At 35.5% G+C, this 45,728-nt stretch carries 31 protein-coding genes; 11 read left to right on the top strand and 20 right to left on the bottom strand.

Annotation, left to right across the window (positions count from 1 at the left end; genetic code table 11):
* Positions 1 to 125: 125 nt before the first annotated feature.
* The 13 genes from ACIQ2J_RS12495 to panC form a co-directional block, all read right to left on the bottom strand.
* Positions 126 to 332 (bottom strand): hypothetical protein, encoded by a 207-nt coding sequence (locus tag ACIQ2J_RS12495; protein ID WP_396170336.1) that lies wholly within the window; start codon positions 330 to 332, stop codon positions 126 to 128.
* Between the two features lie 502 nt (positions 333 to 834).
* Positions 835 to 6,114: a T9SS type A sorting domain-containing protein gene (locus ACIQ2J_RS12490; RefSeq protein WP_396170334.1), complete on the bottom strand. Its 5,280-nt coding sequence runs from the start codon at positions 6,112 to 6,114 to the stop codon at positions 835 to 837.
* 54 nt (positions 6,115 to 6,168) lie between these two features.
* On the bottom strand, positions 6,169 to 8,292 hold the full coding sequence (locus ACIQ2J_RS12485; RefSeq protein WP_396170330.1) for an FISUMP domain-containing protein: 2,124 nt from the start codon (positions 8,290 to 8,292) through the stop codon (positions 6,169 to 6,171).
* Between the two features lie 48 nt (positions 8,293 to 8,340).
* Positions 8,341 to 10,377 (bottom strand): FISUMP domain-containing protein, encoded by a 2,037-nt coding sequence (locus tag ACIQ2J_RS12480; protein WP_396170328.1) that lies wholly within the window; start codon positions 10,375 to 10,377, stop codon positions 8,341 to 8,343.
* 82 nt (positions 10,378 to 10,459) lie between these two features.
* Positions 10,460 to 12,145, bottom strand: coding sequence for a LamG-like jellyroll fold domain-containing protein (locus ACIQ2J_RS12475; RefSeq protein ID WP_396170326.1), 1,686 nt, complete (start codon positions 12,143 to 12,145; stop codon positions 10,460 to 10,462).
* 48 nt (positions 12,146 to 12,193) lie between these two features.
* Complete coding sequence (locus tag ACIQ2J_RS12470; protein ID WP_396170322.1) at positions 12,194 to 14,230, bottom strand: FISUMP domain-containing protein; 2,037 nt, start codon at positions 14,228 to 14,230, stop codon at positions 12,194 to 12,196.
* A 48-nt stretch (positions 14,231 to 14,278) separates the two neighbouring features.
* The gene (locus tag ACIQ2J_RS12465) at positions 14,279 to 17,206 is read right to left on the bottom strand and encodes a BspA family leucine-rich repeat surface protein (protein ID WP_396170320.1); all 2,928 of its coding nucleotides are present in this window, start codon (positions 17,204 to 17,206) and stop codon (positions 14,279 to 14,281) included.
* 829 nt (positions 17,207 to 18,035) lie between these two features.
* Positions 18,036 to 19,658 carry a DUF4139 domain-containing protein gene (locus ACIQ2J_RS12460; RefSeq protein ID WP_396170317.1) on the bottom strand — a complete coding sequence of 541 codons (1,623 nt, stop codon included), beginning with the start codon at positions 19,656 to 19,658 and terminating at the stop codon, positions 18,036 to 18,038.
* A gap of 52 nt (positions 19,659 to 19,710) precedes the next feature.
* On the bottom strand, positions 19,711 to 21,069 hold the full coding sequence (radA, locus tag ACIQ2J_RS12455; RefSeq protein ID WP_396170315.1) for a DNA repair protein RadA: 1,359 nt from the start codon (positions 21,067 to 21,069) through the stop codon (positions 19,711 to 19,713).
* The gene (locus ACIQ2J_RS12450) at positions 21,069 to 22,214 is read right to left on the bottom strand and encodes an alpha/beta hydrolase-fold protein (protein ID WP_396170313.1); all 1,146 of its coding nucleotides are present in this window, start codon (positions 22,212 to 22,214) and stop codon (positions 21,069 to 21,071) included. Before ACIQ2J_RS12450 ends, radA begins: the two co-directional genes overlap by 1 nt.
* Before the next feature lie 56 nt (positions 22,215 to 22,270).
* Positions 22,271 to 23,230 (bottom strand): lysylphosphatidylglycerol synthase transmembrane domain-containing protein, encoded by a 960-nt coding sequence (locus tag ACIQ2J_RS12445; protein WP_396170311.1) that lies wholly within the window; start codon positions 23,228 to 23,230, stop codon positions 22,271 to 22,273.
* A gap of 3 nt (positions 23,231 to 23,233) precedes the next feature.
* Positions 23,234 to 23,584 (bottom strand): aspartate 1-decarboxylase, encoded by a 351-nt coding sequence (gene panD, locus ACIQ2J_RS12440; RefSeq protein WP_396170308.1) that lies wholly within the window; start codon positions 23,582 to 23,584, stop codon positions 23,234 to 23,236.
* A 14-nt stretch (positions 23,585 to 23,598) separates the two neighbouring features.
* Entirely contained in the window at positions 23,599 to 24,447 is an 849-nt protein-coding gene (gene panC, locus ACIQ2J_RS12435) for a pantoate--beta-alanine ligase (protein WP_396170306.1), read from the bottom strand.
* Between the two features lie 107 nt (positions 24,448 to 24,554).
* Here panC and ACIQ2J_RS12430 point away from each other — a divergent pair, with 107 nt between their 5' ends.
* The 7 genes from ACIQ2J_RS12430 to ACIQ2J_RS12400 all read left to right on the top strand — a co-directional run bounded on the left by ACIQ2J_RS12430 (position 24,555) and on the right by ACIQ2J_RS12400 (position 35,742).
* Entirely contained in the window at positions 24,555 to 25,358 is an 804-nt protein-coding gene (locus ACIQ2J_RS12430; protein ID WP_396170304.1) for a glycogen/starch synthase, read from the top strand.
* Positions 25,359 to 25,375: 17 nt separating this feature from the next.
* Complete coding sequence (locus tag ACIQ2J_RS12425; protein WP_396170302.1) at positions 25,376 to 27,151, top strand: DUF4270 domain-containing protein; 1,776 nt, start codon at positions 25,376 to 25,378, stop codon at positions 27,149 to 27,151.
* 15 nt (positions 27,152 to 27,166) lie between these two features.
* Positions 27,167 to 29,014, top strand: coding sequence for a glutamine--fructose-6-phosphate transaminase (isomerizing) (glmS, locus tag ACIQ2J_RS12420; RefSeq protein WP_396170300.1), 1,848 nt, complete (start codon positions 27,167 to 27,169; stop codon positions 29,012 to 29,014).
* A 267-nt stretch (positions 29,015 to 29,281) separates the two neighbouring features.
* Positions 29,282 to 32,182, top strand: a complete 2,901-nt coding sequence (locus ACIQ2J_RS12415; protein ID WP_396170298.1) for a TonB-dependent receptor domain-containing protein — start codon at positions 29,282 to 29,284, stop codon at positions 32,180 to 32,182.
* A 30-nt stretch (positions 32,183 to 32,212) separates the two neighbouring features.
* A complete protein-coding gene (locus ACIQ2J_RS12410) occupies positions 32,213 to 33,637 on the top strand; it encodes a G-D-S-L family lipolytic protein (RefSeq protein WP_396170296.1) in 1,425 nt (474 codons plus the stop codon).
* Between the two features lie 226 nt (positions 33,638 to 33,863).
* Positions 33,864 to 35,375, top strand: coding sequence for a F0F1 ATP synthase subunit beta (atpD, locus tag ACIQ2J_RS12405; RefSeq protein ID WP_396170293.1), 1,512 nt, complete (start codon positions 33,864 to 33,866; stop codon positions 35,373 to 35,375).
* Between the two features lie 85 nt (positions 35,376 to 35,460).
* Entirely contained in the window at positions 35,461 to 35,742 is a 282-nt protein-coding gene (locus ACIQ2J_RS12400; RefSeq protein WP_396170291.1) for a F0F1 ATP synthase subunit epsilon, read from the top strand.
* A gap of 155 nt (positions 35,743 to 35,897) precedes the next feature.
* On the opposite strand, the gene ACIQ2J_RS12395 is transcribed toward ACIQ2J_RS12400, so the two are convergent.
* Genes ACIQ2J_RS12395 through ACIQ2J_RS12385 form a run of 3 tightly spaced genes read right to left on the bottom strand, consistent with a single transcriptional unit; the run spans position 35,898 to position 37,109 of the window.
* Positions 35,898 to 36,062, bottom strand: coding sequence for a hypothetical protein (locus ACIQ2J_RS12395; protein ID WP_396170289.1), 165 nt, complete (start codon positions 36,060 to 36,062; stop codon positions 35,898 to 35,900).
* Between the two features lie 6 nt (positions 36,063 to 36,068).
* Complete coding sequence (locus ACIQ2J_RS12390) at positions 36,069 to 36,281, bottom strand: helix-turn-helix domain-containing protein (RefSeq protein WP_396170286.1); 213 nt, start codon at positions 36,279 to 36,281, stop codon at positions 36,069 to 36,071.
* Positions 36,282 to 36,284: 3 nt separating this feature from the next.
* Entirely contained in the window at positions 36,285 to 37,109 is an 825-nt protein-coding gene (locus ACIQ2J_RS12385) for a DUF2975 domain-containing protein (protein ID WP_396170283.1), read from the bottom strand.
* 122 nt (positions 37,110 to 37,231) lie between these two features.
* On the opposite strand from ACIQ2J_RS12385, the gene ACIQ2J_RS12380 reads away from it, so the two are divergent.
* From ACIQ2J_RS12380 to ACIQ2J_RS12365, 4 genes are all read left to right on the top strand, one after another.
* Complete coding sequence (locus ACIQ2J_RS12380; protein WP_396170281.1) at positions 37,232 to 38,407, top strand: aminotransferase class I/II-fold pyridoxal phosphate-dependent enzyme; 1,176 nt, start codon at positions 37,232 to 37,234, stop codon at positions 38,405 to 38,407.
* A 69-nt stretch (positions 38,408 to 38,476) separates the two neighbouring features.
* Complete coding sequence (gene bioD / locus ACIQ2J_RS12375) at positions 38,477 to 39,094, top strand: dethiobiotin synthase (RefSeq protein WP_396170278.1); 618 nt, start codon at positions 38,477 to 38,479, stop codon at positions 39,092 to 39,094.
* Between the two features lie 42 nt (positions 39,095 to 39,136).
* Positions 39,137 to 40,408, top strand: coding sequence for an adenosylmethionine--8-amino-7-oxononanoate transaminase (bioA, locus tag ACIQ2J_RS12370; protein WP_396170276.1), 1,272 nt, complete (start codon positions 39,137 to 39,139; stop codon positions 40,406 to 40,408).
* A gap of 66 nt (positions 40,409 to 40,474) precedes the next feature.
* Complete coding sequence (locus ACIQ2J_RS12365; RefSeq protein ID WP_396170274.1) at positions 40,475 to 41,629, top strand: beta-ketoacyl synthase N-terminal-like domain-containing protein; 1,155 nt, start codon at positions 40,475 to 40,477, stop codon at positions 41,627 to 41,629.
* Here the strand turns inward: ACIQ2J_RS12365 and ACIQ2J_RS12360 are convergent.
* From ACIQ2J_RS12360 to ACIQ2J_RS12345, 4 genes are all read right to left on the bottom strand, one after another.
* Complete coding sequence (locus ACIQ2J_RS12360; protein ID WP_396170272.1) at positions 41,622 to 42,101, bottom strand: regulatory protein RecX; 480 nt, start codon at positions 42,099 to 42,101, stop codon at positions 41,622 to 41,624. The two genes, ACIQ2J_RS12365 and ACIQ2J_RS12360, sit on opposite strands and share 8 nt — an antisense overlap.
* A 14-nt stretch (positions 42,102 to 42,115) precedes the next feature.
* The gene (gene bioB, locus ACIQ2J_RS12355; protein ID WP_396170269.1) at positions 42,116 to 43,201 is read right to left on the bottom strand and encodes a biotin synthase BioB; all 1,086 of its coding nucleotides are present in this window, start codon (positions 43,199 to 43,201) and stop codon (positions 42,116 to 42,118) included.
* A gap of 171 nt (positions 43,202 to 43,372) precedes the next feature.
* Positions 43,373 to 44,086, bottom strand: a complete 714-nt coding sequence (gene mtgA, locus ACIQ2J_RS12350) for a monofunctional biosynthetic peptidoglycan transglycosylase (RefSeq protein WP_396170266.1) — start codon at positions 44,084 to 44,086, stop codon at positions 43,373 to 43,375.
* Complete coding sequence (locus ACIQ2J_RS12345) at positions 44,087 to 45,199, bottom strand: NAD(P)/FAD-dependent oxidoreductase (RefSeq protein ID WP_396170264.1); 1,113 nt, start codon at positions 45,197 to 45,199, stop codon at positions 44,087 to 44,089. It lies immediately after the preceding gene.
* Positions 45,200 to 45,728: the final 529 nt, after the last annotated feature.

Raw genomic sequence — 45,728 nt, 5'->3', positions numbered from 1 at the left:
TGTGGGAAACCGTGCCGGTTCGACTCCGGCTTCGGGTACATTAAAAGTCCGTAATTGTATTGTTAATCAATATATTACGGGCTTTTTCTATTATAATTTCCCGACTATTACCAAACAATTATTATTCATCTTCCCTCTAACATTATAGAGCTTCCGCACATCATTATTGAGTTTCGGTAGGTCATTATAGAGTTTCGGTAAGTCATTATTGAGTTTCGGTAGGTCATTATAGAGTTTCGGTAGGTCATTATAGAGTTTCCGTAAGTCATTGTTGAGTTTCGATAGGTCATTATAGAGTTTCGGTAAGTCATTATTGAGTTTCGGTAGGTCATTATTGAGTTTCGGTTGACCCCTCCTAAAATTACTTGACACTTTTTGTTGTTAATTACTAATTTTTTATGTCAACTAATTTTTTATTTCTTATGTAATATTACATCGTTTTTTATTAATTGCAAAAATTATTTTTTTACAATTTTTAATCCTGTTTTATCTTGTCAAGTTGAGGCTTTATTTCTAATCATTTTTACAGTTATTTTGTTATTACTAAAATTACTTTACCATTGTTTTTTATTACTGACCCCTCCTAAAATTATGGGATATCAATATAAAGCTTCCGTGTGATTAATGGAACGCAGATTGGGGCGGATTCTTTTACCACAAAAGGCACAAAGGATTGTGTCCTAAAGTTTAAACAATCTAATGACTACTCTCTTAAATCGCCTACTTCAACTACAAAGTTGTTTTAAAAAAGCATAATGCAGGACTATGAATACCAATAAAAAAGCCTCCTCAATTTTTTGAGGAGGCTTTGAATTATTTAGAATTCATGATAGATTATCTCTTAATCACCCGTAACGTTTTCACATTATCGCCTTGGCTTACAATCACATTGTACACTCCTGTTGGGTAGTTTGTACCTAATTGTAAATCGTTTATTGCACTTGGAGTTACTTCGGTTTTATCGATTAACTTTCCTATCATGTCGTAAATGCGAACTTGTACTATTTCGGTGCTCGATGTAGTTATATTTAAGTTGCAAGAAGTCGTGAATGGATTCGGGGAGGCAATTACCGCAAACGGCAGGTTTACCTCTGTTGATTCAACCTCTTTTGCAATTGCACAATCTTTGTAGTGCAGTGTAAATGCTACTCCGTTTACAGACACTCCACACACATTAGTGAACTTCGCTCTGTAGTAATTTACTCCAATTGCTGGGTTGGTTACCGTGTAGGTTGTTGCTGTTTCTCCTGCTATATCCATAAATCCTGTGGTAGTAGAAGTAGTAGAATGTTGCCATTGGATTGCTCCATTAGAACCCGCTGCTATTGTTAACATTTTATTGGTAGAGGCACATAGTGCTAATACTGCTGTAGCCCCACTTGGCGTGGTTGTATTGGCAGTAATTGTTTTTGCCAATGGTGCGCTGTATACCGATACTAAAACTGGGTCGGCGATTACTGTAGAACAAGATCCTATGGTAACTACCGCTCTGTAAGCAGTTGCTACGGTTATGTTTCCAGTTGCCAACGTGTTGGCTGTAGCTCCATTAATATTTACATAAACTCCAGTTAAGCTAGTCGATTTTTGCCATTGGATGCTTCCTAATGCTCCGGTTAATGTTAGTGTGGTTCCAGTTCCAGAACATACCATTGGGCTTAACCTAGTTATGGTTCCAGATACTGCAGCAGTTGTTATATTTAATGCAACAGCATTGGTATAAACTACCGAACAAACGCCACTAGTGACTTTTGCTCTAAAATAGGTGTCAGCAGTAACATTGGTTACTAGATAAGTTGCTGTGGTTGCTGTAGAAGAACCAGAAACGTAATTAGTACCCGCTGTGGCTAAACCTGTAGGAACATTTGTAAAGTTAACTCCGTCGGCAGAAGATTGCCATTGGATACTTCCTGTAGCGCCTACAACTAGTACTTTTGCATTAGAACCAGAACAGATTGCTCTTGCTCCACTAGCAATTCCTGCAACCGATTGTGGGTTTACCTTGATGGTTTTAACGGCACTTCGTGCAGTGCTACAATTTCCGCTAGTAACCACACTTCGTACATAAAAAGCAGATAACGGAGCATATGCAACGCTAGTCATAGTAAATGTAAGTTGGTTCGCTCCAGCAATTGCTTGGAATCCAGTTGTAGCGGAAACGGTAGATACTTCCCATTGGATAGCAGTTCCTACAAAAGCAGCAGAGGTAAATGTAATATCGCCAGCAGTACAAACCGAAGTTGTCGTTGCGCCATTGGCAGTCGCACTAATGCTTCCTGCTACAGCCGCTTTACTTACCGATATTTTTACTGGGATTGCTGTGGCAACACATGCGCCGTTGGTTACTAACACTCGGTACCAAGTTGCAACAGTTAGATTGTTTACCGTCAATTGGTCGGTAGTGCTAGTTTCATTAATCCAAACAGGAGTGGCACCTGTAGCGTTTATATAATTTAATGATTTTTGCCATTTAATAGTTCCTGTTGCTCCCTCTACAGAAAGTAGGGTGCTGTTGCTAAATGCAGTTGGATTTCCGTTTAGATCAAGACCTGTGGTTGCATAAGCACATACCGTAACGTCTCCTCCTACTATACTTCCTGCATTTGCTGGTGCACTCACAGTGATTTTTATTGGTGTTGCCATTGCTGTACAACTATTGTTTGTTAGCACTGCTTGGAACCAAGTAGTTTGCGATAAAACTCCGGTGTTGAATGCCATGCTTGGATTTGCTGCTGCAGAAGTTGCTGCAATTATAGAACCTACATTTTCATAGTTCACGCCGTCCGTAGAAGAACGCCATTGTAGGTTTCCGATGCTTCCTGCTGCTAGAGCTAAGTTCACGCTATTTCCTTGACAGGTGGTTAAAGCTGGAGACAAAGTTCCTACAACGCTTAGCTTAGTAGCTTTTGCTGCAGCAGAAATGCTAACCGATGTAACGGCTGAATAGTCTTTACAAGCGCCATTGGTTGCAATTGCTTTGTACCAAACCATTGGCACGGATGCCGAATAGGTTAATGTTCCTGTGTTTAAAGTTGCTGTGGTAGCACCTGCCACTGCACTCCATGTTGGCGTTGCAGCGGTGTAATTGGTAGATTTATACCAGGCAATACTTCCTGTGGTGCTGGATAAATTTAATGTAGTTCCCGATCCGGTGCACACAGTGCTCGCAAGTTGGGAAAGTGTTCCAACAGAAGCGGGTTGGCTTACTGTAATTTTGATTGCCGTTGCCTTTGCTGCGCTACAAACACCATTGGATGCTACGGCTCTAAACCATGTGGTTTGGGTTAAGACTCCTGTATTAAATACAATTAATGGATTGCTTGCCGATAGTGCTGTTTGTTCAAATATATCGCCAACATTAGCATACGTAATTCCATCGGCAGAAGCTTGCCATTGGATGTTCCCAATGCTTCCTGCTGCTAATGCTACATTTACGCTAGTACCTTGACAGGTAGTTAATAGTGGTGATAAAGTGCCTACAACACTTATTGCAGTTGCTTTGGAGAGTGTAATTAAATCGGTAATGGTAACCACCTCGGAGGTTTTAACACCACATATACTAGTGATTTCTACTTTGTATTTTGTTCCAGAAGCTGGAAGTACGGTATTGGTTTTGGTAATAGTCAAGTTAGCCGTAGTTACTCCAGAATAATTGGCGTTGTTAGAAATTAACGTCCAAGTGGTTCCTGTAGCAGCTTGCATATACCATTTATAGGTAGCAGCATCGGCAGGTGTTGCAACAGAAAATGTTGCTGTGGCTCCTGTTGCTTTACAAATGCTTGTACTAGTTGGTTGGGCGGTAATAGCATTGCTGTTGATGGTTAAAACTAAATTTTCAATAGTACACTCTGTTTCAAAAGTATAATTTCCAGATGTGGTATAAGTAGTACCATCTACCGTCCAGAAATAACTATCACAAGCGGCAATGGTAGTAGTATTATTTACTCTTGGAGTAAGTGTTAAGTGCAGAATGTCCGTATGGCAATTTACCTCAAGGGTGTAATCTCCCGATTGGGTGTATTGCGTATCATTTGCAATCCAAGTATAAGAATCGCCACAAGCTGCAACGCTAACTTCTGTTTGCGTAGCTGGAGTAAGAGTTAAATGCAAGATATCCGTATGGCAATTTACCGTATTAATGTACTGACCCGATTGGGTGTATTGCGCTCCGTTTACCTCCCATACATAAGAATCCCCGCAAGCTGCAACAGTATCTTCCGATTGTGTAGCTGGAGTAAGCGTTAAATGTAGGGTTTCGGTAATACAATTTACACTATTGGTATAATCACCAGACTGGGTGTATTGCGTTTGGTTGGACTCCCAAGTGAAGGAATCTCCACAAGCAGCAATACTAACTTCTTCTTGAGTAGCTGGGGTAAGGGTTAAATGCAAAATGTCCGTATGGCAATTTACCGTATTGGTATAGTCGCCCGATTGGGTATATTGGATTGCATTAGTATCCCAAACATACGTATCCCCGCAAGCGGCAATGGTAACTTCGGATTGTGTTTCTGGAGTAAGGGTTAAATGTAAAATATCGGTATGGCAATCTACACTATAAGCATAATCGCCAGACTTAGGATATTCAGAATTATCAATATTCCAAAAATAAGTATCTCCACATGCAGTAACACTAACTTCTGTTTGGGTAGTTGGGGTGATTGTTAAATGTAGAATATTTGTAGTACAATCTAAACTATTGGTGTAGTCGCCCGATTGGGTGTATTGTGTATCGTTAACATCCCAAACATAGGTAGCTCCACAGTAGGCAACGGTAACTTCAGATTGTGTGGCTGGGGTAAGGGTTAAATGTAGGGTTTCTGTTGTACAATCTTCACTATTAGTATAATCTCCTGATTGGGTATATTCCGTTCCATTGGCTTCCCAAACATAAGAGGCGCCACAAGCTGCAAGAGTTACTTCTGTTTGAACTACTGGCGTAAGTGTTAAATGCAGAATATCAGTAGTACAATTTACACTATTGGTATAATCGCCAGATTGGGTATATTCCGTTCCATTGGCATCCCAAGTATACGATACACCACAAGCTGCAACAGTTACTTCTGTTTCGGTTGGTGGTGTTAGTGTTAAATGCAAAATATTAGTAGTACAGTCTACGCTATTAGTATAATCACCAGATTGGGTATATTCAGTTCCGTTGGCATCCCAAGTATAATAAGCACCACAAGTGGCGATAGTAACTTGTGTTTGTGTTGCGGGAGTAAGTGTTAAATGTAAAATAGAAATTGTATTATCTAAAACATAAGTGTAATCTCCGGATTCTGTATATACAGTGCCATTTACAGCCCATGTATAAGAATCTCCACACACCAAAACACTAACTTCGGAAGTTATTGCTGGTGCAATAGTTAAATTCAGAATTTCAGTATGGCACTCGTTTACATACGTATAAGTACCTGAAGTGGTGTAAATAGCTCCCGTTACTGGCCATGTATAATTATCCATTGTTAGGATAGTAGTGGTAGTACTAGCTGCTGGATTTACTGTAATTGTTTGGGTAGCAGTAGTAGCACATTGTCCAGCATCTGGTGTAAAGGTATACTCGGTGGTTACCAAATTATTTACCTCAGGTGACCAGTTTCCTGTAAATCCGTTAGTTGAAATGTTTGGTAAAGCATCTATAACGACTCCTGAGCAAATTGACTCAATTGCATTAAATGTTGGGGTAGTTTGAGGTGCTACTGTGATAACTTTAGTTACCTGACAATTGTCAACATTAGTATATGTTATTGTTGATGTACCCGATGATATTCCTGCCACTAAGCCTGTATCAGATACTGTTGCAACATCAGTATTTGAAGAACTCCAAGGGTTTGAACTTGCAGGGGTATATGTTGCAGATAGTTGACTAGTTCCGTTGATGCATACGAAATTAGAACCCGTGATGACAGAGTTACTATTCACGGTAATGACCAAACTATCATAATAATTAACACCATTATTTGTAATAGTGACTAAATAAGTAGTAGTAACACTAGGATTAACATTAATAGATGGTGTTGTTTCCCCATTACTCCATAGGTAAGTGGTTTGAGCGTTAATTTCATAAGAAAAAAATGAAAAAACAACAATAATAAAAGCAGCTAAATTTTTCATAATAAGTATTTTAGTTTTTGTTTTAGTCTAATTAGGGAAATTTCTAAATTCAATTTAATTTTTCAAACATCTAACTGACACTCCCATTTTTTTGGTCTCAGGAGCATTACCACGCCATGGAGATATTCTTGATAAATCACCAGACATATTAGACAATTGAACATAATGTGATTCTCCGTCTCCAAAAGTGTTATTAATATGATATAGAGCTTTTGTTCCACAAGTTAAAAAATTACCGTCTAAATCTCTACCGCCAGAAGGACGGGCATTGAAATTTAATAAGTTAATTGCACCTTCATTTGGTTCATTCCATTCGTTTGTACCTGTAATTTTCAACATACCTCCTGAATTTGAAGTTTGATTAGGAAACGAATTTATTACCCATGTTTTTAATCCACTTTCACCAAACCACTCATCAAAAGTTGGTACATGCCAACCAATCGGACACATTTTATTTGTACTAACTGTATAAAAATTATATAGTTTACCAATATTTGCACAATCGCTTAAGTTTGCTGAATTATAACACCAAGCAGAATCATTTGCATTATTCCATTCGATTGAAGATTGTAATTGTGGAATTAATGTACCATCATTTAAAGTACTTACACGAAGGTCTTCAGCCATCCATAATTGACTTCCTATTTTAACCGTTTGATATATATTACCTTCGATATCTACAACCTTGTTTTCATCAATTATAACTGTAAGTGTTGCTTGATCTTCTGGACAAATACTTGAGTTATTTGTTATAACTGAATGGGATAAATGTTTCAAAATAGTTATTGTCATTATACTATTTGAAGCACATTGCCCAATATTTGGACTAAAAACATATGTTGTTGTTAGTTGATTATTTATTGGTGGTGTCCATGCTCCAATAATTCCATTTGATGAAGTTGTAGGTAAATTTTGAATACTGGCTCCCAAAAAATAAGGATCTATTTGCGTAAACGATGGAATAACTTGCGGTGTAATAGAAACATTTACTGTAGTTCTGGTGCTTTCGCAGCTGTTTATAGTTTGAGAAGCAAAGTAAGTTCCAGCTGTTAACGGGGTTGTAGTTGCTAAAGCGGCTCCGTCATTTGCGGAAGCATACCATTTAATATCCGTTCCAGTTGCTACTAAATTGGCAACGGTTGCATTGTTGCAAAAAGTTTGCGGTTGTGCGATTGGGGCTGGAGTTGCCGATAAATTAATGGTGGCTGTAACCGCAGTACTTACACAACCCTCAATACTAGTTTCTACAGCTTGAAGCGTGTAAGAGCCATCGGGAACAGTGGTCCAATCTATGGTTATTTCATTTGTACCATTTCCAGTAATAACAGCATTTGGTGCTGCAGGTAAAATATTCCAAGCATAAGTAGAACCATCGTGCGTGGCATCGCCAACATTTACATTATAAGGTTGAATGGTTTTAGTGCAAAGATTTTGAGTGCTTGTTGATGAAGTATACAATTGGGTTATTTCGGCTTGAGTTAGGGCACGGTTGTAGATGGCGATGTCGTCTATTTTTCCTTGAAAATAAGCAATGTCACCAGCCCAATTCCTTCCTATTTGTATGTCACCATCCCAACAACTCGAAGTCTGAGGAAATAAAGTTGTCATCGTTTTTACTAGTACTTCATCTATATATAAATTCATTGAATTTCCACTAATGGTTCCCACAACATGGTGGAAATTAGAATCCATAATGTTTTGACTTTTTTCATTTTTTTCCCAGCCTTCTCCTGGAATACAACTTATATTATTATATTTTGCTGCAAGTTCCACACCATATTGCGTTAGATCGCTAAACAAAATTCCAAAATGTTCGTTTTCAGCATCAGTATATCTCAATCTTATTAGTGCGCACTGTCGTGCAACATTTGAGCTATTTATCCAAAAACTTATACTTAAATCATTAGAATTAAATACAGTGCTATTTGGAATAGTGATATAATTATTAGAAAAAAGATACGCGCTATCCGCATTTCCATTTCTATCGGTAGTTAAGGTAGCGCCATTTACGGTGCCGTTATTGCCATTACCGCTTAGGTCGTTGGCATTACCATTAAAACCCCAATAGCCCACAAGGCCATTGGTTGGCACGTACGATGGTAAAGTTTGTGCCTGCATATTGGTTACTGCAAATGTTACAATTGCTATAACTAGGGTAAGTAATTTTCTTGTTTTCATAATTATTTTCTTTTAATAGGAAAAGTTATATTGGGTATTTGGGTATATTTAATCTTTTATTAGGCGGACTGATCCTCCGAATGCCTTATTGGCGCTACCGCTGCCAGCATTGTCGTTACCACTACCGCCGTAATTCAGGCTACGACCCCAAGCGTCCGTAGTGCTTGTCTCCGACGAACTCCACCAGATACCGAACTCATTAATAAAATTGAATGGTCCTTGGTTGAAGCGGTAACCTCCTGGAAGACCTGAAAAACCACTACTATTCGTAGCATCTGAATTTGGACTTGCCCAAAATTCTGTGCCAGTTACTTTCATTTTTCCTGATGCCACACTTTCACCTCCTAAAAAGGCAGATAAAGTATTCCATTCATTATCACTTGGCACATGCCAACCTACAGGCGCAAATTGTTTTCTTAAAGTTGTATCGTTAAAGGATGATACATCATAAATTCCTGCTACCGCATACCAATTATACAATTTTCCATAAACTTCTCCATTTGCTGGGTTGTTGTCATAATAACACCATGCGCCTGTAGTTAAATTTTCCCATTGCGTTGGGTCAGTTACTTGAGGTATCGGGGTGCCATCACGGTAGGTAGATACATCCAAATTTTTACTCGTCCAAATTTGGGTTCCTATAGTAACATTTGGCAAAGCAGCAACTGTAGCTGTTGGCGCTACAAATGAAATTGCCGAGGTTACTTTAGGTGTAGTAATAGTTATAGTTTGTGTGGTAGTAGCAGCACATTGCCCTGCATCTGGAGTAAAAGTGTAGGTGGTTGTAACATTATTATTAATTGCTGGCGACCAGGTTCCTGTTATTCCATTGTTGGAAGTAACTGGTAAAGCAGTTAGATTAGAACCGGAACAAGTAGAGGCAATTGGCGTAAACGTTGGGGTAACTTGTGGCGAAATGGTTAGTGCTACAGCCGTTCTTTCGCTTTCACAAGTGCCAATGGTTTGCGATACGTAATAAGTTCCCGTAGTTAAAGCTGTGGTGGCATCTAAAGTGGTGCCGCCAGTTGCAGTTGCATACCATTGCAAGTTGGTGCCGGTTGCTACTAAATTAGCAACGGTTGCATTGTTACAAAAATTTTGCGGTTGTGCTATTGGTGCTGGAGTTGCCGATAAATTTATGGTTGCTGCAACGGCAGTACTTACACAGCCCTCAATACTAGTTTCAATCGCTTGTAATCTATAAGAACCATCGGGAACGTTAGTCCAATCAATGGTTATTGCATTAGTGCCATTTCCTGTAATAACAGCATTTGGTGCTGCAGGAGTTATGCTCCAAGCATAAGTAGAGCCCTCGTGAGTGGCATCGCCAACATTAACATTATAAGGCTGTACGGTTTTGGTACAAAGATTTTGAGTGCTTGTTGATGAAGTATATAATTGGGTGATTTCTTGTTGGGTTAAAGCACGGTTATAGATGGCAAGGTCATCAATATTTCCTTGAAAACCACCATGAAGTGGCGCGCCAAACCAATACATTCCAATTGATCCACCAGTGCCTAATGACGGTATTGGGTGCATTAAATTTTGCATACTATATATTAATATTCCATTTTGATAAAACTTGGCTGTTTCCCCATCATTTGTATATGTTATCATTGCCCATTCATTATTCGGAATTGAGTTATATGTAGCGCCTACTGAATTAGTACCGTCGGCTTGTCCTAAAGTTGGACCAGAGGAATTATTATCCCACATACATTGAACACTCCCAATACATAAAACACGAGGATTATCACATCCATTTCCATCTCTTTTTACCCAAAAATCAAAACTAATTCCTGTACTAACTAGATTACCATTTATTGTTGTTTCTAATCTTGTACTACAAGTTCCATCTTGGTTAAAATATGCACTTGAATTTTCTTGATTAAATCTGTCTGTAGAAAGTTGAACATTGAAATTAGAAACAGTTTCATGAGCGCCTGATTGTTCATTAAAACTATTATTAAAGGGCCACCAACCTATCAACCCATTGCTAGGTACATACGAAGGAACTGTTTGTGAAAAACTAAATGCAAATGTAAAAATTGCAACTACTGTTATTAATTTTTTTCTTGTTTTCATAATTGTTTTCTTTTAATAGGAAAAGTTATATTGGGTATTTGGGTATATTTAATCTTTGTGTAGGCGAACTGTTAAACCATTATCAATATTGCATTGGAGCTGACCATGCTGGTGTTGATAAAATGGTTAATATTTCTTCATATGAATAAGGGCCTTCCTTTGTTGTTAAGTTAATTACACATTGAGGCATTTCGCCATCCCATTTAACAAATGTTTTTGTGCCATCAACAGATATTCTGACTGTTTGTGCCGATGTTTCTAATACGGTTGAAAAATCAATGCTATTTAATTCGGACACGTTGAAAATCATAAATTTTCGGTTACTGTAGTTTTGGTTGCCAGTTGGAACACTTGGTGAAGGAACTACCGTAATAGGTGGCGCAACAAATGATATTTCAGAAGTTATTAACGGCGTTGTAATAATAATTGTTTGCGTGGTAGCAGCAGCACATTGACCTTCATTAGGTGTAAAGGTGTAGGTGGTTGTAACATTATTGTTAATTGCTGGTGACCAAGTTCCTATAATTCCATTGTTGGAAGTAGTTGGTAAAGCGGTTATATTAAAACCGGAACAAGTAGAGGCAATTGGCGTAAACGTTGGGGTAACTTGTGGTGTAATTGTTATTTCTACTGCCGTTTTTATACTTTCGCAAGTGCCAATGGTTTGCGACACGTAATAAGTTCCTGTGGTTAAAATTGCTGTACTATCTAAAGCGGTTGCGCCAGTTGCAGCAGCATACCAATTCAAGCTGGTGCCTGTCGCAACTAAATTCGCTACAGTTGCATTGGCACAAAAAGTTTGGGATTGTGCAGCCGGAGCTGGGGTTGCCAATAAATTAATGGTTGCTGCAACGGCAGTACTTTCACAGCCTAGCATATTTGTTTCTATTGCTTGTAATCTATAGGAACCATTAGTAACGTTGGTCCAATCTATAGTTATTGAATTGGTACCATTTCCTGTAATAACAGCATTTGTTGCTGCAGGAAATATACTCCATATGTAAGTAGAAGCCTCGTGCGCGATATCGCCAACATTTACATTATACGGTTGAATGGTTTTAGTACAAAGATTTTGAGTGCTTAATGAAGAATTATATAACTGGGTAATCTCCGATTGGGTTAATACTCTATTCCAAATGCCAATATCATCCAAAAATCCATTTAAAGTTCCTACAGCATCATTACCGCCATTACCGCCAAAAATTAAAGATTGAGTATTATTGGAAATGGGAATTATATCGGACTTAATTAAAACTCCATTTTTATACATATTCGATTGACCATTATCATTTGTTATTGTGATTAAATCCCAACTTTGATTTGATAAATCAGTAATACTTCCAAAACTTTGTGGTTTAGTGTAAAATAGAACATTTTGAGCTATAAAAGTACCAATTCCTATATTATTAGATGTTTCTTTACTAATACACCAAAACCATCCACCTGTTAATTCGTTGTTTTTCAAATAAAACGACAAGCTAAATTGTGTTGTAAAATTCAATGTTGGATTATCCGCTATTTCAATAAAATCATTACCATCAAAACTATAGGCGCTATTTGAATTCCCAAATCTATCGGTAGTTAGGGTAGCACCATTTACTGTACCATTATTGCCATTACCACTTTGGTCGTTGGCAGTACCATTAAAACCCCAATAGCCAACAAGGCCATTAGTAGGTACATACGATGGTAGAGTTTGAGCCTGGATGTTGGTTATTGCAACGGCTAAAATTGCTATAACTAGGGTAAGTAATTTTCTTGTTTTCATAATTGTATTCTTTTAATAGGAAAAGTTATATTGGGTAATGGGGTATATTTAATCTTTAATAAAGCGAACTGAGAAACCGTGCAATTTTTCATAGTTGTAACCATCGGCATTTCCATTATAATATCTCAGGACACGACTCCAAGCATTTGCAATTCCGTCCTCGGAAGTACTCCACCAGTAACCGTTGCTACCAAAGAAGTCAAACGACCCATTGCTATAGCGACAACCTCCCGGAAGTGCTGTAAAATTACTACTGTTTGTAGCATCTGCATTAGGACTTAACCAATGTGTAACATCTGTTTCTTTCATTTTGCCACCTGCAACTGAATCACCACCTAAAAAGGTATTTAATGTACTCCATTCCGTGTCACTTGGAACATGCCAACCCGTTGGCGCAAATTGTTTTCTTAAAGTTGTGTCGTTTAATGATGCTGCATCATAAATGCCAGCCACGGCATACCAATTGTATAGTTTGCCATAAACTTCGCCATTGGCTGGGTCGTTGTCATAATAACACCAAGCCCCAGTAGTTAGGTTAGCCCATTGATTTGGATCGGTTACTTGTGGTATTGGAGTACCGTCTCGATAAGTAGCAATATCTAAATTTTTACTTGTCCATATTTGGGTTCCAATATTAACAAAAGGTGGAATTGGCAAAAATGATATTTCAGAAGTTATTAACGGCGTTGTAATAATAATTGTTTGCGTGGTAGCAGCAGCACATTGACCTTCATTAGGTGTAAAGGTGTAGGTGGTTGTAACATTATTGTTAATTGCTGGTGACCAAGTTCCTATAATTCCATTGTTGGAAGTAGTTGGTAAAGCGGTTATATTAAAACCGGAACAAGTAGAGGCAATTGGCGTAAACGTTGGGGTAACTTGTGGTGTAATTGTTATTTCTACTGCCGTTTTTATACTTTCGCAAGTGCCAATGGTTTGCGACACGTAATAAGTTCCTGTGGTTAAAATTGCTGTACTATCTAAAGCGGTTGCGCCAGTTGCAGCAGCATACCAATTCAAGCTGGTGCCTGTCGCAACTAAATTCGCTACAGTTGCATTGGCACAAAAAGTTTGGGATTGTGCAGCCGGAGCTGGGGTTGCCAATAAATTAATGGTTGCTGCAACGGCAGTACTTTCACAGCCTAGCACATTTGTTTCTATTGCTTGTAATCTATAGGAACCATTAGTAACGTTGGTCCAATCTATAGTTATTGAATTGGTACCATTTCCTGTAATAACAGCAGTTGGTGCTGCAGGAAATATACTCCATATGTAAGTAGAAGCCTCGTGCGCGATATCGCCAACATTTACATTATACGGTTGAATGGTTTTAGTACAAAGATTTTGAGTGACTTTAGCTGCATTATATAATGGAGTGATTTCAGTTTGGGTTAATGCACGGTTGTAGATGGCGATGTCGTCTATTTGTCCATTAAAATTATAACCCGACCCCCATACTCCTAATAATAAATCGGTTCCATTATTTATTGGAGCATATGCTGTTACATAACCATTAACCACATTTATTTGACTAACTAATACACTGTCAACATATATAGCAAACTGATTTGGATCTATTATTCCAGGAGTGCCATTATAAACACCTACTACATGATGCCATTGATTATCATTATAGTTAGTGTTTGTCAACTTCCCAGTTTGAATATTTCCACCATCTGCAATATAAAATACCTTACCGCCATGAATTAATAAAGTTAAACCAACTTGATCTAAAGTAATTCTACCAGCTAATATTGCACTATATTCAGATGTAGTTTTAAACCATGCAGATATTGAATAAGTAATAATTTCGTTTTGTTGCAACGGCAAACTAATTTTAGCGTTTTGGGAAGCATCAAAACTGTATGCGCTATTTGCATTCCCAAATCTATCGGTGGTTAAGGTAGCACCATTTACTGTACCATTATTGCCATTACCACTTTGGTCGTTGGCAGTACCATTAAAACCCCAAAAGCCCACAAGGCCATTAGTAGGTACATACGATGGTAAAGTTTGAGCTTGGATATTGGTTATTGCAACGGCTAAAATTGCTATAACTAGGGTAAGTAATTTTCTTGTTTTCATAATTGTATTCTTTTAATAGGAAAAGTTATATTGGGTAATGGGGTATATTTAATCTTTAATAAGGCGAACTGAGAAACCGTACGTCTTAACGTTGAGGTTTCTGCCGGCACTGCCGTACCAGTAACCCAGGCTGCGGGCCCAGGCGACCGTCGTATCGTACTCTGACGAACTCCACCAACTGCCGTAGCCGCCAATGGTGCCGAATGCCCCATCGTAGACGCGATAACCTCCTGGAAGACCTGTAAAACCACTGCTATTGTTAGCATCCTGATTAGGACTATTCCAAAGCTCTGTGCTCGTTTCTTTCATCATGCCGCCTGCAACACTTTCGCTACCTAAAAACGTAGTTAAACTAGTCCATTCGGCATCTGTTGGAACGTGGTAACCCGTTGGCGCAAATTGTTTTCTTAGAGTTGTGTCGTTTAATGATGCTGCATCATAAATGCCAGCCACGGCATACCAATTGTATAGTTTGCCATAAACTTCACCATTGGCTGGGTCGTTATTATAATAACACCAAGCCCCAGTAGTTAGGTTAGCCCATTGATTTGGATCGGTTACTTGTGGTATTGGGGTACCGTCTCGATAAGTAGCAATATCTAAATTTTTATTCGTCCAAATTTGGGTTCCTACAGTAACATTTAATAAAGAAGCAGCAGTAACTTGTGGCGCTTCAAATGAAATCTCAGAGGTTATAAACGGGTTTGTAATTGAAATTGTTTGTGTTGTAGTAACAGCGCATTGCCCTGCATTTGGAGTAAAGGTATAGGTGGTTGTAACATTATTGTTAATTGCTGGTGACCAAGTTCCTGTAATTCCATTATTGGAAGTAGTTGGTAAAGCGTTTATATTAAAACCGGAACAAGTAGAGGCAATTGGCGCAAACGTTGGGGTAACTTGTGGTGAAATAGTTACTGCTACTTCGGTTCTTGCACTTTCAATGGAATTTATAGTTTGCGATACAAAATAATTTCCTGTAACCAATGGTGTATCTGAAGCCAATGCTAATCCCTCTATTGCTGTAGAGAACCAGTTTAATTCGGAGCCAGTTGCTGCTAGGCTTCCCACCGTAGCTGAGCCACAAAATGATTGGATTGATTCTGTTGAGAAAGAAATACAATCAACTCCGCCGTCTGTTATATTCCAACCAAAGTTATTTGTTAAATAATCTCGAGCCACTACACCATTACAATAATTAGAATTTCCTGCGGAAAAAGTCACCATTTGTTTTACACCACTATTTGCAGCTCTTGCTGCCCAGCCAATAAGTGTAGCATCATAATTGACGGTAGAGAGATTAGTACCATAGAGCATTTGATACATATTAGTTACCTGACTAATATCCCAATTGCCAATTGACTGATTAAATGGAGTTAGCATAAACATTTGTTCCATATTGGTTGCCTGACTTACATTCCAATTACCGATAGGTTTATTGAAGGGGGCTGCGTAAAACATCTGATACATGTTAGTTACCTGACTCACATCCCAATCACCGATAGGCTGATTAAAAGGAGTGTACATAAACATTTGTTGCATATCTGTAACATGACTCACATCCCAATTACTAATAAGTTGGTTGAACGGAGTGCCATAAAACATTTGATACATACTTGTTATTTTACTCACATCCCAATCTCCGATTGGCTGATTAAAAGGAGTTTGCATAAATATTTGAAACATATTACTTACGTTACCAACATTCCAATTACCGATAGGTTGATTGAAGGGTGTACCGTAGAACATCTGGTACATATTGGTTACCTGACTAACATCCCAATCTTCAATAGACTGATTAAATGGAGTTAGCATAAACATTTGTTGCATATTTGTTACCTGACTTACATTCCAACTACCAATAGGTTGATTGAAGGGTGTATTGTAAAACATCTGATACATATTGGTGCATAACGAAAGGTCTGGTGCTTGGGAAGGAAAACTATTAAGAAGCGCACAGGACTGAAACATATTAGCCATACTCGTCCATTTTTGTGTACCCCATTGTTGCACGGCTTTTAGTTTAATTTGTTCGACAAATTTTAAATGAGGAAAAGTACCCGTAATACTTACCGTATGTTCGCCGATATTGTTGTAAGTGTGAGATGGTGATTGAGTTGCCGTATAAGTATTTGTAGCCGAACCATCTCCCCAATCTATTGTATAATTAGAGGCGTCTGGTTGAGTTGGTAAAGTAAGTGTTTCATTATTAACGTCTGTTACCCATGTGGTAATAAAGGCATCGGTAGCTTGATTTGCTGTAAATAATTGTATAATTTCGGGTTGGGATAGGGCTCGATTATAGATGGCGATGTCATCTATTTTTCCATTAAACCAATAATCAGAATAAGAATAAAAGATATGACTTCCAAACGTTAATCCTTCAGTAGTTTGGTTTATTGTTCCTGTTTTTATTGTTTGATTATCAAGTGTACCATTTATATATAAATACATTTGATTACCATCATAAACCACCGTTATTAAACTCCATTGATTGAGAGTTGCATTACTATTGCTTTCAAGTTGTGTTTCTGAACCTCCTGCGTTAAGAGTAAACATCCATTTTCCATTTGATTGAGGTCCAATGATTGAATAACTTCTATAATCTAAATTTATATGGGATCCTTTGGATACACAATATTTATTATCTTCATAGACTCTAGGAAATATCCATGCTGAAACGGTTAAATAGTTCAGAGGAGATATAGAACTGGAATGATTTACATTTATCTGGCCATTAATACCATCAAAATCAAATGCATTATTTAAAACTCCGCTTCTGCCGTCACACAATGAAGCCCCATTTATTATAGTTCCATTATTAGCATTGGAACTTTCGTCATTGGCATTACTATTAAAACCCCAATACCCACCAATGCCATTGGTGGGTATATAAGAAGGTAAATTTTGAGAATAACTTTTTGTTACTGCAAATGCTAGAATTGCTATAACTACCATAAGTATTTTTTTGGTTTTCATAAATCAATTATTTAAAAACCAAAAAAATTGGCTGTTACTATTTGAAGATAAATCAAATTATAAATTAGTTTAATTAATTTGTCCTAAACGTTTACCCTCTCAAAAGAGAGGAAAAAAATTTAATTATAATACTGTTATTTTTAGTATAACCCTAAATTTCTGCAATTTAAACAATATTTTAATACAATTAAGGTGCAAGTTGGTTCAAGTTCAAAAAAAATTAACAATAATTTTACTACAAATGCAAAATATCCTACAACAAGCCTTATCTAAAGGAATTTGTGATTGTCAAATATTGGTATTGAAAAGCAAAAAACTAAAATAAAATACTTTTTATTACTTTTAAAAAAATTAATATGGCAGTCCTTAAAAATTTTAAGGTTATTTTGGACCATTAAAATGCGTCGAAAATCTTCAAAATCTTGGATCAATTTGTTAGAGATTTAATATGGCTAGTCTACCAAGTCGAAATAACCTCTTAGGAAATTTAGGGGTTATTATTTATTCAAAAAATGAAATTATTTCATCTAATTCCAAAAAAAAGTTAGACTTATTAACTGAATACCGTACATTAAAAGTCCGTAATAGATTTGTAAAACAAATCTTTACGGTATTTTCAATTAATAATTCCATGACTATTACCTGACAATTATTGGAGTTTTGGTAAGTCACTATTGAGCTTCCGTTTAGCTTTATTGAGCTTCCGTAGAGTTTACGCAATCTAATGTCTACTCCCACCTTCTACAATTACAAATGTGGGCGCTCCAACTACAAATTCGAACGCTCTAATTACAAATGCAGATGTTTCAACTAAAAATGGGTATAAAACCTACAAGTTATCAATCACCTTATCCTTTGGATACTTCACTTTATAACTAATTCTGATTTTCTTAGTTTCGTTGGGAGCCAATTTCAATTCCCAAGTAAGAATTCCAGTTTCGGTGTTTACTTTTGCTTTGCCATCTTCCAATAATTCAATGGTGATTTCATTATCGGAACTCAATGGATATTGGTCTTTCAATAGCATTTGAATATCTTCTTTTTTATTGTTTCGAATGGTTAAATCGTAGGTAAACATTTGCTCTTTATAAGAAGACAAGAATTTGGTACCCGATTTATCCACCACTTTCTCCCGTTTGATTGAGATTTTTTTATCGCGTCCCATGCTTAAATTTAAGGTATCGGTGGTTTGATTTGGATTGATAGTCGTTTTGCCTACATACAGTCCTTCAAAAATAATATTGGCCTCACCAGGCAACAAATTGTATTTGGAATAATCATTAATTTCTGCCAATAAAAACGCTTCTTTATCCACACGTGGTGCTGCATAATATTTGTAAGTAGCAGGCAATTTAATTTCTTTCAAAGCCACCGAATGGGCTTTCCCATTGGATAAAATATCATACGGAATGTCAATATCAAAGGAAACGTTGAGTTGGGTTTCCACATCGGTTGCATTTATAGAACGGACTTGTTTGTCTTTTTTCATTTCGTATCCTGCCACCACAACTTCATTTAATTGAACGCCAGATGCTCTACCTTGAAGTTTATTACTAAGAACATCCCCATTACGATAATCATCTTGGTATCCATATCTCAAAAACCAAGATCCTAAAATAGGTGCTTGATTATTCTGATTTGGATTGCCGCTAGACAAAGTCAATTTCACTTTTTTCCAATCGATGCCTGTGTTTTGAGTCACTTGTGCTTTATACATCATGTTAATTGGGTCTTTCACGCTATCGGCACGCAAGTCATAAAACGGTTTCCAATTGGCATTGTTGGTGATGTAATTAATATCAAAATTCACATTTCCGGCAACTTCATTCATCACCTGAAGAATTAATTTTCCGTCGGAGGATTTGTCTTCTTTTTGGGTGTTGATTTCTAGCTTTTTGTTCAAATTTTGCAATTGAATATTCCACTTGGTTTCTCTTTCTTGTAACATGGTTATAGTGTTGTTCAACTCGCTGCGTTTGGCTTTGTAAAAATCTACCAACTTCATCAGTTCGGCAATATTCAAGCCTGTATTAGCGCCAGCAACCATTTGATTTTTATCTAATAAATCAACAGTTTTAGAATTGGAAACTTTCTCAATTTGAATTTTAGCAATTTCCTTGTTTACAATAGTAATACTATCGCGCACTTTTTTAATGGCAGGATTGCTTTCGTCAATTTCGTATTCGGAGATGTAATTTTGGGTAAACTGTACCGACAAAACCGTCACCGAATTGGGTGCTCCAATTTGAACTGTATTTTCATTCAAATAATCGGCTACATTTTTAATGACAATTTCGCTCGTTCCTACCGGAAGATTTATCGAAGTTGTTTGTTGCAACTCGGCAGCATTAAAATATACTGTGGCGGCTTTTACTTTTGCGGAAGCAAAAATTGGTTTTTGAGCAAAACTAATTGCCGAAACCAGTACTGTGATAAGAAGTAATTTTTTCATATGATTTTAATGTCAATTAATTAGTAACGAACTAATTTTATAAATAGTATTTTTATCCAAACAAATGCTCTACTACTTCTTCAATTTTGGAGACTAAAACTACTTTTATACCTGGAAATTTTGTGGAAATTTTATTGTATTTGGATACGAAAATCGTTGCAAATCCTAATTTTTCAGCTTCTTGAATGCGTTGTTCTACTCTGTTCACCGGTCGGATTTCTCCCGAAAGCCCTACTTCTCCAGCAAAACAAACATCTTTTCCAACAGGAATATCCTCATTAGAAGAAAGAATTGCCGCTACAACCGCTAAATCAATAGCAGGGTCGTCTACAGAAATCCCACCGGTAACGTTTAAGAAAACATCTTTAGTGCCCAACCTAAATCCGGCACGTTTTTCTAAAACCGCCAAGAGCATGTTCAGTCTTTTGGCATTATAACCTGTGGTGCTACGTTGCGGAGTTCCATAAACCGCGGTAGAAACTAATGCTTGAATTTCAATCATTAACGGGCGCATACCTTCTAAAGTAGAAGCAATAGCAGTACCAGAAAGTTCTTCTTCCCGGTGCGAAAGTAATATTTCGGAAGGATTAGAAACTTCTCTCAAACCCGAACCTAGCATTTCGTAAATTCCCAATTCGGCTGTAGAACCAAATCGGTTTTTTAAACTTCGTAAAATTCGGTACACGTGATTTCTATCGCCTTCAAATTGCAAAACGGTGTCTACCATGTGTTCTAAAATCTTTGGTCCTGCAATGGTTCCGTCTTTGGTAATGTGTCCAATTAATATAACGGGGACGTTGGTTTCCTTTGCAAATTTTATCAACTCGGCGGTACATTCTCTAATCTGAGAAATGCTCCCTGCAGTAGATTCAATATAATCGGTATGCAATGTTTGAATGGAATCGATAATTACAATTTCGGGTTCCATTTCTTGAATTTGTCGAAAGATATTTTGGGTTTTAGTTTCGGTAAGAATATAACAATTATCGCCTTCGGGAGTAATTCTTTCGGCGCGCATTTTTATTTGTTTCTGACTTTCCTCTCCCGAAACGTATAGAGTTTTGTAAGGTAATTTTAAAGATATTTGAAGTAATAAAGTACTTTTTCCAATGCCAGGTTCACCGCCAAGAAGGATTAAAGAACCAGGGACTATTCCGCCACCAAGTACTCGGTTTAATTCGCCATCCAAAGTATCCATGCGCACTTCTTGCGAGGAATCTATCTCGGCAATTTTTAGTGGTTTGGGCGCTTTTTTAAGTTCGGAAGAAGTCTTCCAACTGGTTTTTTCTTCTTTTTGAATTACTTCTTCAACAATAGTATTCCATTCTTTACAGGCATTGCATTGCCCTTGCCATTTGGAATATTGGGTTCCGCAATTTTGACAAAAAAAGGAAGTTTTAATTTTAGCCATTATTTTTTTATTTGAGCACGTAGTTCTGTTGCTTTATCCAACATCATGTCTTTGGTTAAATTTCCTATAGGCTGCATTTGAAAAGCATTTTGATAGTATTTTACTGCATTTTTTATATCTCCTGTGTTTTCATAAAGCTGTGCCATTTGGTAATCACCAAGCATGGATTTAGGATACATTTTACGCGAAAGTTGTGCTAATTGTTCCAATTCGGCATAGGCTTTATTTTTTAATATTGCCGCTTCAATTGCTTTAAAATCGTTAATTCGGATGTTCATTTTAATGCTCAACGCTTTTTCTAAAAGATCGTATTTATTTTTTAAATAAGTCACATAACCCGACTCCAATTTGATAATCTTTTCTTGAAATTCGGTATCAGATATAGGTTGGTAAGTAGCAAAAAATTGATATAACGCATTCGGAATAGAATATAATACCAAAGAATAATGGGATGCACCTTTAAATTCGTCGTATTTGTAATTTAAATTTGCATTTACAACGGCTTTCATATTTTCATCCAAAGAAGTTATTTTGCCTTTCAATTTTCTTATGTCTCCATCCGAAGAAGACTGGTAGTAAAAAATATTTTGCTTAAAAGTAGCCAGTCTTTCAGGAATTCGTGTTTCCATATCTAAAGCTAATTGAGGGCTTAAAGAAATATAAGCGTTAAATAACGGGGTATCTTTATATAAATAAAAATTCATAAAACTTGCAGTTAGATCATGACCTGCAATGATTTTGAAAGGAGAAACACGGTATTTATTTTGAATGTATGGCATTAATTCGCCTCCAATAAACTCAAAAAAATCTTCGCCTTTTTCGTCTGGTAATCCTGTGGTTGCATCAATAGCGCAATCATCATCTCTTTCTCTTTCTTGTTTAATTCCAACAATGATTACTTCGGGCAAGTCGTCCCAATAATTTCCATAACTTAAAGCACCTTGAAACGGGTCAAAAAGATAATCGCCATCCAATAAAAATAATAGAGGATAGGATTTTTTTGTTTCTTTAGAATAGGAAGGAGGAAGAGAAATGGTTAATTCCCGATAGACTTTTTGTTTCTTAAACATAACGCTATCTTTCACTTTTTGAGAGTATCCGCTGTAGCTTAAAACAACTACCAATACAAGGAGAATTTTTTTCATATAAATTTAGAAATTAAAGTTCTAATAAAAGAGTTTAAAGTCTAGCAAGATAAGAATTATTTTCTATTTAAAATAGGAAGAAATAAGAAGGAAAGCAATCCTAAAATCAAAACTAAAAGCATTTGGGATGTCCAAATAATCCAGCCAAAAGCGGTTCCTATAGGTTCTGCAATTGCGTAAAAAAGCAAGACTTTGGAAGTAAGAAAAGGGTAAGCGCCAAAACCGCTGTTGGTGAAGGCTATGGCAATACTACCTACTACAAATGAGGTTATGATAGCCCCAATAGTAAGTACAGAAGTTTCCGGAAGCGCTTTGGTAGCTACATAATAAGTAAGAATGTACGAACCCCAAATTAATAACGTTTGAAAAAAATAGTTCCACTTTTCTTTCATGTGAACCACACTCAATAAACCTTCTTTTAATCCAGTAATTTTTTCTTTAAAAATAGCAACAATTTTTAGTTTGGAATATTTATAGATTAAAATAAAGGCAATAAAAGCTAGGGTTCCGCCTGCTAAAAGAAGTGCTATTAAATGTAGGGGCATTTTGTCTAAAATGAATGCTTTCACAATTTTAAATTGCAAAACTACTGCTAGCAACATGAAGAATAACAAGAAAAACATATCGATAATTCTTTCGGCAACTATGGTTCCGAAACCTTTATCAAACGGAATGTTGTTGTATTTTTTTACGATAACAGCCCTTGAAATTTCTCCTGATTTTGGAACCGTTAAATTCAATAAATAACCAATATTGACAGCCATGAAATTATTTGCAAAAGTAGATTCATAACCCAAATGGTCTAACATATATTTCCATCGGTATGCCCTGATTGAATTACCAATAAAGCCAATAAAAACAGCTAAAATAACATAGTAGTAATTGGCGTTTTTAAAGTACCCTTCAATTTCGCTTATTTGCGCCTCGGTAAATTTGTTGTATTGGTAGGCAATTATACCTATACCCAAAGCAATAGGAATTATAATAGACAACCATTTACTAAGGTGATTTTTCAAAATTTATTTCAAGGAATTGTCGTTTTCATTAGGAAAAACGAGCCAAGGTTTGAATGTTTTTGCTTCTTCAAAATCTAAAGTAGCATAAGAAATAATGATAATAATGTCGCCTGCATGCACTTTTCGTGCTGCGGGTCCGTTAAGGGTGATTTCACCAGAATTTGCAGCACCTTTTATAGCATACGTTTCAAAACGTTCGCCATTATTGATGTTTACAATAGAAACTTTTTCGCCCTCAATTAGGTTGGAGGCATCCATTAAAGCTTCGTCGATAGTGATACTACCGATATAGTTTAAATCTGCGCCAGTTACTTTAACGCGATGAATTTTTGATTTTACAACTTGAATTTGCATGGGGCAAAGTTAAATTATTTTAGTGAAATAGTATCAATCAATCTTATTTTGTTCAAAAAAACAGCAATAAAAGCACGGTAATCCTTGTTTTCACTTTTGGTTACACAAGGTAATAGCGTTTCTTCGTCGGCAATTTCAAAATATTCTAATTCAAAATCCGGATATTTTTCAAAGGCTTTCGCAACAAAATCGGTCACAATTGCAGCAGATTCTGTGCCAAAAAGTGTTTTTGCCTGATTTAATATTTCAAAAATAATGGAAGCATTTTCTCGTTCTTTTACAGAAAGGCGTTCGTTTCTAGAGCTCATAGCTAAACCATTACTTTCTCTATAAATGGGACATCCGATAATAGTAACTGGAATTTTTTCTTTGGCAACTAGTTTTTTTACAATTTGCAATTGTTGGAAATCTTTCTCGCCAAAATAGGCATTCGTTGGTTTTACAATTTCTAAAAGGCGTTTTACTACTGTACCCACTCCATCAAAATGACCAGGACGGAATTTACCTTCCATTTGATTTTCTAAACCATCAAAACCGTAGTGTTGTGAAGCAGTATTTCCTTCATAAATATCTTCCACCGTTGGAGCATAAACTAGGATTTTATTGGAAACTGTTTTTATTTTTTCTATATCATTTTCTATGGTTCTTGGGTATTTTTCAAGATCCTCAGGATTGTTGAATTGTGTGGGATTTACAAAAATACTAATTACCGTATGGGTGTTATTTTCTATAGATTTATCCAATAGAGATAAGTGCCCAAAATGCAATGCCCCCATGGTTGGTACAAATCCAATAGTAGAATTAGTGTTGGATATACCTTGTAAGTGCTTGTTTAATTCACCTTTGTTATTGAAAATGAGCATGTCTTTCGGATTAAAATAGGGTACAAACTTACTAATTTAGTAAATATCTGCATAAATTTTTGTAGTTTTGCATGTTTTTTATTGCCAATAAGTAAATAAAAGTTTTTATGGAAGACAAGAGGATATTGTATGTATCATCCGAGGTGGTGCCGTATCTGGCTGAGAATGAAGTTTCTCTAATGTCTTATGACGTGCCAAAAATGATTAATGACCAGGGAGGACAGATTAGAATTTTTATGCCTAGGTATGGAAATATTAATGAGAGAAGACATCAATTGCACGAAGTTATTCGCTTATCGGGAATGAATTTAGTGGTAAATGATGTAGATATGCCTTTAATTATAAAGGTTGCTTCCATCCCAAAAGAGAGGATTCAAGTATATTTTATTGACAATGATGAATATTTCAAGAGAAAGGCAACTTTTTCTGATGAAGATGGTGTTTTGTATCCAGATAATGATGAGCGTGCTATTTTCTTTGCAAAAGGAGTAGTAGAAACAGTAAAAAAATTAAATTGGGTACCCGATATTATTCACGTACACGGATGGATGGCTTCAATGCTTCCAGTGTATATGAAACATTTTTATAAAGACGAAGCGTTATTCTCGCAAACTAAAATAGTCACTTCGGTTTACGGACAGTCGTTTGATGGAGCTTTAGACGTTGAAATGATTAATAAAATCAAGTTTGACGGAATTCCAGTTGCTGCTATTTCAGATTTGGAAGTTCCTAATTATGAGAATTTAATAAAAACATCCATAAGTCATTCGGATGCAGTGATTATTGCTTCCGAAAATCTTTCCCCAAGTTTAACAAAATTTATAGAATCTTCCGAAAAACCTTTTTTACCTTTCGCATCGAAAGAAGGGTTTGCGGAGGCTTACACTACTTTTTATAAAAAGATGTTATAATATAATTACAACCAAACATGAAATTGAATTTCTTCCTTAAAACATTTATTGCCCTATTTATAATTGTTTTTATTGCTTCTTGTGACAAAGATGTTAACGAAATTGGCACTGGAATAGTCGGTAATGAGCATTTCGGGATGGACGTAGCCTATTCGGAAGTAGTCGCCTACAACCAAAACTTAGGTCCAGTTCAAAGTAACAATCTACAGGTAAACCAAATTGGATTTTACAATAATCCTGTTTTCGGAAAAACCAAAGCAAGTTTTGTTAGTCAATTAGCACTGGCTTCAGAAAACCCTAAGTTTTATGGTGATCCTAACGAAACCAATATAGCTAGTCCTAATTATATTAAAATAGATTCAGTTTATCTATACGTTCCCTATTTTTCAACTTTTAGTAGCACAAATACGGATACTGGTGATAGTTCCTATACTTTAGATTCGATTAAAGGTTCGGGTAAAATTAAGTTGAGCGTTTACGAATCTACTAAGTTTTTAGAAACTTTAGATCCTGCAACCGGGCTTCAACAACAACAAAAATATTATTCTAACCAACAACCCGATTTTGATGCAAATCATGGTGCGATTAAATTGAATAATGATGATAAAAACATATTTGACCATACCGCGTTAGCAGATAATAGTCAAAATGACGGGTTTGTATTTAGTGAAAAACAAATTAAGTTTTATAAAAAAATTGATGCAAATACTCCCGGATATACAGATGTTGCTGAAAGAATAGCGCCAGGAATGTTTCTTAATTTAGATAAAGATTTTTTCAAAACTAAAATATTTCAAGCCCCAACCGGAAAATTATATAATAATAATGTATTTAAAGATTATTTTAGAGGGTTGTATTTTAAAGTAGAAAATGCTGCTAGTTCACCAGATCAAGGAACATTGGCTATGATGAATTTTTCTAATGGATATATTACAATTGTTTATAAAGAAAAGACATCTCTTACAGATGCTACCATTATCCGAAAAACAATGAAGTTAAATCTTTCAGGAAATACAGTTAATTTATTAAACAATGAAAACACGTTTCCTGGATACGTTACTCCTAATCCAAACACAGGAGACCGAAATCTATTCCTAAAAGGAGGGGATGGATCCATGGCGGTAATTGATTTGTTTAATAAAACAGACGTGAAAGGTTATGATATTAATGGAAATTTAGTAAATACACCAAATAATGTTTCCGATGAATTGGACGATTTAAGAAATCCAGCAGGGGGAAAACAAAAATGGTTAATTAATGAGGCTAATCTAACTTTTTTTATTGCTAAATCAACAATGGCATCTACCCCTGAACCGAACAGAATTTTCTTATACGATTTAAATAATAAGAGACCTCTTATTGATTATTATACCGATTATTCTACAGGGACTATTTCAAAATTTAATAAATTTATTCATGGAGGAATAGTAACAGACCAAAACGGAAAAATTGTAAACGCTAAGATTGGAGAAAAAGGAACTACTTATAAGGTTAATATCACTAATCACATAAGAAATCTAATAAAATTTGGCGGCGTTGGAGTTACTAAAGATTCTACCAACGTTCGATTAGGACTAGTAGTTACTGAAAATATTGGAAATCCCTTTAACGCCTCTTTAAGCTCCCCTTTTAATACCGGAAGTGGTACTAATTCTGTCCAATCTAAATATATCCCAGTGATGTCTGTTGCTAACCCATTAGGGACTGTATTATATGGAAGTAATATTCCATTGGGAGATCCAGATTACAATAAAAGAATTAAATTGGAAATATTTTATACTAAACCTGACTAAATAAACTGTAAATTTATGTGTGGAATTGTAGGATATATTGGACACCGCGAGGCTTACCCTATAGTAATTAAAGGGTTAAAGCGTTTAGAATATAGAGGATACGATAGTGCCGGATTAATGCTTTATGATGGAGAAAATTTAAAGATCTCTAAAACAAAAGGTAAAGTTTCGGATCTAGAAGAAAAATCAGCTTTAGATATTACAACTAATGGAACAATAGGTATAGGTCACACTAGGTGGGCTACCCATGGAGTTCCCAATGATGTTAATTCCCATCCACATGTTTCCAATTCTGGAGATCTTTGTATTGTTCATAATGGCATCATCGAAAATTACGAGCCATTAAAAAAAGAATTAATAAAAAGAGGTTACATTTTTTCTTCGGATACCGATACGGAAGTTTTGGTAAATCTTATTGAGGAAGTTCAGAAAAAAGAAAAATTAAAACTTGGTAAAGCAGTTCAAATCGCCTTGAATCAAGTGGTTGGCGCGTATGCTATATGTGTTTTTGACAAGAAAAAACCCAATGAAATTGTGGTAGCCCGTTTAGGTAGCCCACTAGCAATAGGTGTTGGCGAAAATGAATTTTTCATTGCTTCCGATGCCACCCCGTTTATTGAATATACCTCCAATGCTATTTATTTGGAAGATGAAGAAATGGCAATTGTTCGTATGGATAAGCCATTGAAAATCCGAAAAATTAAAGACGATACGTTAGTAGATCCTTATATTCAGGAATTGCAAATGAACTTAGAGCAAATAGAAAAAGGCGGTTACGACCACTTTATGCTTAAAGAAATTTACGAACAACCTAATGTTATTAAGGATACCTACAGAGGTAGGCTTCACGCCAATACTGGAATTATCCAAATGTCAGGTATTGAGGATAATCTAGAAAAATTCTTAAACGCAGATAGAATATTAATTATTGCCTGCGGTACTTCATGGCATGCAGGTTTAGTTGCCGAATATGTAATTGAAGAATTTGCAAGAATACCCGTTGAGGTTGAATACGCATCGGAATTTAGATACCGAAATCCAATTATAACCAGTAAAGATATTGTCATTGCAATTTCCCAATCGGGGGAAACTGCCGATACTTTGGCAGCAATAAAGTTAGCTAAAGAAAGAGGTGCTTTTGTATTTGGTGTTTGTAATGTGGTAGGATCCTCTATTTCTCGTGAAACCCATGCAGGGGCATATACCCATGCAGGTCCAGAAATTGGAGTAGCTTCTACTAAAGCATTTACAACTCAAATTACGGTTTTAACTATGATAGCGTTGCGTTTGGCTAAAGCCAAAGGAACCCTTACCACCTCTGATTATTTTAGATATTTACAAGAACTAGAATTAATTCCGGAGAAAGTTGCCGAAACCTTAGAAACTAATGAAGTTGCTAAACAAATTGCTACCATATATAAAGACGCTCCCAATTGTCTTTATTTAGGAAGAGGTTATAATTTTCCAGTAGCCTTAGAAGGAGCATTAAAACTTAAAGAAATTTCTTATATTCATGCGGAAGGTTATCCGGCTGCCGAAATGAAACACGGACCAATAGCTTTGATAGATGAAAAAATGCCAGTTATTGTTATTGCTCCAAAACAAGGACATTATGACAAAGTAGTTAGTAATATTCAAGAAATAAAATCCAGAAGCGGAAAAATAATTGCTATTGTTACCAAAGGAGATAGTCAAGTGAAAGAATTAGCGGATCACGTTATTGAAATTCCAGAAACTTCGGATGCTTTGTCTCCATTGTTAACTACAATTCCGTTACAATTATTATCCTACCATATTGCTGTAATGCGTGGTTGTAATGTAGACCAACCAAGAAATTTAGCAAAATCGGTTACGGTGGAGTAATTTCCATTTTTATTTAAAATAAATTAAAGCGAAACTCCTGTTTCGCTTTTTTTGTTTTTATCCTATTTTTTTTAATATTTTGTAAGCAATAACCTATTAAAATTAATTATTTCTCCATTTAGTTAAGAAAAACTTAATAAAACTTGAAATGCGAATTAGTAGTATTGAGGCAATAAAACTGACAATTATTAAAATTTCTCGCTGTTTTTTTAGTAATATAAAAATTATTTGTACTTTGGCTACTTATAACCAACAAAATTAAACCTAATGAAGATTTATTATTTTATTTTGACGTTGTTTTTTTGTGGCATATCCTTTGCGCAAACTTCAATTTCAGGTTCGGTAAAAGACACTAAAAACGAACCAATTCCCGGTGTAAATATTAAAATTGCAGGAGAGTCTTTAGGGGCTATTTCGGATGCAACCGGAAAATTTGTGTTAAAAGCACCTGCTAAACTTCCGTTTACAATTGAAGTTTCTAGTATTGGTTTTACATCACAAAAAGTACAAGTAACTTCACTTTCTAACAAAGTAAATGTAGTTTTACAAAGTGAAGACACTAAACTGGATGATATCGTATTTTCGGCTTCTAGAACTCCAGAGCGAATTAAAGAATCTCCTGTAACCATCGAGAGAATGACAATTAAAGACATTAAGAAATCAGCTTCACCTTCTTTTTACGATGGTTTAGAGAATCTTAAAGAGGTACAAATGAATACTAGTAGTATGTCATTTAAATCCATCAACACTCGTGGTTTTGCAACAGTTTCTAATACTCGTTTTATGCAATTGGTAGATGGAATGGATAATTCTTCACCATTGTTAAATTTCGTTATCGGAAACATGATTGGTATTTCTGAAATTGATGTTCAAAATGTGGAATTACTCCCAGGAGCGTCTTCTGCTTTATATGGCGCCAATGCTTTTAATGGAATATTATTCATGAACAGTAAAAGTCCTTTTACAAGTCAAGGAGTTTCTGCTTATGTAAAGTATGGTCAAACGAATCAAAAAGCCGCTGGTGTAAATGATTATGTTGATTATGGTGTTAGAGTTGCACATGCATTTAATAAAAACTTTGCAGCTAAAGCAAACTTTACATTCATGAAAGGTACCGACTGGTTTGCTACCGATTATAGAGATAAAGATCTAACAAATAATGTAGGATTAGATAGAAAATATTACAATTACGATGGTATTAATGTTTACGGTGATGAAGCGACTACTAATATCAAGGAGGTTGGAAATGCCTTAGTTTTATTGGGAGCTATTTCCCCAGCTCAAGCATCTGTTTTACCAAATTACAATGTTAGTAGAACTGGATATAACGAGGTTGATTTGACAGATAATAAAGTAAAAAATGCAAAGATTGATTTTTCACTTCATTTTAAACCATGGGCAAACGATACAGAAATTATTTGGCAAAGTAAATTTGGATTCGGAAATACCGTTTATCAAGGTGCAAATAGATATTACTTAAATGGATTCTTTATGCAACAACATAAATTAGAAGTTAAAGGTAAAAACTTCTTCGTTAGAGGATATTTTACAACTGAAGATGGTGGAAATTCTTACGACATGTTGTTTACAGGGCTTAATGTTAACAGACAATGGAAAGCAGATAATGTTTGGTTTGGTCAATATGCTGGAGCTTATATTCAATCTACTCTATTAAACGGAGCAACTCCTGATCAAGCGCACGCATTTGCTAGAAATGTAGCAGATACAGGAAGATTGATTCCTGGAACAGATGCTTTTAAAGCTGCTTTTAATAAAGTAATTTCAGATCCAGATGTATTGGTAGGTTCTAAACTTGTTGATAATTCTCACATGTACCATTCGGATGCAAATTATAATTTTAAAGACATAGTAAAATTTGCAGATATTCAAGTTGGTGGATCTTTCCGATTATTTGAACTAAACTCACAAGGAAGAATTTATACCGATTTAAATAGTCAAATTAACTACAATGAGTATGGAGCATATACTCAAATTCAAAAGAAATTAATGGAGGATAGATTAAAATTAACTGGGTCTATTCGTTATGACAAAGCAAAAAACTTTGATGGTAATTATTCTCCTAGATTATCTGCGGTTTACTCTGCAGGATCTCAAAAAAATCACACGTTTAGAGGATCATTTCAAACTGGTTTCCGTAACCCTTCTACCCAAGATCAATATATTGGATTTAATGTAGGAAGTGCTGTATTAGTTGGTTCAGCTCCTGATAATTTAGATAGATTTTCTGAAATTAGAGGAGGCGGAGGTTTCTTCGGAAGCATTTCATCTACAGGTCAAGCAATATTAACTGCTTTAAACGGAACTCCAACATCAACGGTACGATTAACCGGGAATGATGCTTATTTTAATTCCTACACTGTTGCTTCTGTAAAAGAGTTTGCAGCATACGCTAAAGCAAATCCAACAGATTTACCTGGAGCAGCAGCTAAGTTAAAAAAATCTACAGCTAGTTATGTTAAACCAGAAGAAGTTAGAGCAATTGAATTAGGGTACAGAGGACAAATAGGTAAATTATCTTATGATATTAATGGATACTATAATATTTATACCAACTTCATTGGAAATTTAACAGTTCTTTCGCCTTATTATGGAAAAACAAGTGAAACTTTTGATTTTGCTCAAGGTGCACCTAACTATATTTCTAACCCAGCAGTTCAATCTTTATTAGCAATTACAAATGGAGATACTAGAGCGTACCAATTATACACTAATACCGATATAAAAATCAATTCGTTAGGTTTTGGTTTAGGTCTTTCTTATAAACTACCTAAAAATTTCGAAATCGGAGCTAATTACAACTATGCACAATTTGATTTTGATCAAGCAAAAGACCCTAGTTTTGAAGCAGGATTTAATACACCTAAACACAGAGTAAAAGCTTCTATTGGAAACGAAAAATTATTTAAAAACTTTGGTTTTAATGTTAGCGGAAGATGGAATCAGGAATACTTATGGCAATCTACTTTTGCTGATGGTATGATTGATGCAGCTACAGTAATAGATGCACAAATAAACTATTCTTTACCAAAATTAAAATCGGTACTTAAATTAGGAGCTACCAATCTTGGAGGAAAAGAATACCAACAAGTTCTTGGTGCTGGGTTAATTGGTCAACAATACTTTGCTTCTTTAACTATCAACCCATAATTTTCAATAATAATATATAATTAAACTATTATGATAAAAAATTTCAAATGGCTATTACTGGTTTCATTAACCTTTGTAGCTTGTAATAATGATGATGAAGTTACAACAAAACCAAATTCATCAGACGGATTGCCACTTACTGCAGGTAGTGCAGATTTTTCAAAGTATGTTGCTTTAGGCGATTCTTTTGCAGCAGGATTTAGCGATAACGCACTTTTTATCGAAGGGCAAAAAACTTCTTATCCAAATATAATGGCCCAACAATTTGCAACTGTTGGTGGGGGTGTATTTACAAACCCATTCATGGCGGATAATATTGGTGGATTTGCAGGAAGTACAATTTATGGTCCAAGATTATATTTTACAGGTGATTCGGCGTCTCCTTTAGCATTAGTTGCAGGTTCTTCTTCAACTTCAATAACTGCAAAACTTACAGGTTTGTACAATAATATGGGTATTCCTGGAGCAAAAGTTGGCGATTTAGATATGCCAGGATATGGAAGTTCGTTAGGAAATCCATATTTCACAAGATTTGCATCAACACCTATGGCAACAATTGTTGATGATGCAGTTGCACAAATTCCAACATTCTTCTCTTTGTATATTGGTGGAAATGATGTTTTAGGATATGCAACAGCAGGAGGAACTGGAGCAGGACCAACAGCACCAGCAGTTTTTGATACTAAATATGCTGGATTGATTAATAAATTAACAGCTGGTGGAAGAAAAGGTGTAGTAGGGAATTTACCTTATGTAAATACACTACCGTTTTTCACTACCGTTCCGGTTAATGCAATTACATTAAATGCGGGTCAAGTATCGGCTTTAAATAGCGGATATTCATCGTATAATACGGCTTTGGCAGGATTAGCTACAGCTGGTGTAATTAGTCAAGCAGAAAAAACGGCAAGAACAATCACATTTGTAGTAGGACAAAATACACCAGTTATTATTGATGAGTTTTTAGCAACAGATTTAACAGTTATAAATCCGGCTTTAGTTAAAATGCGTCAAGCTACCGCAGCAGATTATTTATTATTAAGTGCAGGTGGAGCTTCAACTCAAGCACATCTTCAAGCAGGTGGCGGCACATCTACTCCGTTAGCGGATAAATGGGTTTTAAGTGCTGGTGAGGCCAACGAAATTAAAGTAGCAACCGATGCTTATAACGCTACTATTGAAGCTACGGCCACTACAAAAGGTTTAGCATTTGCTAATTTAAAATCTGTAATGAATGAGTTAATTACCCCATCAGGTATTACAGCAAATGGATTTACTTTAAAATCACAATTTATTTTTGGCGGAGCATTTTCTTTAGATGGTGTTCATCCTTCTCCTAGAGGATATGCCTTAATTGCAAATAGCTTTACAGCAGCAATTAATTCAAAATATGGCTCTAATATGGCACCCGTTAGTTTTGGAGATTATAGAATATTATTTCCATCAGTTTTATAATAACTTACATTATATACTAAAAAACCATCAACTTCTGTTGGTGGTTTTTTAGTATATAGTGTATAGATTTATGGATGATTAACAAGTGCCATCGAAAAAAAGTCAAAAAATTCATAAAAAAATAGCTTTTTGCTATTGATTTTCTATTTATAAAAATTATCTTTGCACTCTGAAAAAAGACATCATTTTTTCATTTCTAATACGCTATTAAATAAATACATAAGCAATGTCAAAAGCAATAGGAAAAGTTTCTCAAATCATCGGGCCAGTAGTTGACGTAGTATTCAATACTAAAGACGCTGAATTACCAAAAATTTACGATTCATTAGAAATCACTAAAAAAGACGGTACTCTATTAATATTAGAAGTACAATCACACATTGGTGAAGATACGGTTCGTACCATCTCTATGGATTCTACAGACGGATTAAGCAGAGGTACAGATGTAGTTTCTACTGGAAATCCAATTCAAATGCCAATCGGCGCAGATGTTTACGGACGTTTGTTTAACGTAATTGGAGATGCAATTGATGGTTTAGGAAATTTACCAAAAACTGGAGAAAACGGAATGTCTATTCACCGTACTGCTCCAAGATTTGAAGATTTATCTACCTCTTCCGAAGTTTTATTCACTGGTATCAAAGTAATCGATTTAATTGAGCCTTACTCTAAAGGGGGTAAAATTGGATTGTTTGGTGGTGCTGGAGTAGGTAAAACAGTATTGATTCAAGAGTTAATTAACAATATCGCAAAAGGTCACGGGGGTCTTTCTGTATTCGCAGGAGTAGGAGAAAGAACACGTGAAGGAAATGACTTACTTCGTGAGATGTTAGAGTCAGGAATTATAAAATACGGGGACGAATTCATGCACTCTATGGAAAATGGAGGATGGGATTTATCTAAAGTAGACAAACCAGGAATGAGAGAGTCTAAAGCTACTTTCGTTTTCGGACAAATGAATGAGCCTCCTGGAGCTAGAGCACGTGTGGCTTTATCAGGATTATCTATTGCAGAATACTTCCGTGATGGAGCAGGTTCTGACCAAGGAAAAGACGTTCTTTTCTTCGTAGATAATATCTTCCGTTTTACACAAGCAGGTTCTGAGGTTTCAGCTCTTTTAGGTCGTATGCCATCTGCAGTAGGATACCAACCAACATTAGCAACCGAAATGGGAGCGATGCAAGAACGTATTACTTCTACTAAAAAAGGTTCTATTACATCAGTACAAGCGGTTTACGTACCTGCGGATGATTTAACCGATCCAGCACCAGCAACCACTTTTGCTCACTTAGATGCAACAACTGTATTGTCTCGTAAAATTGCCGAATTAGGTATCTATCCAGCGGTTGACCCGTTAGATTCTACTTCTAGAATCTTAACGCCTCAAATCTTAGGAGATGAGCATTACGACTGTGCACAAAGAGTAAAAGAAATCCTTCAAAAATACAAACAACTTCAAGATATCATCGCTATCCTTGGTATGGAAGAGTTGTCGGAAGAAGATAAATTATCTGTATCTAGAGCTCGTAGAGTTCAAAGATTCTTATCACAACCATTCCACGTAGCAGAACAATTTACCGGATTGAAAGGGGTTTTAGTTGACATTAAAGATACCATCAAAGGATTCAATATGATCATTGACGGTGAATTAGACCACTTGCCAGAAGCAGCTTTCAACCTTAAAGGAACTATTGAAGAAGCTATCGAAGCAGGAGAAAAAATGTTAGCCGAAGTATAATTGAGTTTGGAGTCAGAAGTCAGAAGCTAGAAGTTAAAACTTCATCTTCCAACTTCCAACTTCCATCTTCTAACTATAAAAAATTATGATTTTAGAAATAGTATCACCAGAAGCTACATTATTTAAAGGCGAAGTAACATCGGTTTCTTTACCAGGTGTAGATGGTTCTTTTCAAATATTGAATAACCACGCACCAATAGTATCCATTTTAAAACAAGGAACTGTAAAAATTACAGCAGCAAGTTTTAATTTCCAAAAAGAAGTAGCAGATAAATTCACCAAAGTAAACGATCAAAACTTCAATCTAGAAATTGCATCTGGAACTATTGAAATGAAAGACAATAAAGTAATTGTATTAGCCGACTAAGTCAATGCAACATAAAACTATAAAGCCAAGCAGTAATGTTTGGCTTTTTTTATTCCCCTCCTTTGGAGGGGTGCCCAGAGGGCGGGGTGGTTTTTTCGAATGCTATTTATAAGAACAGCAAACCAAAGAACCTTTCTCTTTTTAAGGTTTTATATTTATTTTTTAAGAGATTGGATAACCATTGTAGCTAATACATACACTTCAATAGTTAAGCCGGTAATCATTACGTATTGGGATAAATTATTACCGTTAATCTTTAGTAGGGCCCCAATAACAACTAGTACCATTCCTACTATCAATAGGATTAAATGTTTCTTCATAGGTGCTTATTTTATTTCGTTTACAAATTCTAATATATCTCCAGGTTGGCATTCTAATATGTCACAGATAGCTTCCAGAGTGGAAAATCGTACTGCCTTGGCTTTTCCGGTTTTTAAAATGGAAAGATTTGCCGTAGTAATACCAATTTTTTCTGCTAATTCGTTGGATCGCATTTTGCGTTTAGCCAACATCACATCTAGGTTTAAAATAATTGGCATAATCTAAATTGTTAATTCGTTTTCTTGTTGAATGTTATATCCATAAGTTATAAGTTTGGCTAATACAATTAAACATAATCCTAAAAATAAGATTTCTAAATTATATTCAACTTCAGTATACAATGTCATAAAACTAAAATTTGAATTTACAAATGATGGAATATAATGTTCAAATTCAATTCTTGTTATAAATTGTTTTATAATTATGCTTATAATCATTCTTGCAACTTGATAAGCTATTAATGAGTATCCAATGATTTTAATTCGTTTATTTAATAGTTTGTTAAAAATGAAATTGTCTTTTAATCGTTTAAATATTTCTTTTAATTGATATAAAACAAACAATAAAAGAATTATTGATAAATAGCTTTTAATTGTTAAAATAGCTTTAAAAAAATAATCTTTAGGATTTAATACAATTTCTATTTCTGAATCCAGATCCTGAATTCTTATCTTATTGAATTTTTTTTGAGTATCTTCAAAATCATTATAGATGGTAGTTTTATTTATTTGATAAACCTTTTTAAGCTTTTTATCTAATTTTATTTTTTTAAAATTATTATTCCACCCTTTAACATCAGAATTTGAAGTAGACCCACTGATATTATACCCTTTGTATATAATAGTTGTGTCAGGAATTCTAAATTGAATTCGTGCTGCAATAGGATAGCCTTTTGAATGATGTGCTGTAGTTCCTAAATTTCCAATTTTCCCATTCTTTGTAAATAAATCAAAAATTAAAAAATTTAAAGAAAATAATGATACAAAAACAAAAGAAATAATTGAAATACCATACAACCTACTCGCTAATTTATATTTTATTTTCATAATTAAATTAATTAAGTTCATTACAAATATATAAAAATTATTGATAAACAATAATTAAACATTAAAAAACAACTATTTTATTAAAATAATTATCTCCCTCAGATTTTCTATATTTGTACATCATGAAACTTTCCCCAACAGCACTTACCCAAAAACTCCAAAAACGTGAAGCAAGCAACGCCTTACGGAAGTTGCCAGTTTCTAAAGGGTTAATCGATTTTGCTTCCAATGATTATTTAGGTTTTGCTCATTCTGAAGAAATTTTTAATGAAACGCACGAGTATCTTTTGCAAAATAATATAAAAGCGAATGGTGCAACTGGATCCAGATTAATTTCGGGCAACCATAATTTATATGCTATTACCGAAGATTTCATTGCCAATTTTCATCAATCCGAAACAGCATTGATTTTTAATTCGGGATACGATGCCAACGTTGGATTTTTTAGTTCCGTGCCTCAACGCTCTGATGTTATTTTGTATGATGAATTATGCCATGCCTCCATCCGTGACGGAATTACGATGAGCAATGCCAAATCCTTCAAATTCCAACATAATAACCCAGACGATTTAGAACGAATACTTTTAAAACTCAGTACCCAAAACCCAGAACCCAAAACCCAGAACCCAGAACCCAGAACCCTATACCTAGTCACCGAAAGTGTTTTTTCTATGGATGGCGATTGTCCTAATCTAGAAGAATTAGTAAAAATATCCAAAAAATACCATTGCAATTTAGTGGTGGATGAAGCCCATGCCTTAGGCGTTTTTGGAGATTCCGGACAAGGATTAGTCCAAAGTTTAGACTTGCAAGACAAAGTATTCGCAAGAATAATGACCTTTGGCAAAGGATTAGGTTGTCATGGTGCTGCTATTTTAGGCAGTGCAGAATTAAAAAGTTATTTAGTAAACTTTGCCCGAAGTTTTATATATACCACGGGTTTGTCGCCACATTCGGTTGCTACAATATTAGTTGCCTACCAGCATTTGGAAACAGAAAAAGTGGCAATGGAAAACCTAAAACGCAACATTCAATTTTTTAATCAAGAGAAAATGCAACGCGGTTTGAAGCCACTATTTGTCTATAGCAAATCGGCCATTCAATGCGCTATAATTCCAGGTAATGAAAAAGTAAAATCTATTGCAAATCAATTACAAGAAAATGGATTTGATGTCAAAGCCATACTATCGCCAACCGTTCCTGAAGGGCAAGAGCGTTTGCGGTTTTGTTTGCATTCCTATAATTCTGATGAAGAAATCTCGGACGTGCTAAAACTACTTTCAGCTTTTGTATTCTAATTGCTATTAAATACAATTACCTTGTGAACTTTGCGATTTCTTTGCGAACTTTGCGGTTAAATAAAAACTATGAAACTATTCATCACAGGAATCGGTACCGACGTTGGTAAAACCATTACTTCTGCAATAATTACGCAAGCACTAGAAGCTGATTATTGGAAACCTATCCAAGCCGGAGATTTGGATAATTCCGATAGTAACAAAATTCAAAGATATATATCCAACGATAAAACTATAATTCACCCAAACAGCTATAAACTCAACACCCCTGCAAGTCCGCATGTGGCAGCCGCAATAGATGGAATCACCATCGATGTAAAGCAAATTCAAGAACCCGCAACTACCAATCACTTAGTTATTGAAGGGGCTGGAGGTGTTTTTGTTCCACTAAACGATCAGGATTGTATTATTGATTTAATTCAAAAAGACTACAAAGTAATCTTGGTTTCTCGCCATTATTTAGGCAGTATCAACCATACCTTATTGACTTTTGAAGCCTTAAAAAACAGAAATATTACTTTAGCCGGAATTATATTTTCAGGAGAGGAGAACAAGGCTTCCGAAGAAATTATATTAGCCAAAACCAAAGCCAAATTTATTGGAAGAATTGCAGAAGAACCTTATTTTGATGCCAATGTAATTCAACAATATGCAGATGATTTTCGAGAAAACTTACTAATACTGTAGATTCTGAAATCAAAATTCGTTAATCTGAAATCAACAATCCCAATGAACTTATCCCAAAGAGACAAAATACACAACTGGCATCCCTACACGCAACACAAAACCGCAGCTAATTTTCCTGCAATCGTAAAAGGAAAAGACGCCTTATTATGGGATGAAAACGGCAAAGAATACATTGATGCCATTGCATCGTGGTGGGTAAATCCGTACGGGCATTCCAATAAGTTTATTGCCGATGCAATTTACAAGCAGCTTACTTCTTTAGAACACGTTCTGTTTGGCGGATTCACACACGAACCTGCCGTAGTACTGTCCGAAAAATTAATGGAAATTTTACCTTCCAATCAAAAGAAAATCTTCTATTCCGATAATGGCTCTACCGCTGTAGAAGTTGCAATAAAAGTAGCATTACAATTTAATTATAATAAAGGAATTACTAAAACCAAAATCATTGCATTTGAGGATGCTTTTCATGGAGACACCTTCGGAGCTATGGCTGCCAGCGGAATTTCCTTTTATACCCAAGCATTTCAAGGATCACTTTTGGAAGTGGTTCGAGTGCCTATTCCCACAGCTGGAAACGAAGAAAAAGCATTACAAGTATTACAAGACTTATTGGCGACAAATGAATATGCAGCTTTTATTTTTGAACCCTTAGTTTTAGGTGCAGCCGGAATGGTAATGTATTCGCCAGAAGTTTTAGATAAAATGATTGCGTTATGTAAAGACCATTCTGTTTTTACCATTGCCGATGAAGTCATGACGGGATTTGGCAAAACTGGAAAAACATTTGCAACCGATTATTTAATAAATAATCCTGACATGATGTGCTTGTCTAAAGCCTTAACAGGTGGCACCATCCCAATGGCAATTACCACTTTTACGCAAGAAATTTACGACGGATTTTACGATGACGATGTCAACAAAGCGTTATTTCACGGACATACATTTACGGCTAACCCAACCGGTTGTGCAGCTGCTTTAGCAAGTTTGGAATTGTTGCAAACACCCGAAATGCAAGCAAACCTAAAGCGCGTGAACCAAAGCCATTTGGAATTTGAAAATAAAATTAAATCCCATCCCAAAGTAAAAACCACGCGAGTTCTCGGAGTGATATTTGCATTAGAAATAAAAACCAGTTCGGAAGAAAGTTATTACGGTACCCTTCGAAATAAGCTCTATAATTTCTTTATTGAAAACGGCGTTATTCTTAGGCCCGTAGGCAATATTGTTTATGTTTTACCGCCCTACATCACGCCCAATAATCAATTGCAAAAAGTATATCAAACTATTGAAAACGCATTAGAAATAGTGTAATTTTGTAGCCATAAAAATCCGTCAAAATCTGCGTTTGAAAATCGGTTTCATCCGCGTTCCAATTCCATGAAACAAAAAATAGCCATAACAGCATTAGCATCCATTTCCCCTTTAGGAAAAACTTCTGAAGCAATTTGGCAAAATTATCTAACCAACCAATCCTTAATTTCCCAAAAAGATTTTAACGGACAATCCCAATATATTGCCACTATCCCAAAGGAATTAAGAATAGAACTGGAAACGTTAAGATTATCCGATACTAAATATAAAGCATTAGACGAAACCGTTTTACTAGCCATTTTTGTATCCCGAGAAGCCATACAAAATGCAGGTTGGGAAGCTGGAGACGACTTCGGAATCAATATTGGTTCCTCTAGAGGTGCCACGCAATTATTTGAAAAATACCACCAAGAATTTCTAGAAACTGGGCGAACCGCAACACTTGCATCGCCAACTACTACTTTAGGAAATATATCTTCTTGGGTAGCCCACGATTTAAAAAACAACGGTCCCGAAATTTCCCATTCTATAACCTGTTCCACCGCCTTACACGCCATTTTAAACGCTGTAGCTTGGTTACAATCGGGTATGGCAACTAAGTTTTTGGTTGGAGGAAGTGAAGCGCCATTAACGGCTTTTACTTTAGCACAAATGCAGGCCTTGAAAATATATGCCAAAGAAGCGTCGGAATTTCCGTGTAGAGCATTCGATTTGAATAAAACCAAAAATTCTATGGTTCTTGGCGAAGCTGCTGCAGTGGCTTGTTTAGAACTTGGAGAACAGGAAAATGCCTTAGCTTATATTGAAGGAATTGGTTATGCCACGGATGACATCGAACACAATATCTCTATTTCAGACGAAGCCAATTGTTTTCAAAAATCCATGAAAATGGCATTGCAGAATACCAATTTAGAAGAAGTAGATGCCATTGTTATGCACGCTCCAGGAACCTTAAAAGGCGATACTTCCGAATATAAAGCGATTCAAAAAGTATTTGGAGAAAATCCTCCGATGCTTACTACCAATAAATGGAAAGTTGGCCACACTTTTGGTGCATCCGGAATGTTGAATGTGGAATTAGCCATCCTAATGATGCAGCACAATCAATTCATAGGAGTACCATTTGCTGAAAAGCAAATCCCTAGAAAAAACATCCGTAAAGTTTTGATAAATGCAGTTGGATTTGGAGGAAATGCAGTGAGTATTTTATTGTCTAAATAGATTTTTCTAATTGCTTTAGCTTTGCATAAATCATATCGCTTTCCCAACCTTTTCGGAGTAGATAATCACAAAATTTCTTTCTTTTTTTAGACGAATCTCTTTCGGGTAGTGTCTCCCAATGTTTTTCTGATAAAGTTTCGAATGTTGTTTCGTATTCTTCCATCGGAATTTCTTTTAATCCTTTAATGATTAAATAGTCGGAAATTCTTCGGGCTTTTAATTCGTTTTTAATTCGAATCTTTCCCCATTTTTTTTGGTGGAATTTACTAATTGCGAAAAGGGATGCAAATCGTTCTTCATTTAAAAAATTAGTATCAATTAAATGAACAATAACTCGTTCTTTATCTATGGATGCAATAGCAAAACCGCGCAGTTTTTCTTGTACTTCTGCATGACATCGTTCTTGGTAAGAGCAATAACTTTCCAACTTTTGAATAACTTCAGAAACCGAACTGGTGGATTTTGAATTCAATATTAAAAGAGATTTTATTTTCCTTTTACTGAAGCTTCTAGATTTTTTTCAATTTTATGTTCTGGTCGAGACCATTTTGGTTTTTCTCCTAAAGATTGAAATTGGGAATCTTCTGCTTCAACCGTTTTTGGTTGCATTAGTTTAATGAATGGTTTTTGTGCCTTTAACCCTAAAGTTTCAAACATTTTCATGTCGTCATTAACATCTGGGTTTGGAGTAGTCAATAATTTATCGCCAGCAAAAATAGAATTTGCTCCAGCAAAGAAACACATTGCTTGTCCTTCACGGCTCATTTCATTTCTACCTGCCGAAAGGCGTACTTGCGTTTCTGGCATTACAATTCTGGCAGTTGCAACCATTCGAATCATTTCCCAAATTTCAACGGGTTTTTCATTTTCCATCGGAGTCCCTTCTACAGCTACTAAAGCATTGATAGGCACCGATTCGGGCTGTGGATTTAAGGTAGAAAGTGCAACTAGCATTCCTGCACGGTCTTCTATACTCTCCCCCATTCCGATAATTCCACCACTACAAACGGTAACGTTCGTTTTTCGAACATTATCTATTGTTTGCAAACGGTCTTCAAATCCACGGGTAGAAATAACTTCTTTATAATATTCTTCTGAGGTATCTAAGTTGTGGTTGTAAGCATACAAGCCAGCTTCTGCTAAACGATGTGCTTGGTTTTCGGTAAGCATTCCAAGGGTGCAACACACTTCCATTTCCAATTTATTGATGGTACGAACCATTTCAAGAACTTGGTCAAACTCTGGGCCATCTTTCACATTTCGCCAAGCGGCACCCATACAAACACGAGAAGACCCACTAGATTTTGCTCGTAAAGCTTGTGCTTTAACTTGACTAACACTCATTAAATCGTTTCCTTCAATATCGGTATGGTAACGAGCTGCTTGTGGGCAATAGCCACAATCTTCAGGACATCCACCAGTCTTTATAGACAATAAGGTAGATACTTGAACAACATTAGGATCGTGTTGTTGTCTATGTATTGTTGCTGCTTCATACATCAAATCCATTAAGGGTTTGTTGTAAATTGCTATAATTTCTTCTTTGGTCCAGTTATGTTTGATAGTGCTCATAAGATGCAAATTTTAATGCTTCAAAAGTAGTTAATTACTTTGTAACATACAATGATTAGTAAGGTGCTAATCATGGAAACAACAGTTAAATTAATAGAAAAGTTAAAACGACTTCAATGTACTATAGTAATAGAGGACAAATAAATTAGCAATCCTTTATAAAACTAGAGGTTAGTATTTAATTTTACCAATGTGGCGCATGGTTTGCAAAATTTTCCCTTTTCTTTTTTCTATATATGCAGAAGAATTGGAAGCTTTAAATTTTCTAGGATTCGGTAAAATTGCTGCTATACCTGCCGCTTGTTTTTTAGTCAAACTATTTGCCTCGGTTTTATACCAATAATTCGCTGCCGCTTGAACGCCGTAAACCCCTTCTCCCATTTCAATGGAATTTAAGTACACTTCCATAATACGTTCTTTTCCCCAAACAATTTCGATTAGAATAGTGAAATAAGCTTCCAGTCCTTTTCGGATATAACTTCGCCCTTGCCACAGAAAAACATTTTTTGCCGTTTGTTGCGAAATAGTGCTGCCGCCTTTAATTTTTTTGCCTCTTTCATTATTCTTAAATGCTTTTTGCATTGCCGTAAAATCAAAACCATGGTGGGTTAAAAAAGTGCCGTCTTCACTAGCAATAACCGCCTTTTGCATGTTAGTAGCTATTTCTTCTAAAGGCACCCAATTGTGGCTGCAAGTCATTTCTTTTCCTGCAAATTTTTGTTCTATTGCTCGTGTTACCATCAAAGGTGTGAATGGAACTGGAACCCATTTGAATAATAATACAAAAAAGAAGGAAATTCCTAAAAACCAAAGAAAAGCTTTCCAGAGAAAGGTTTTTAATTTTTGAAAAAAAGTCCGGTTGGATTTGTTTTTTGTTGCTGCCATTTATATTAAATCTGCTAATTCTTTACCTATTAAACTTCCTATTGCTACACCCATTCCGCCCAAGCGTACTCCGCAATAAACATTTTCAGATAGTTGGGATACTATTGGATTTTTATGGGAACCTATTCCCATAATGCCACTCCATCTATGAGCAATTTTGTATTCTTGATTTGGTAAAATTACATTTTTTAACAAGTCTTCCAATTTATTCTGAATTTTTTCTGTTTGCGATAAATCGGTGGTGGTTTCTCCTTCAAAATCTAAATTTCTTCCTCCACCAAGTAGAATCCGATCTTCAAAATTTCTAAAATAATAATAGCCTTTATCTAAATGAAAGGTTCCTTTAATATCTAAATTAGGAATGGGCTCGGTAATTAATACTTGAGCGCGCGCGGGTTTCACCGCATTATTTGTTAAAGAACTGGCAAAACCATTGGTAGCAAAAAGTAGTTTATTGGTAGAAAATGCAAAATCATTTACAACCAATTCTACCGAATTATTCTTGTCTGTAAAAGACGTAACTTTCGCTTGATTTAAAATCAATATATCTTTCGAAATAGCTTCTTTTAGTAAGGCTTGCATCATAGTTCCAGTGTCAATTTGTGCTTCAAACGGATTGAAAATAGTGTATTCTTTTATGTTTGCAAATGCAAAACGATCTATTTCTTTAGAAAAAACATCCGACCTAAAAAGCGGTCTTAAAATGTCATTTAATAATGGAAGTTTTTGCAAACATTCGTTGTAAGTAGCATCGTCTTCTTTTAAAAATAATTCATATCCACCGTAAGGTTTGAAATCTAAAGTGGCATCACCAAGCCTTTTTCGTAGTAATTGGAGTCCATCCCAACGTTTTTGAACCAATTGAATTACTTCTTCTTCAGAATGGGATTTTAAATCATCAATAATTTCAGACAAACTTCCAAAACAAGCAAATCCCGCATTTTTGGTGCTTGCTCCTTGAGGTAAAATTCCTTTTTCTAGGATTAATATCTTACTTTCTGGAAATCGTGCTCGCAATTGCAAAGCACAATGCAATCCAACAATACCACTGCCAACAATGGTAAAATCGACAGAAGTAAACCAATTTTTTATTTCCCAATAACTTAGTTGCATTGTAATTTGTTTATTGTAAATGTACTATTTTTCAATAATTAACACCAATACTATCCTTAAAAATTGTTTTGCATTTTCTACATGCACCTTTGTTAATAGATTTCTTATCATTGTTGTCCGATAAAACTAACTATTTGCTTTGTTAAGTCTTACAAATAGTACGAAATTTTAGACTCAACTTAATTTTTATATATTCTCGCTAAGATACAAAGTCGCAAAGAACTCAGATATAAACTGCGACTTCGCGCCTTTGCGAGAAAAAACATATAATGTTTTTAGCAATAAATATTTTAATCGGACAATAATGATTTCTTATTTATTTTTAAATTACAAATTAGGTCATTTATAATTTAAACCCTCGTTTGTTTATGTAAACATCGTATCTTTGGCGATTGAAATAGTAAACAATTGTTAAAATTTTAAACTTGAACCAAGTTGAACCAAAATAATAATAATTTAATGCAGTAATTTGTAATAATTATTTCAATTACTAATTAGTAATCAAATTATCCAAAAAAACATTGAAAAC

The sequence above is a fragment of the Flavobacterium sp. genome (assembly GCF_044357305.1).
Classification (GTDB): domain Bacteria; phylum Bacteroidota; class Bacteroidia; order Flavobacteriales; family Flavobacteriaceae; genus Flavobacterium.
The sequence above is the reverse complement of the archived record's forward strand: the minus strand, read 5'-3'. Positions and strand labels throughout refer to the sequence as shown.

What these genes read in the sequence shown, in the direction of transcription:
- ACIQ2J_RS12495 (WP_396170336.1), bottom strand. Translation starts at nt 332, where the DNA reads ATGACCTACCGAAACTCAATAATGACTTACCGAAACTCTATAATGACC.
- ACIQ2J_RS12490 (WP_396170334.1), bottom strand. Translation starts at nt 6,114, where the DNA reads ATGAAAAATTTAGCTGCTTTTATTATTGTTGTTTTTTCATTTTTTTCT.
- ACIQ2J_RS12485 (WP_396170330.1), bottom strand. Translation starts at nt 8,292, where the DNA reads ATGAAAACAAGAAAATTACTTACCCTAGTTATAGCAATTGTAACATTT.
- ACIQ2J_RS12480 (WP_396170328.1), bottom strand. Translation starts at nt 10,377, where the DNA reads ATGAAAACAAGAAAAAAATTAATAACAGTAGTTGCAATTTTTACATTT.
- ACIQ2J_RS12475 (WP_396170326.1), bottom strand. Translation starts at nt 12,145, where the DNA reads ATGAAAACAAGAAAATTACTTACCCTAGTTATAGCAATTTTAGCCGTT.
- ACIQ2J_RS12470 (WP_396170322.1), bottom strand. Translation starts at nt 14,230, where the DNA reads ATGAAAACAAGAAAATTACTTACCCTAGTTATAGCAATTTTAGCCGTT.
- ACIQ2J_RS12465 (WP_396170320.1), bottom strand. Translation starts at nt 17,206, where the DNA reads ATGAAAACCAAAAAAATACTTATGGTAGTTATAGCAATTCTAGCATTT.
- ACIQ2J_RS12460 (WP_396170317.1), bottom strand. Translation starts at nt 19,658, where the DNA reads ATGAAAAAATTACTTCTTATCACAGTACTGGTTTCGGCAATTAGTTTT.
- radA (WP_396170315.1), bottom strand. Translation starts at nt 21,069, where the DNA reads ATGGCTAAAATTAAAACTTCCTTTTTTTGTCAAAATTGCGGAACCCAA.
- ACIQ2J_RS12450 (WP_396170313.1), bottom strand. Translation starts at nt 22,214, where the DNA reads ATGAAAAAAATTCTCCTTGTATTGGTAGTTGTTTTAAGCTACAGCGGA.
- panD (WP_396170308.1), bottom strand. Translation starts at nt 23,584, where the DNA reads ATGCAAATTCAAGTTGTAAAATCAAAAATTCATCGCGTTAAAGTAACT.
- panC (WP_396170306.1), bottom strand. Translation starts at nt 24,447, where the DNA reads ATGCTCATTTTCAATAACAAAGGTGAATTAAACAAGCACTTACAAGGT.
- ACIQ2J_RS12430 (WP_396170304.1), top strand. Translation starts at nt 24,555, where the DNA reads ATGGAAGACAAGAGGATATTGTATGTATCATCCGAGGTGGTGCCGTAT.
- ACIQ2J_RS12425 (WP_396170302.1), top strand. Translation starts at nt 25,376, where the DNA reads ATGAAATTGAATTTCTTCCTTAAAACATTTATTGCCCTATTTATAATT.
- glmS (WP_396170300.1), top strand. Translation starts at nt 27,167, where the DNA reads ATGTGTGGAATTGTAGGATATATTGGACACCGCGAGGCTTACCCTATA.
- ACIQ2J_RS12415 (WP_396170298.1), top strand. Translation starts at nt 29,282, where the DNA reads ATGAAGATTTATTATTTTATTTTGACGTTGTTTTTTTGTGGCATATCC.
- ACIQ2J_RS12410 (WP_396170296.1), top strand. Translation starts at nt 32,213, where the DNA reads ATGATAAAAAATTTCAAATGGCTATTACTGGTTTCATTAACCTTTGTA.
- atpD (WP_396170293.1), top strand. Translation starts at nt 33,864, where the DNA reads ATGTCAAAAGCAATAGGAAAAGTTTCTCAAATCATCGGGCCAGTAGTT.
- ACIQ2J_RS12400 (WP_396170291.1), top strand. Translation starts at nt 35,461, where the DNA reads ATGATTTTAGAAATAGTATCACCAGAAGCTACATTATTTAAAGGCGAA.
- ACIQ2J_RS12395 (WP_396170289.1), bottom strand. Translation starts at nt 36,062, where the DNA reads ATGAAGAAACATTTAATCCTATTGATAGTAGGAATGGTACTAGTTGTT.
- ACIQ2J_RS12390 (WP_396170286.1), bottom strand. Translation starts at nt 36,281, where the DNA reads ATGCCAATTATTTTAAACCTAGATGTGATGTTGGCTAAACGCAAAATG.
- ACIQ2J_RS12385 (WP_396170283.1), bottom strand. Translation starts at nt 37,109, where the DNA reads ATGAAAATAAAATATAAATTAGCGAGTAGGTTGTATGGTATTTCAATT.
- ACIQ2J_RS12380 (WP_396170281.1), top strand. Translation starts at nt 37,232, where the DNA reads ATGAAACTTTCCCCAACAGCACTTACCCAAAAACTCCAAAAACGTGAA.
- bioD (WP_396170278.1), top strand. Translation starts at nt 38,477, where the DNA reads ATGAAACTATTCATCACAGGAATCGGTACCGACGTTGGTAAAACCATT.
- bioA (WP_396170276.1), top strand. Translation starts at nt 39,137, where the DNA reads ATGAACTTATCCCAAAGAGACAAAATACACAACTGGCATCCCTACACG.
- ACIQ2J_RS12365 (WP_396170274.1), top strand. Translation starts at nt 40,475, where the DNA reads ATGAAACAAAAAATAGCCATAACAGCATTAGCATCCATTTCCCCTTTA.
- bioB (WP_396170269.1), bottom strand. Translation starts at nt 43,201, where the DNA reads ATGAGCACTATCAAACATAACTGGACCAAAGAAGAAATTATAGCAATT.
- mtgA (WP_396170266.1), bottom strand. Translation starts at nt 44,086, where the DNA reads ATGGCAGCAACAAAAAACAAATCCAACCGGACTTTTTTTCAAAAATTA.
- ACIQ2J_RS12345 (WP_396170264.1), bottom strand. Translation starts at nt 45,199, where the DNA reads ATGCAACTAAGTTATTGGGAAATAAAAAATTGGTTTACTTCTGTCGAT.